The organism is Pseudoalteromonas luteoviolacea CPMOR-1 (assembly GCF_001625685.1).
Taxonomy (GTDB): domain Bacteria; phylum Pseudomonadota; class Gammaproteobacteria; order Enterobacterales; family Alteromonadaceae; genus Pseudoalteromonas; species Pseudoalteromonas luteoviolacea_K.
Map to the genome: position 1 here is coordinate 1 of NZ_AUYC01000042.1, position 51,672 is coordinate 51,672.

40 protein-coding genes and 1 tRNA gene are annotated in these 51,672 nt (G+C 41.9%); 22 read left to right on the forward strand and 19 right to left on the reverse strand.

Annotation, left to right across the window (positions count from 1 at the left end; translation table 11 throughout):
- Positions 1 to 288: 288 nt before the first annotated feature.
- Positions 289 to 627 (reverse strand): hypothetical protein, encoded by a 339-nt coding sequence (locus N473_RS18510; RefSeq protein WP_039608797.1) that lies wholly within the window; start codon positions 625 to 627, stop codon positions 289 to 291.
- A gap of 579 nt (positions 628 to 1,206) precedes the next feature.
- Between N473_RS18510 and N473_RS18515 the strand changes: the two genes are divergently transcribed.
- Positions 1,207 to 2,124: a DMT family transporter gene (locus N473_RS18515; protein ID WP_063369198.1), complete on the forward strand. Its 918-nt coding sequence runs from the start codon at positions 1,207 to 1,209 to the stop codon at positions 2,122 to 2,124.
- Positions 2,125 to 2,135: 11 nt separating this feature from the next.
- Here the strand turns inward: N473_RS18515 and N473_RS18520 are convergent, their stop codons facing one another.
- From N473_RS18520 to N473_RS18555, 8 genes are all read right to left on the reverse strand, one after another.
- Positions 2,136 to 2,441, reverse strand: coding sequence for a DUF962 domain-containing protein (locus N473_RS18520; protein ID WP_063369199.1), 306 nt, complete (start codon positions 2,439 to 2,441; stop codon positions 2,136 to 2,138).
- 64 nt (positions 2,442 to 2,505) lie between these two features.
- Positions 2,506 to 5,646 (reverse strand): efflux RND transporter permease subunit, encoded by a 3,141-nt coding sequence (locus N473_RS18525; RefSeq protein WP_063369200.1) that lies wholly within the window; start codon positions 5,644 to 5,646, stop codon positions 2,506 to 2,508.
- Positions 5,647 to 5,656: 10 nt separating this feature from the next.
- Positions 5,657 to 6,835, reverse strand: coding sequence for an efflux RND transporter periplasmic adaptor subunit (locus N473_RS18530; RefSeq protein WP_081221259.1), 1,179 nt, complete (start codon positions 6,833 to 6,835; stop codon positions 5,657 to 5,659).
- 262 nt (positions 6,836 to 7,097) lie between these two features.
- Positions 7,098 to 7,451 (reverse strand): hypothetical protein, encoded by a 354-nt coding sequence (locus N473_RS18535; RefSeq protein ID WP_155735661.1) that lies wholly within the window; start codon positions 7,449 to 7,451, stop codon positions 7,098 to 7,100.
- 502 nt (positions 7,452 to 7,953) lie between these two features.
- Positions 7,954 to 8,439 (reverse strand): GNAT family N-acetyltransferase, encoded by a 486-nt coding sequence (locus N473_RS18540; RefSeq protein WP_196766430.1) that lies wholly within the window; start codon positions 8,437 to 8,439, stop codon positions 7,954 to 7,956.
- 12 nt (positions 8,440 to 8,451) lie between these two features.
- A complete protein-coding gene (locus N473_RS18545; protein WP_063369203.1) occupies positions 8,452 to 8,940 on the reverse strand; it encodes a GNAT family N-acetyltransferase in 489 nt (162 codons plus the stop codon).
- 154 nt (positions 8,941 to 9,094) lie between these two features.
- Positions 9,095 to 9,547 (reverse strand): YaiI/YqxD family protein, encoded by a 453-nt coding sequence (locus N473_RS18550; protein WP_063369204.1) that lies wholly within the window; start codon positions 9,545 to 9,547, stop codon positions 9,095 to 9,097.
- Positions 9,548 to 9,628: 81 nt separating this feature from the next.
- Positions 9,629 to 11,512 (reverse strand): methyl-accepting chemotaxis protein, encoded by a 1,884-nt coding sequence (locus tag N473_RS18555; protein WP_063369205.1) that lies wholly within the window; start codon positions 11,510 to 11,512, stop codon positions 9,629 to 9,631.
- An 84-nt stretch (positions 11,513 to 11,596) separates the two neighbouring features.
- Here N473_RS18555 and N473_RS18560 point away from each other — a divergent pair, with 84 nt between their 5' ends.
- Positions 11,597 to 12,766 (forward strand): porin, encoded by a 1,170-nt coding sequence (locus N473_RS18560; protein ID WP_063369206.1) that lies wholly within the window; start codon positions 11,597 to 11,599, stop codon positions 12,764 to 12,766.
- Positions 12,767 to 12,901: 135 nt separating this feature from the next.
- Positions 12,902 to 13,573: a deoxyribonuclease V gene (gene nfi / locus N473_RS18565; RefSeq protein WP_063369207.1), complete on the forward strand. Its 672-nt coding sequence runs from the start codon at positions 12,902 to 12,904 to the stop codon at positions 13,571 to 13,573.
- Positions 13,574 to 13,592: 19 nt separating this feature from the next.
- Here the strand turns inward: nfi and N473_RS18570 are convergent, their stop codons facing one another.
- A complete protein-coding gene (locus N473_RS18570; protein ID WP_063369208.1) occupies positions 13,593 to 14,378 on the reverse strand; it encodes a helix-turn-helix transcriptional regulator in 786 nt (261 codons plus the stop codon).
- A gap of 126 nt (positions 14,379 to 14,504) precedes the next feature.
- Between N473_RS18570 and N473_RS18575 the strand changes: the two genes are divergently transcribed.
- From N473_RS18575 to N473_RS18585, 3 genes are all read left to right on the forward strand, one after another.
- On the forward strand, positions 14,505 to 14,909 hold the full coding sequence (locus tag N473_RS18575) for a hypothetical protein (protein WP_231099595.1): 405 nt from the start codon (positions 14,505 to 14,507) through the stop codon (positions 14,907 to 14,909).
- 85 nt (positions 14,910 to 14,994) lie between these two features.
- The gene (locus N473_RS18580; RefSeq protein WP_063369209.1) at positions 14,995 to 15,504 is read left to right on the forward strand and encodes a GNAT family N-acetyltransferase; all 510 of its coding nucleotides are present in this window, start codon (positions 14,995 to 14,997) and stop codon (positions 15,502 to 15,504) included.
- Positions 15,505 to 15,578: 74 nt separating this feature from the next.
- Positions 15,579 to 19,796: a DEAD/DEAH box helicase gene (locus N473_RS18585; RefSeq protein WP_063369210.1), complete on the forward strand. Its 4,218-nt coding sequence runs from the start codon at positions 15,579 to 15,581 to the stop codon at positions 19,794 to 19,796.
- 56 nt (positions 19,797 to 19,852) lie between these two features.
- On the opposite strand, the gene N473_RS18590 is transcribed toward N473_RS18585, so the two are convergent.
- Complete coding sequence (locus N473_RS18590) at positions 19,853 to 21,034, reverse strand: hypothetical protein (RefSeq protein ID WP_063369211.1); 1,182 nt, start codon at positions 21,032 to 21,034, stop codon at positions 19,853 to 19,855.
- A 540-nt stretch (positions 21,035 to 21,574) separates the two neighbouring features.
- Positions 21,575 to 22,756 carry a hypothetical protein gene (locus N473_RS18595; RefSeq protein WP_063369212.1) on the reverse strand — a complete coding sequence of 394 codons (1,182 nt, stop codon included), beginning with the start codon at positions 22,754 to 22,756 and terminating at the stop codon, positions 21,575 to 21,577.
- A 245-nt stretch (positions 22,757 to 23,001) separates the two neighbouring features.
- Here N473_RS18595 and N473_RS18600 point away from each other — a divergent pair, with 245 nt between their 5' ends.
- From N473_RS18600 to N473_RS18620, 5 genes are all read left to right on the forward strand, one after another.
- Positions 23,002 to 23,706: an aspartate/glutamate racemase family protein gene (locus N473_RS18600; protein WP_063369213.1), complete on the forward strand. Its 705-nt coding sequence runs from the start codon at positions 23,002 to 23,004 to the stop codon at positions 23,704 to 23,706.
- Positions 23,703 to 24,344: an N-acetyltransferase gene (locus N473_RS18605; protein ID WP_063369214.1), complete on the forward strand. Its 642-nt coding sequence runs from the start codon at positions 23,703 to 23,705 to the stop codon at positions 24,342 to 24,344. The genes N473_RS18600 and N473_RS18605 overlap by 4 nt, the downstream gene beginning before the upstream one ends.
- A 114-nt stretch (positions 24,345 to 24,458) precedes the next feature.
- Positions 24,459 to 24,779 carry a hypothetical protein gene (locus tag N473_RS18610; protein ID WP_063369215.1) on the forward strand — a complete coding sequence of 107 codons (321 nt, stop codon included), beginning with the start codon at positions 24,459 to 24,461 and terminating at the stop codon, positions 24,777 to 24,779.
- The gene (locus N473_RS18615; RefSeq protein ID WP_039608781.1) at positions 24,769 to 25,017 is read left to right on the forward strand and encodes a hypothetical protein; all 249 of its coding nucleotides are present in this window, start codon (positions 24,769 to 24,771) and stop codon (positions 25,015 to 25,017) included. Before N473_RS18610 ends, N473_RS18615 begins: the two co-directional genes overlap by 11 nt.
- Before the next feature lie 4 nt (positions 25,018 to 25,021).
- Positions 25,022 to 26,620 carry a PepSY-associated TM helix domain-containing protein gene (locus N473_RS18620; protein WP_063369216.1) on the forward strand — a complete coding sequence of 533 codons (1,599 nt, stop codon included), beginning with the start codon at positions 25,022 to 25,024 and terminating at the stop codon, positions 26,618 to 26,620.
- 59 nt (positions 26,621 to 26,679) lie between these two features.
- On the opposite strand, the gene N473_RS18625 is transcribed toward N473_RS18620, so the two are convergent.
- Both N473_RS18625 and N473_RS18630 read right to left on the reverse strand, forming a co-directional pair.
- A complete protein-coding gene (locus N473_RS18625; RefSeq protein WP_039608780.1) occupies positions 26,680 to 27,228 on the reverse strand; it encodes a hypothetical protein in 549 nt (182 codons plus the stop codon).
- 147 nt (positions 27,229 to 27,375) lie between these two features.
- Positions 27,376 to 29,196: a cytochrome c peroxidase gene (locus tag N473_RS18630; RefSeq protein WP_063369217.1), complete on the reverse strand. Its 1,821-nt coding sequence runs from the start codon at positions 29,194 to 29,196 to the stop codon at positions 27,376 to 27,378.
- Between the two features lie 337 nt (positions 29,197 to 29,533).
- Here N473_RS18630 and N473_RS18635 point away from each other — a divergent pair, with 337 nt between their 5' ends.
- Positions 29,534 to 29,899 (forward strand): hypothetical protein, encoded by a 366-nt coding sequence (locus N473_RS18635; RefSeq protein WP_063369218.1) that lies wholly within the window; start codon positions 29,534 to 29,536, stop codon positions 29,897 to 29,899.
- A gap of 34 nt (positions 29,900 to 29,933) precedes the next feature.
- Here N473_RS18635 and N473_RS18640 read toward each other — a convergent pair whose 3' ends face one another.
- The 3 genes from N473_RS18640 to N473_RS18650 form a co-directional block, all read right to left on the reverse strand.
- The gene (locus tag N473_RS18640) at positions 29,934 to 31,319 is read right to left on the reverse strand and encodes a hypothetical protein (RefSeq protein ID WP_063369219.1); all 1,386 of its coding nucleotides are present in this window, start codon (positions 31,317 to 31,319) and stop codon (positions 29,934 to 29,936) included.
- 744 nt (positions 31,320 to 32,063) lie between these two features.
- A complete protein-coding gene (locus N473_RS18645; protein WP_063369220.1) occupies positions 32,064 to 33,479 on the reverse strand; it encodes a hypothetical protein in 1,416 nt (471 codons plus the stop codon).
- 75 nt (positions 33,480 to 33,554) lie between these two features.
- Positions 33,555 to 34,898: a hypothetical protein gene (locus tag N473_RS18650; protein ID WP_063369221.1), complete on the reverse strand. Its 1,344-nt coding sequence runs from the start codon at positions 34,896 to 34,898 to the stop codon at positions 33,555 to 33,557.
- A gap of 301 nt (positions 34,899 to 35,199) precedes the next feature.
- On the opposite strand from N473_RS18650, the gene N473_RS18655 reads away from it, so the two are divergent.
- Genes N473_RS18655 through N473_RS18685 form a run of 7 tightly spaced genes read left to right on the forward strand, consistent with a single transcriptional unit; the run spans position 35,200 to position 43,614 of the window.
- Positions 35,200 to 36,468, forward strand: a complete 1,269-nt coding sequence (locus N473_RS18655; RefSeq protein ID WP_063369222.1) for an efflux RND transporter periplasmic adaptor subunit — start codon at positions 35,200 to 35,202, stop codon at positions 36,466 to 36,468.
- Positions 36,469 to 36,486: 18 nt separating this feature from the next.
- Positions 36,487 to 37,182 (forward strand): ABC transporter ATP-binding protein, encoded by a 696-nt coding sequence (locus N473_RS18660; protein WP_063369223.1) that lies wholly within the window; start codon positions 36,487 to 36,489, stop codon positions 37,180 to 37,182.
- Between the two features lie 8 nt (positions 37,183 to 37,190).
- A complete protein-coding gene (locus N473_RS18665) occupies positions 37,191 to 38,558 on the forward strand; it encodes an ABC transporter permease (protein WP_063369224.1) in 1,368 nt (455 codons plus the stop codon).
- A gap of 4 nt (positions 38,559 to 38,562) precedes the next feature.
- A complete protein-coding gene (locus N473_RS18670) occupies positions 38,563 to 39,786 on the forward strand; it encodes an ABC transporter permease (protein WP_063369225.1) in 1,224 nt (407 codons plus the stop codon).
- Between the two features lie 45 nt (positions 39,787 to 39,831).
- Positions 39,832 to 41,169: a sigma-54-dependent transcriptional regulator gene (locus tag N473_RS18675; protein WP_063369226.1), complete on the forward strand. Its 1,338-nt coding sequence runs from the start codon at positions 39,832 to 39,834 to the stop codon at positions 41,167 to 41,169.
- The gene (locus N473_RS18680; protein WP_063369227.1) at positions 41,166 to 42,488 is read left to right on the forward strand and encodes a sensor histidine kinase; all 1,323 of its coding nucleotides are present in this window, start codon (positions 41,166 to 41,168) and stop codon (positions 42,486 to 42,488) included. The genes N473_RS18675 and N473_RS18680 overlap by 4 nt, the downstream gene beginning before the upstream one ends.
- A gap of 55 nt (positions 42,489 to 42,543) precedes the next feature.
- The gene (locus N473_RS18685) at positions 42,544 to 43,614 is read left to right on the forward strand and encodes a hypothetical protein (protein ID WP_063369228.1); all 1,071 of its coding nucleotides are present in this window, start codon (positions 42,544 to 42,546) and stop codon (positions 43,612 to 43,614) included.
- 66 nt (positions 43,615 to 43,680) lie between these two features.
- Here N473_RS18685 and N473_RS18690 read toward each other — a convergent pair whose 3' ends face one another.
- Positions 43,681 to 45,558, reverse strand: a complete 1,878-nt coding sequence (locus tag N473_RS18690) for a S8 family peptidase (protein WP_063369229.1) — start codon at positions 45,556 to 45,558, stop codon at positions 43,681 to 43,683.
- Positions 45,559 to 46,276: 718 nt separating this feature from the next.
- Between N473_RS18690 and N473_RS18695 the strand changes: the two genes are divergently transcribed.
- The 3 genes from N473_RS18695 (at position 46,277) to N473_RS18705 (ending at position 51,323) form a co-directional block, all read left to right on the forward strand.
- Positions 46,277 to 49,834: an ATP-binding protein gene (locus tag N473_RS18695; protein WP_063369230.1), complete on the forward strand. Its 3,558-nt coding sequence runs from the start codon at positions 46,277 to 46,279 to the stop codon at positions 49,832 to 49,834.
- Between the two features lie 161 nt (positions 49,835 to 49,995).
- Positions 49,996 to 50,760, forward strand: a complete 765-nt coding sequence (locus N473_RS18700; RefSeq protein ID WP_063369231.1) for a hypothetical protein — start codon at positions 49,996 to 49,998, stop codon at positions 50,758 to 50,760.
- The gene (locus N473_RS18705; protein WP_039608764.1) at positions 50,757 to 51,323 is read left to right on the forward strand and encodes a hypothetical protein; all 567 of its coding nucleotides are present in this window, start codon (positions 50,757 to 50,759) and stop codon (positions 51,321 to 51,323) included. Before N473_RS18700 ends, N473_RS18705 begins: the two co-directional genes overlap by 4 nt.
- Before the next feature lie 254 nt (positions 51,324 to 51,577).
- On the opposite strand, the gene N473_RS18710 is transcribed toward N473_RS18705, so the two are convergent.
- Positions 51,578 to 51,664 (reverse strand) — tRNA-Leu (locus tag N473_RS18710).
- Positions 51,665 to 51,672: the final 8 nt, after the last annotated feature.

The following is a 51,672-nucleotide window of genomic DNA, read 5'->3' on the forward strand; positions in this document are numbered from 1 at the left end:
TAGAAAATTTAATTTTTTAATTAACCTTTCAATTTAACTTTAACCTTCATTTTGGTTTGCGTTTTCTCTCGCAGCCCGCCGTGTCAGTGGGTGCGCATTATAGGTACTCTCATGATTTAATCAAGCACTTTTTATAAAAACTTTTATATCTGTGAACAAGGCAAGTTATAAAGGGTGTGCTTGTACAAACACATTGAACGCAGAAACACTCGCTCTTAACCTGGGTCTGCGCTCATTAATGAGACTAGTTACTGAAGGGATGCCATGAATATTCATATGCATTTAGCTCTATTGAGCTATCGCAGCATCATAAAAGTAACGCTTTCGTTTTAACTTTAAGTCACCGTTTGTTACGATTTCCATGGCCCCTTCATTATCTAAGGTGACATTGAAATCTGTTATACCTCTTTTTACATCTAACTGCATTTCAAGTTCCGCAGCAGACCAAGACTTACCAAACCCTACCTGTAAGCTTTCTAAATCCTCAACTTCTTCAGACAACCTATACGCTGATCCAGGGAATATTTGAGTTAAAGTTAAAGCAACTATCTGCTTATCTTGGCATAAGAAAGCAAACATTGGCGTATTTGTTTTATTGATAAATGTTACGGTAACTTTTGCAGCCATAGCGTTTCCCTCAAACTGAATAATCTATGTGCAACTATAGGGTGATTAAGATTAAATGCAATTACGGGGCATTACAGCTAGATTGTAAGCCTTGACTATTATCAATTACGTCGATTATTAATCACCAATATGTAAAGCCTAAATTAGGCTACAAAAAGGACCAATATTCATATTATTTTTGGTGAAATACATCTATTCAGTCTACACCTGCATTAGAGGTGTCCTCGCCTTTATTAGGTAACTTATTAATCATAACAAGTTCAAATAACACTTATCATCAGTAAATATACAACTATAATACGATAAAGCCGACCCACTATTCCTTCCTTCGATACTACTTTCCTTATTAATTTAAGCGTTCTAAAACTGACTTACTTATGACTTTCAACAATTAAAACAGGTATAATAAATACTCTAAACCAATACTAACTAGTACTAACACTTCTCTTTCATTGTCTTTTTCCGAATTCAATACACATATTAAGATGAAATTGTATTATCCTACTGCTTCTAATATGAGCTAAGTCTCAAAGCCTATAAGCTGCTTTGATTGCAATGTTGTTAATAAAGAGGGAAGTCATGTCAACGACGGTACTAAATCAATCATCAAAAGATACGACGGTTATCCTATCATTGATAAGTGCGATGCTTATTTGGGGCTCGAGCTGGATCTCTGGCAAAATCATTGCGGATATGGCTCCTGCAACACTGACAGTATTTTATCGCATTACACTGGCAACGCTCAGCATGCTGCCGATTTTACTATTGGTCTATAAAAGTAAACTGCAAAAACTATTTTTTTCTAGACAGGCTTTACTTTGGTCCATACCCGCTGGCATATTAATGGCCGCATACAATCAGTTATTTTTCCTAGGGCTATATGATGGTTTGCCCGGCAAAGGAGGTATGCTAGTAACCACAACCAACCCTATTTTTACCATTATTCTTAGTACGTTCATTTTTCGCTCTACGCTTTCTAATAAGCAACTTATCGGCTGTATATTAGGGTTTATTGGCGGGTTGTTTATGATAGAAATCTGGCTTTTCGACGCGGCGCAAATATTTGCCTCTGGAAATGCCTACTTTTTACTCGCCTCTTTAACTTGGGCATTTTTAACCCTCATTAGTAAGCAAGGTACTAAATTCGGGGATTTTCTTACATTTAGCGCTGCCATGTATTTTTGGGCAATGGTATTGAGCTATCTGTTTGCGTATGACCTATCGCCGTTGAGTAGTATTACAAATTACTCCGCTATTTATTGGTATCACATGCTATACCTATCCGTGATTGTCGTCAGTATCGCAACCAGTATCTTCTTTTTAGCGAATCAACAATTAGGGCCAAGTCGATCAAGCTCTTTCATCTTTATTGTGCCTGTAACAGCAATGGGTATGTCCATTTGGTATTTTGACGAGCAGCTAAGTTTGACTATGTTCATTGGAGGCGTTTTAGCCTTATGTGCAGTTTACTTGCTAAATAAACCAGCCAAAAATTAATCTCTCTTTGCTTAAATTGATATTTTTCGGGTGATGATATCTTTAAACATCACCCAATCAGCAAGCAAGCTGTACAGAGGATACCTAAAGGTGGCTGGTTTATTTCCCTCATATTTAAAATGCCCATACCATGCAAATCCATACCCCAAAAAAGGTAAAGCAATTGACAACCTCCAATACTGGGTCACAATCACCACCACCAGTAAAATAATAACCAGTGCTGAGCCAATAAAGTGCACTCTTCGGCATCGTTTATTTGAATGCTCTTTTAAATAAAAAGAGTAAAATGCTTGGAAAGTCTTAAATTCTTTCGACATATTGCCTCTCTAAAAGGTGTAAAGCCCGAACTTAGGCTTTACACCTCGAACAAAATTAACCGCGTTAGGTCTCTTTTAATAAACTTCGTTTTAAAAAGATAGGATAAAAACTGGGAATGACAAAAAGTGTCAACAAAGTTGAACTGATTAAACCACCGAATACAACCGTCGCGATTGGCTTTTGCAACTCCGCCCCTATACCTTGCGAAAACAACATGGGCAAAAGACCCAGAGCAGATGTTAGGGCAGTCATCAATACTGGACGCAGTCGAGCACTTGCCCCAAGTAAAATTGCTGTTTTTTCGTCAAACTGAGTGATGCTTTTATTGATACTTTCAACCATGACAACCCCATTCAAAATGGCAACGCCAAACAAAGTAATAAAACCTACCGAGCTTGCAACTGAAAGATAAAACCCAGAAACATATAGCGAAACAATGCCACCGACAATTGCAAATGGGATATTTACCAATATCAAAACTGTTTGGCGAACAGATCTAAATGCTAAAAAAAGCATGATGGCTATCAGTAGTATTGATACTGGTACTATCTTTAACAACCTTTGCTGAGCCCGTTGTTGATTTTCGAACTGCCCACCTACTTCAACAGAATAGCCGACTGGCAAAGCGACCCTACTGGCAATCTGTTGTCGAATGTCTTCGACCACACTTCCCATGTCTCTGTCCTGTACATTTGCTTGAATGACAATTCGCCTTTGTACATCATCCCGCCTAATTTGAGATGTCCCCGTCGTTATTTCAACCTGAGCGACATCGCCAAGCCTTACCCATTCGCCATTTGGCGCAACGAGCATTAGACCTGCTATTGCCTGTGCGTTGTTACGAAACGATTCATCAATGCGAGTATATATATCATATCGTTCATTGCCACTAACAACCTGACCACTGTGCTGTCCTCCAATACCATCATTGACCAATGACATTACATCAGCAACAGACAGGCCAAATCGAGAAAGCGATTGTCGGTCTGGTGTTACTAAAAGCTGAGCCTCACCGTTAGTTTGCTCAAGTGCAACATCAGTCGTCCCCTCAACGTCCTTAATTACTCGTTCTATCTCTGCGCCCTTTTGTGCCAAGATATGTAAATCAGGACCCATTACCTTTATTGCAAGTTGAGCTTTCACACCAGAGAGCAATTCATCAACGCGTGTCGCAATCGGTTGAGAAAAGTTAAGTTGTACTCCGGGAATGACTGATAACCTGTCTTTCATTAGTGCTTGCAATGTTTTTCGATTGTTCGCACTTTGCCACTGCTTAGTGGGCTTTAAGCCAATATAAATTTCTATGTTATTAACAGGCTCTGGATCTCCACCAATCTCTGCCCGCCCAATCCGGCTTAGCGCATATGTAACCTCTGGAAACTCCATTAAAATACGCTCAAATTTAGGCGCAATACCTAGTGCGGTTTCTAAGCTGGCTGAAGACGCCAAAGTCACACGTAGATTGATCGTTCCTTCCTCGAGCTCTGGTACAAACTCCGTTCCGAGCTTAGTTGCAATATAACTGCTCAACAGAACCAAGCTCATCAGGCCGAACACTATTATTTTCGGTTTGGCCATTACGTTCATCAAGCATATGCGATACATGCTTTCAAAGTGCGCTACCATATGGTTTTTTCTCGCTGAGAAGCCCCATCGATAGACAATGCATGCAAGCGCCGGAACACACATCAGAGCAACTACAATGGCAAACACTATCGCCAACATGATACTGGTCGCCATTGGCTCAAATAGCTTTGCTTCAACCCCTTCAAAACTAAACAAAGGTAAAAACACAATCAAAATGATAAGAGATGCAAAAAATATTGAACGTGCTACTTCCTTAGCTGCGCTAATGACAACCATAGAAACAGCTTCTTGCTGTGGTCGTGGCAAACTATCGCGCTCATTGAGCCTACGAACAATGTTATCAACCATCACGACAGAGCCATCCACGAGCATACCTATTGCAATTGCAAGCCCACCTAATGACATCAAGTTTGCAGACCCCCCCAGCCAAACCATAGCTATCAGCGCTAAGCCTATAGACAATGGAATCGAGAAAAGTACTAACAATGTTGCCCTGATATTCAACAAAAATAGTGTCAACACAATAGAAATAAAAATGAATGCAAGCCCCAGTGCTTTTGCCACTGTGTTTACGGCCTTATCAACGAGGTTTCCTTGATCGTAAAAGGGCACGATTTTTACCCCAACTGGCAAGGCGCGATCTAAACGACTTAGCCGCTCGTTAATTGCCTCTATGGTCTCTTTACTATTCGCACCAATACGTTTAAGTACAATTCCAGAAACGACTTCCCCCATCACTTCCACATGGCCTTCTTCATTACGCCGTGTCATAGTCACCGCACCTTGACGTATCTGCGCACCAATACGGACCTGCGCGACATCCCCAATACTGATCACTGTGCCATTTATAACTTTCACAGGCACTTGCGAAATTTGCTCAATACCCTCGCTACCATGTGTAAACCACCCAGTTCCTCTGACAACGAGCTGTTCTTGGCCCCTTTGCATATACCAGCCACCCGCATTGATATTATTTTCTTCCAATGCCATTTGAATATCTGACTGTCTAAGCTCATAGGCTAATAATTTCTGAGGGTTTAGATTCACTTGGTACTGCTGTACTTCGCCGCCAAAAGACAATATATCAGTGACACCATCTACTGGCATGAGCATCATTTTAACTACCCAATCATTTAAGCTTCTTAGTGCCATAATGTCATAATCTGAATTAGGCTCAGACACCAATAAATACTGAAAAATTTGGCCAAGCCCCGAGGTATTCGGTCCAATTTCAGGCGTTCCCATACCATTGGGAATAACCTCTTTGGCTTGCTGTAAGCGTTCAAACACCAACTGCCTAGCAAAATAAATATCTACCCCCTCTTTAAACGCAACCGTTATCCCTGATAAGCCGGTTTTCGAGATAGAGCGCACTTCTTCAACATCAGGTAATGCATACATCACGGCTTCAATTGGAAATGTGATCAATTGCTCAACCTCTTCTGCTGCAAGGCCTGGTGCTTCAGTGTTGATAACAACTTGCGTATTAGTCACATCTGGAAAAGCATCTAAAGATAGCTTTTTTATTGTCGCTCCCCCTATCACTATTAGCGCCCAAATACACACCACGATTAAAAATCGATTTTTTACCGACCACACTATCATTCGATTTAACATATGCACTTCCTTAATGATTGTGTGGATCAAAGTTATTTTTCGCTAGTTCTGAGGCAATGAAGAATGCCCCTTTTACGGCCACTTTGCTGTTATTTGGCAAACCATAAACAACCTGCTGATCTCCAACTTGGGCACCCAATCTGACTGGTATTGCAGTGAATGAAGTATTATTTTGCTCTACAAATACGACCCAATTTTGTGTTTGATCTCTTACTACCGCAGACTCTGGAACTAGCATCGCATGGTCTTTTGACCTAGTAATAAGATTCACGCCAACAAACATACCCGAGTGCAATACATCCTGTTTATTATCTACCGATAAACGAATGACTTTCATACGCGTTTTTTTATCAATTGTATGCGTTTGTTGGATAACCTCAGCAGCGTATTTTTTCTTGCCAAACACAACCAGCGCTCGGTCAATAGTGTGTGGCTCAATGTCTGCTTGAACCGGTAACTTAGCCTCTACCCAAAGCGTGCTTTCATCTGCTAACCTCATCAGCGCATACCCAGCTTCAACGCGCTGCCCTTGCGAAAAGTCATCTTCAAGCACTACACCTGCTTGGTGGGCGATCAATGTATATTCACCCAAAGTGTTACTGGCCAAGCCATGTAACTTTTGAATGGCTGACTTGCTCAGTCCCAATGCGATAAGCTGTCCGTATGCCGCATGAAAACGCGTCTTTTCCGCCAGCTTTTCACTTTCACTGACCGTATCACCTGACAATTGAGCGATTCGTTGCCATTCACTACGTGCTAACCTATATTCAGCCTGCGCACTGGCTACTTCTTGACTGAACAAGGTCACCAACTTTTGCCCTTTCGATACCTTTTCACCTAAAGTAACGTAACGACTTACAACCACTGAATCTGTTCTGGGAGACACAATATAACTGGTATACCCATTTGCTTTAACTTCCGCAGGTGCATAATGGCTCTGCTGGTAACGCGTTTTTTTGATTTCTGCAACCTCAATCCCCACGATTCGACGCTGAGTCTCATCAAGCACAGCGTATTCAGTATCATGTTGATGATTCTCTTCCTTATTTGGGTGTTCACCTGTCTGTTTAAACTGGTTACTGATTTGATGTGCGTGTTCATGGCCTGCTGATAATGCAAAAGTTGAAAAACTATACAAGTAGATAAACGTTACGGCAGCTAAAACACACTCTTTATTTATGAAATTCATTCACTAAACCTCTATTTATCCCCAACACATCAATTCAACTTTGCGTTGGGCGATAATAATCACGCACCAGCTCTATGAACGCTTGCTAAGCAGGCATACTGATGCTGATGACATAACGCAAAAACTGATTGCGTCAAAACGATGCTCGTCCTTATGTATATATGCCTCGGTCTTTTGCAAGATATACTCTAGGTAAGCGTTTGATTTAATAGCTCATTAAATAACGCTCGAATTCAGCTCTATTTAATGAGAAAAAGAGAATTTAAGAATAGATTGGAGGTTTGTATTTCGATTCAGCTCGTCTTCGGATACGCGTATCAGGTGTACTGATCACAACATGTGAAGGCATCAATGTGACCTCTTCTTGCCAGTATCGACTTAACCAAGAGGTATGACTACCAGAGCAATGACCACAGTGGTGGCAATCCTGAATCGCGTGACCATGCTCATCGAGCTCTACTATATTGGTCACTTGCAGATCGAATTGATGAGAATGTGTAGACTGAAGGTGTTTTATATCTACCAAATGTACATCGGATAGAGATGTTACAAGAGACACTGACTGCAATGCAATCACTGCCACCAGCATCAAATAAGCCCATATCCGAGTGTTCAAATCTAGCACCTTAGCATGATAAATTAGCCGTCAATATAATCATTGGCCGAATTAAAGTCAATCTAGTTAAGACCAAAAACAACTCTAAATCATTGTTATGTAATAACATTATTGATTTTAATTGTAATTAACCGGACAATAATGACTGTTCATTGTGGTTGTTCAAAGTGCGTTGTATCACAGTGGCCCTTGATAAGACTTGGCTTTTAAACGTTAAAGACTTTGTAATGATCCCACATGTAACTCCAACTTATGGCCCATCAGGATCAAGAATATAAGGTGACTCAACTTGCTCTATATCCAGAGCAATGTAGGTGTACTCAACTTTTAACGCTTAAAGGGCTATGTACTTGCCACACAAATATGAACATAACTACAAATTACCCAATGATATATAAGCACTACTTTGCCAACGAACGTGGGTTCAAGCCCCCAACTAACAATAGAGTTCAATCAACAAAAGCAGATCTGATACTGGCAAAGTAATATGATTTACCCGTTATCATGCAGACAAACCCAGTGATTTTTTCATCACAAGCACATGATAGCCAGTCGAGTGTGTCTCAAACATTGGTTCAAAGCCCAATTGACGATATAAGCCGCCATTCAATTGCTCTGTTTGCAAGTAGAGTGTTTTTATCTGCGCTAATTTCGCTTGCGATATCATATAAGACATCAGCCTTTTACCAATCTGCATGCCTCTCATTTGTGCGTCTACATACACACCGCCAACCCAATGTTCATATTGTGGGTAGTCATCCATTTCTCGAATTTTTAGTTCCGCAGCCGCAACCAACTGATTACCCATCATCGCGATAACAACTTTTGGTAACGCGTCTCGACTTAATGAATTTCGTAGTTTTTCGGTTATCTGCGCTAATGTGTAGCGACCACTTTGCTCGCACCACTGCACGTAATACCAATGAGCGACTGTCGGTAGGTATTCAGGTTTATCTGCTAAATAATAAAACACTAATTCCTTGTTCAAGATTCACTCCTTCTATTTTTTCTCCAACCACTTATACATAATGTAACTATCAACAAACCCCAACTGAGGGTGACGATAAGCGTTCGGAATAGTACCGATGATCTCATACCCCAACTTTTTCCAAAGCGAAACCGCAATTTCATTACTCGAAACAACTGAGTTAAATTGCATTGCCTTAAATCCAAGTGCCAAAGCTTGCAGCTGAGAGTGCTCACATAATTTTCTTGCCAACCCTTTACCACGCGCTTGCGGTGAAACCATATAACCACAATTACAAATATGGTCGCTTGGTCCCATAGCATTTGCTTTAATGTAATACGTGCCCAAGACTTGTTTATCTTCAACATACACAAACACTTTTAATGGCTGCGTACACCAAATTTGATAAGCTTCTTCTTGCGACATATTAGGGTCATATGCGTAAGTTTCTTGCTGTAATATAATCTCTTTAAACACAGGCCAAAACGCCACAAAGTCTTGCCGTGTCATCTCTCTTATCATGTTTCTCTCCCTCGATAGACTGTGTACCCTTTGTTGGATGAACAATTAAACGTTACAAAAAATGAACTGAAGATCAATACACTTAATTGGCATTTATGCGGGTGAATGGCTAAGAAAAGTAAGCCTGCATCATCAGCAGGCTAAAAAGTGAGCTTTACTGTGTCTTGTGCTGCTGTAACCACCTATCTAAACAGTTTGCAAACTGCTGTTTTTCACTTTGGCTCAAAGGCGGTGGCCCACCAGTTTGCACGCCACTACTTCTCATCGTATCCATAAAGTCACGTATATTTAAACGCGAACGGATGTTTTCAGTGGTATACATTTCACCTCGGGTGCTCAGTGCAAGTCCACCCTTTTCAATAACTTCAGCAGCAAGAGGGATATCACTGGTGATCACCAAGTCACCTGCGTTCATACGCTTTACAATTTCGTTGTCCGCAACATCAAAACCCGCACTCACCTGCAACTTGCAAATATATGGAGACGGTGGTGTTTTCAAATATTGATTTGCCACCAAAGTGACTGTCACCTGAGTACGTACTGCTGCTCGAAACAAAATCTCTCGAATTACGACAGGGCACGCGTCTGCATCTACCCATATGGCCATGATTTGCTCCTACAATCACTGACTATTTCAATTGAGCAAAATCATACGTGCTTTTGGCGCAGCTGAAAACAGCTCACCATACTATAAGGTAAATTTAGACAATAGTACCTCTTGCTCATGTGATTGCTCAGCCAGCTCTTGGCTCGCTTCGTATTGCTGACTAGAGAAATTATCAACCTCAACGCTAATATCATTGATATTCGCAGTGTTTTTGTTGATCTCTTCAATGACAACACTTTGCTCTTCAATCGCTGTCGCAATTTGAATGTTGCGATCCATGATATCTTTAACCGACTCAGAAATTTCATTCAGCATTTGCGTCGCATGCTCTGTTTGCTCTACACATAACAAGGTCTTGTCTCGACTTGCCCCCATGGCATTTTGCACCTGATTTGACGATACCTGTATTTGTTCAATCATACTTTTAATTTCTGTTGTCGACTCTTGGGTTTTGGTGGCAAGCGAACGCACTTCATCGGCCACAACTGCAAACCCTCTGCCCTGCTCACCAGCTCTAGCAGCTTCAATCGCCGCGTTAAGCGCAAGTAAGTTTGTTTGCTCAGCAATCCCATTTATGACCGATAGAATGTTTTCGATACTATGGCTGTATTCAGCAAGTTGCGTACTCATCGCATGAGACTCATTTATTTCCTCAGATAACGCTGAAATCTCTTTTTTCGTTTCTAAAAATACTTGCTGCCCATCTCGAGTTTTGTCGTTCACTGTTGTAATAGAGCTGGCTGCATTTTGTGCACTGCCCGCTATCTCACCGGAGGTCGTACTCATTTCATGCATGGCAGTTGCTAAACTTTCCACGAGCCCAACCTGCTCTTGCAAACGAGAGCTTGACTGCGTTGCCAATTCCCGGGCTGCTTGACTACTAGAGACCACCATATCTGTACCCTGCTTTACTTGTGAGACGAGCTGATGGAGTGACCCTAAAAATATATTAAACTGCTGCGCTACCTTACCGCATTCATCATCATTTTTAATGGTTAAACGCTGAGTCAAATCACCACTACCCGAGGCGATGTTGGTAATGGCAGCTTCTAACTCTTTGAGTGGTTTTAAAAGGTGTATAGCGAGCGTTCTGATTGTTAATGACCCTAACACAACGGCAATGACCGCCAAAACAATCGTATTCAATGTCATCTTATTGAGCACTTGATAGACTTTGTCTTTATCAAGCATCACAGCCAAATACCATGCATTACCATACTGATCATCCAGTGGGTAGTAATACATGATTTTGTCTTCACCACCGACCTGCGCTTCAATCACTGTTTTTGACTGAGCCAGTGATAGGTTAGGCGAAATGTCACGTAACGTTTTGCCATTTAAATCCTTTTGCTGATGCGAAATAATTTCGCCTTGCTTATCCACTAAGAATGCAAATCCAGTTTCATCAAAATCAACCGCATTGATACTGTTTGCAATGGTCGTCAGGCTCAGGTCTCCACCGATCACCCCTTTAAACTGGCCTTGATAATTAATTGGGGACACGACCGAAAGTAATAGTTCACCCGTTGCGGCATCCACATAAGGGCTGGTAAATACCGTTTTGCCTTTTTGTTTTGCCAATGAATACCAAGGGCGCTGGCGAAAGTCCACGCCAGGTGGATTCTGACGATTTGGATTGTTCGACCTAAGCCCTGTCTCCGTATCCACAGTACCAAACGCCAGCAAGAATGAGGTGCTAAAATAAGGTGTGTTTAACGCTTGCTGAAAATTTTCGACACTAAAATCTACATCTAGCTGTGTCTTCACTAAATGTACCTGTGAGGCTTTTTTCGACAGCCAGTTATTAATGCTGATCGCCAGCAACTGAGTTGTGTCTCCCACATACGCAGCTGTTTTTTGCTTCATTGAATCATTGATAAACCAGTAAGTAGAGCCGCTGAATACAATAATGATGATAAACACCACCAGCGCAGAAGCGACTGAAAACTTGGTTCTAATCTTCATAGTTACTCGCCAGAAAAAAAATCAGTCAACATCGCAAAGTGTTGTCTATAATTCGCTTTATCGCAACTAATTGGTTTAAAGACTATGAAAACAGCGAGCCGTTCTTTATTTGCTCTTTTGCTATCAACGTCATTTGCATATCCAGTGATTGCAAACGATAACCGTCCCGTCACCATGGATGACATTAAGGCACTTGAAGCCCAGCTTGCGGAACTCAAACGACGATTTACAGCGCAGCACCCAGAACCTGAAAAACCAGCAGACACCAGACAACCCACCGCCACTGCCAAGGCAGCACCAAAGCCTGTACCTAAAGTGGCAGAAAAACCTGTAACGCATAAAGTCGATGTCTATGCGACCATGCGCCCAACCTATGGACGCATCGAAGACAATGGGGAAGATACATACGATGTGCGTGACGCATTATCCCACGCAGGGATCAAGGCCACCCACAGATTTAATGATGACTGGGCCGCAGAACTGCACGGTGAGTGGAGTATAGACATTCAAAATACAGGCGAGTTTGGCCGTTCTCGTCGCGCCTACACCGCCCTTGTTACCCCTGTCGGGCGCTTTGGCATTGGTAAACAGCGGCCAGCGCAGTATTTGTTTATTGCCGAATACGTCGATATTTTTAATCATGCTAACAGCCCTTACGCCTATGATAACGAAAGTCTATTTTTCGTTGACAACTTGTTGAGTTACCGTCTTGACAGTGGCCCTATTACTTTCGTAGCTGTTGCACAGTACGATGGAGCAAATAACGAAAACTATGCAGACTTGTTCAATGCTGGTGTCAGCTATGACAAAGATGGATTGCATGCAGCAATCACCTACCAAATGAACGATGTCTACGACCAGCAAGTCAGGCAAGGGGAAAACTCCATCTGGGCAGGTTCTTTAGCCTATGATTTTACAGACCGTTTTTACGCTGCAGTTGCCTATCAAGATAAAACGTATGAAAGAAACAACATCGCAGACAGAGATGGCTCAACGCTTGATCTCTCCTTTGCATATAAACTGACAAAATTTTATAAGCTAAAAGCGGGCTTTTTCGATTTTGACGACGGCTACAGCGATAGTGACCCAGCCAATCAAAGCTACGATGGTTACAACGTCACTTTAGAATGGATGCCAACGCCACCGCTGCGCGTACACCTTGAATACCTCACCAAGTCATATACAAACGACCAAGATTTTGAATCTTTGTCAGTTGGCTTCAGATATGACTTTAGAACCTCGATAAATTACTAGAACCCAAAGAGCCTCTGTCACTAACGATACAGAGGTTCTTTTATCCATTCATAGGTAAGAAAACTCACATAAACTATTGATAATCATATTTTACCCCCCATCATAATCAAATCATCAATACCAATATAAATCATTATGATCCAATACGACGCCCCTACAACACAAGAAGACGCATTGCAAATTCAAATATCTTTAGCCAATACCGTCATTATGACTGATCAATTCAATAAGATTGATACAATCGCAGGCGTGGATGTTGCCTATGATGAAGACAATAACCAAGTGGTTGGCGCAGTGGTACTATTAGATGCAAAAACACTGCAAGTTATCGAGTCATGTAGTGTAGTAGAGACCATCAGTTTTCCTTACATTCCAGGATTATTTTCTTTTCGAGAAATCCCCCCTTTAATCAATGCCATAAAAAAACTTTCGATGATGCCAGATTTAATTGTCTGTGATGGACAAGGCATCGCACACCCTAAGCGTTTTGGTATGGCAAGCCACCTAGGTGTGCTGCTTAATATACCCACTATTGGCTGTGGTAAAACCAAACTGATCGGTGAATATGAAATGCCTGGCTCATGTAAGGGGAGCGTGTCTGATTTGATGCATGATGAGACCCTTATTGGCAAAGTGCTGCGCACGCAAAAAGATATCAAACCAGTTTTTGTCTCGGTGGGGCATAAAATAAGTATTGAAACGGCTGTGCAATGGATTGAAAAGCTCACCCCCAAATATCGCTTGCCTGAAACGACACGACAAGCGGATCAACTGGTCAATCGCAGCTTAAAAGCACTGAAAGCCTAAATATCAACAAATTAGCACACTAGAGTTTTTGACTTTTTCGCCATGCCGCAGGCGTTTGGCCAATATATTTTTTAAATTGACGAATAAAGTGGGTGGTATCACTCCACCCGAGTGTTTCTGCTAATTGACTTATAGGCTGCGAAGTATGCAGCAATTGCGTACACGCCTGCGATAAGCGCTTTTGTGTGATCCATTGACCAACCGTATGCCCGGTTTCTTGTTTAAATAGTTGAGCAAGATAGGGAGGCGTCACATGAACCGCCTCACTTACTTCATTGAGTCCAATAGATCGCAAATAGTTGGTTTGTATGAACGCGAGCGCCCTTTCAACTTTCTCATTATACTGAGGCGAATTTGCGCCACACGAGACAGCCAGACTGAGTTCACTCAACAACAAAACAACAAAGCTGCGCTGCACTTCAAGGCTCAACTTTTGTTGCTGAGCGGCAATCAGCTCGTAAAATAGAGTTGTAATGAAGGCATGCCGATCCAAGCTCGCAGTTTTCACTGGCAACACACCTTTTTTAACCAACTCAAAAGGCGCCAGTAACTCACTGTCGGCTAAACCCAAGCAATCAGGACAAAAACTCAGCCATAAGACCTGCAGGTTTTCACCTGTTAACAGCGTATGAGGAACTCCCGGCGGCACAATATTAAACGAACCTGGCTTAACGTGATAAGGCAGACGATGGGCAATGGTCATTTCACCAGATACGATAAAAGTCAGTACGCATTGGGCATGTGAATCATGCTTTTGCTCTGTTAGCGTTTCAAAAAACGCCTCGCCAACGGCCAATGCATGCATACTGTTACTCCACTTTTTGAAAAGCTTAAAAAAAGCCGATTTTTACTAAATTGTATCAATTATCGTCCAATAAATTTAGCTCTAGAATAGCCCACATATTAAAACACGCATATTTAGAGGTATATTATGGTTGACTCTCCAATGACAATAAACTTTTCCATTGCTTTGATGGGACTGACATTACATATTCTGATCTGGGAAAAGCTGCCTGATTGGGGAACGTGGTTTAACACGCTCGTCGATAAACTCCCTAAACCACTTGCATACCTTTATGAAGCATGGCATTGCCCATACTGTTTTGGTTTTTGGGTCTCCTTAGCGCTGCATGCGCTCACTCAGCAAGCAACCTTACCCGTGCTGCAAAATATGCCTGAATTTTTAGGGGTAACAGCAATACCTATAGCCTGGTTTTTGGATGCATTGGTAACCGCCCTTTTCATTTACGTAGGCAGCCTACTATTAAAAGCCTTCGCAGGTCCGGCACTCACAGGTCACCAAAAAATGATGGCGTTTAAGCAATCTCAACAATAAGTGCATTAAAGTCAGAAAGTAACTAACCTTTATTAATAAACCAAGCTTGCGGCACTGATACTGCCGCTTTTGGGGAGCTAACCAGATGTCCTCTTTATTCACTACGCAAAGACTCTCTGTGTATCATTGCCAATCTTTATTATCAAAGCCAAATCATGCTCAGCAAATTACGCACATACTCACCCCAGCTGTCACTGCATTTTTACCTAAAGAGTGGCAATCACCGCCGCTAGATGAGCATTCAGTGCAATGGCTCAATGACAAGCTCAAAGAAGCTGATGTATTCATAGCGATGAGCAGTGAAACCGCACTCATAGACCGCTCTCTACCAATTGGATTATCCATAGTCCACCGCTCTGGTGACACAGCACACATAGGGTACTTAATCGCTGAACAGGCTTGGGGACAGGGATTTGGCAGCGAGCTTTTATCTGGGCTAATGACTTATTTAGCACACACCACCAGCATTAAAACCGTAATTGCTGGAGTAGACCCACATAATAAAAGCTCTGTTCGCGCACTTGAGAAGTGTGACTTTCATCTCGATACGACAGCAAAAGACGGGCAAAATGCCTTTTATATCTATCACTTTTAGTCCCTCATAAAGCTTGTGACATTGACGACCATTTGGTACTTTCCCTGCGTCAGTCTGTACGCTTAGGAATACTCTTGCACTCACTTAATCGCCCACTCACTCTCACAACAGATACCAATGCCATCATAGAGCGACTCTATCAAGACTATTTAGCACTTGATGAAGACTACCAAACACTGGTGCAAGTGCTTGCAGTGGTTTTTAGGTCGGCGTCTACCATAAAAATAAAGCAAATATTAAAGCGTTTAACAGAGCAAAAAGTCATCGCACAAGGTAGGCCTGTTTCTGCACTTAGCTCAGAACTGACAACCCTATTAGAAGCAAAGCAGCTGGCTATTGTTGAGCACCTCAATGTACGGATAAACCCACTTATCGCTAACCTTGTAACTCAGCATGCACAAAAGCTTGGGCGATTGTTACCAATATTAAAATATGCAGAAGAGTTTATCCCAGTGCTCAATGCCTACGAGTGGGAGCGAGACCCAGAAGATGAAAATCGTCTCACTCGCGACTTTTTGTTACTTGGCCAGCTACCTAAAGCAAAAGCACGATTGGCTTTTCACAAAAACCCGCAAATAGTAAACACACAAAATAACAGTGCATTGGTGCAGTTTGTTTTTTTCCCATTCCAACTGGATACGTTTGCTGAGTTACCAGAAGAGATGCAATACCAAGCATTTGCCACATTACTCACCAACCAAAGGCAATTTGGTATCAATAACCATGTTGCGCTTAAGCTGCTTATTCAAGCGCAAAAGCACTGCCCAAATAATAGAAACCTGCGCTTTTTACTCAGTGAAACTTTGCTACTCGATAACCAAATAGGCCAAGCACAACAATTAATAAAGTCTAACGATATAACCAGTTATGCACTGCAGCTTAAAGCTAGCTTTTTACTGCTCAACAACCAAAGCGATCATGCATGTCAGCAATTTAATAGTGCATTTCAAGCACAGCAAAAATATTCCAAGAAAAAAGCGCCTTATTTAGACGGTGTTTTTGGCTGGCTCCACCTCATAGCCCTTTTGGCGTCAACATCAAGTAACAATGATCATACACAGCAAGCCATGTCCCTTGCGAGTAACCAACTATCTGATAAAAAAGGGAATAAATCGAATTACTATATTGGCCAATTATTTGAATGCTTGAGTGAATCTTTATTGACTGCGGCCCCCTTTATTAGCCAGTTTGTAGAGCATGAACGGGACTTGCAAAATCGTCCTTTGGATTATTACGCATGTCAGCTCTTGTCACTGTTGGCGATGCACTGGTGTAAGCAATCGCTCAATGAACAACATCTAGAAAGACTGCAAGCATGTCGCGCTTTTTTTAGTAACGCGACATTGGGCTTATTTACCGGTATGGCCGATCAGTTATACACCGCTGTGGCGAATGAACATAAAGAGAGTGGGCTGAGTCTTAACTTCGCAACACTGATTAAACAGCAGTCTGAATGGGATCTCGCCCTAGATAGATTGCTCGCGCTTGCGCCAAAAGAAGCCATATCAGATGACGCTGACTCAACAGCCAGTGAACGCTTGATTTGGCTACTTGATATCGCCAATGGTAAAGCTTCGTTTCAAGCAAAAGTGCAAAAACGCCAACCTAATGGTTGGAGCAAAGGCAAAGCCATGCCGCTTGAAACGCTGTATCAAAATCAGCAAGACTTGACCTATTTAACGACATCAGATTTGGCCGTTATCGATGCCATGTCCATCGACAAACATTGGCAAGACACCACCTATCATCTCAATAGCGTTGAAGCGCTCCGTGCTGCAGCACTGGCACCCAATGTATTTACTGCCAACGATTTGAACGAGCCTCTGGACATCATCGAGTCTCCAGCACAACTCGCCATCACGACATGTGGGGAGCAACTGCTGCTTAGCTTGACTGATTTACCCAATGATTTTGCAAAGTACTCAACGGTCTATGCCATAAAGCCCATTACATCGCATCAATATGCATTTACTTACTTTGATAAGCAACATCTGAAAATTGCGCACATCATTGGTGAAAATGGCTTACTTATACCAAAACAAGCCAAGCCAAAATTGATTGCCAGCATCGCAGCCATTGCGCCGCTACTGAATATCGCCTCTCAAGTGAGTGACATAGAGATCGGGTTAGAAACGGTTGAGCCACAAGCTCATCTCATCATCAACGTGAGTCCTTATCAACAAGGGTTAGAATTTCACTGCCTGAGTATGCCGTTTGGCGATTTAGGGCCCGCATTCCACCCAGGTGTTGGCAATGCGAGTATCAGTGCTGAAATTGAAGGCAAACGGATCGCTACGAAACGCAACTTGGCCCAAGAACAAGAACTGCTCGACAGCTTAGATGCCCATTGCCCTGCCTTTTTAGCCATGGCTGATAACCGCTTGTGCATTGCTGATTTACAAGATGCACTTTGTGCCCTTGAACAGTTAGAACTAGGCTTACAAAGCTCGCCGCCCTTACAGGTTAAAATTCGTTGGCCCAAAGGGAAAAAAATCAATTTATCGAAACCTTTGGAATCACAACATTTGCAGCTGGCCATTTCTAAGAAAAACCAATGGTTTGACTTAAATGGCGAGCTAAAAATTAATGATCAACAAGTCATCGAACTTAAAGAACTACTAAAACTGGTTCAGCAAAGCCATGGCCGATTTATCGAGCTCAGTGGGCAGCAGGTCGTGGCACTGTCTCACGCCTTGCATGAAAAGTTAATACAGCTCAATCAAAGCACTGAGCAAGGTCGCTTTCACCCGCTTGCCAGCCCCATTGTCTCTGAAGCTGTTACAGGTATGCGCATGAAAACCCTGCCAGCTTGGGAAGAGCAATCACAAAAAATGCATCAGGCCAATACGCTTAAAGTAACCCCACCAGCTGACTTAAACGCAACACTGCGCGATTATCAGCACACGGGTTTTGACTGGGCCATGCGCCTGGCACATTGGGGAGCAGGTGCGTGTCTTGCCGATGACATGGGCCTTGGTAAAACACTACAATCTCTGGCTGTGCTACTCGCAAGGGCAAAAGAAGGGCCAAGCTTAATCATCGCGCCGACTTCGGTATGCTTTAATTGGCAGCAAGAAGCAACGAAATTTGCCCCCACACTCAGATTAAAGTTGCTGTCACACTATGGTGCCGGTGACGCCCGAGCAGCATTGCTTGCACAACTCAAAACACAGGATGTCGTGATCATCAGTTACGGCTTATTGGTGCGCGACCTTGAACTGCTCAAAAGTATTAATTGGTCTTGTATCGTGGCAGATGAAGCACAAGCCATCAAAAACCCGCTGTCACAGCGCGCCAAAGCAGCCTGTGCACTCAAAGGGCAGTTTAAAATGATCACCACAGGCACGCCTATTGAGAATAACTTGGTAGAATTATGGTCATTATTTCGTTTTGTTAACCCTGGGCTATTGGGTAATCTAAAGCGTTTCTCTGAACGATTCATTCAACCCATAGAGAGCAAAGAAGACAAACCGATTGCAGCGCGCTATGCACAGCAAAACTTAAAAACCTTGTTGCAACCGTTCATTTTAAGACGCATGAAACATCAAGTACTGACGGAGCTGCCACCACGTACCGAAATCAATGTCCCGATCCAGCTTAGCGATGAAGAGCACACCCTTTACGAGGCACTGCGTCAAAACGCCATTGCCAATATCGCACAGGCCAATGAACAACAAGATGCAGGATCTCAACACTTGGCGATGCTTGCTGAGCTGACCAAACTGCGCCAAGTCTGCTGCAACCCCAATTTGGTGGCTCCAGAGCTAGGCTTGGGAAGTGCCAAATTAAACAAATTAGATGAGCTATTACAAGAGTTAAGAGAAAATGGTCACAAGGCTCTGATATTCAGTCAGTTTGTCGGCCATTTACAGCTGTTAGAGCAACATTTAAAAACACGAGGTGTGAATTATCAATACTTAGATGGTTCAACGCCTGCGGCGCAGCGCCAAACACGTGTTAATGCATTTCAGCGCGGTGAAGGTGAGGTATTCTTAATTAGTCTCAAAGCCGGCGGCTCGGGGCTTAACCTCACGGCCGCGGATTATGTGATCCACATGGACCCTTGGTGGAATCCAGCGGTTGAAGCACAGGCATCAGATAGAGCACATCGTATTGGACAATCTCGACCTGTAACCATTTATCGCTTGATTGCACAGCAAACCATAGAAGAAAAGATCATTGCCATGCATGAGCAAAAGCGCGACTTAGCCCAGCAGCTATTGAGCGGCCAAGATACGACTTACACACTCTCAGTAAGAGAAGTCCTAGAACTACTGAAAGATACCCTCTAAGGCCCTTTCTGTCTGCGCTTTGATAGAGCAGGCTGTTGCCTGCTCTTATCTAAAACTTATGGAAAAGTTACTATTAACGGGCCTAGCTTTAAAGTATCATGAATTGACAAATATACCCCTGCCATCGCAATGGCTCGGGTTTTCGTTTGTGCATGGTACTGCGCTTCGGTATACCCACTCCTAAGTGCATCTTGAAGGCTACCCAAAGGATTTTTTTGCACGGCAAAGTTATACAACAAATGCGTATTGTAATCACGGGCATACGTTTTAGTACTTAGAAACTCGCCATGCTCTATGGGAATATCCCATGCGATTGTCGATTGGACTTCCCCTGTTTCCGCATCCACACTATGACTCAGCGTGATAAACTGTGACAAAAAGGCTTTACTATTAGGGTGCAATGCGCCTAACTGGAATGGCTCAGAAACCGACCCATGCCATATGCCAAAATCTGTCGCCATCACCTTCATATCCAGTGTGATGTCTTCCTTATAAAGAATAGATGATACATACCCATCTAAGGTAAATTGGCCTTTAAAAGGCACCGCAATACCATGTATTACCAAAGGGTCATCAGCGAATTTGGGGTGTCTATGTTGGGAATAGTCACAAAATTGATGATTGCTGTTGAGGCAATAAATTACCCCCTCCATGGGCGGCCCTGGCACCAAGTTACTAGGGTGTGCGATATTTAATTGATAAGGTAAGGTCGTTTCAGAGCGATGATTAACGAGCGCTAATAACGCTTGTTTATCATAAGCAACTGCGCGGAAGCGCTCTTCATCTTCACCATTCGCATGGTGATAACTAAATAGCAATATTTCTACTTCACCCTCAGGGTTTAACCTCGTGGGTACAGCTGAAAGATCAATATCTATTGCCCATGCGAGATTCTTTTCATCTTCAGATCCCCAGATTTCGCCACACAGCAGGGGGAAATCTCCCGAATATACCTCAACAAAGGCATATGCAAGGTCGTCTTGACCCGCAAAGCGAGCAGTCAGGTTTTTCCCACCCGCGCTTTCGGTGACGTCAAATCCCAAAAATCTTACCCCTGCTTTTTCAGTAGGCTGAAATGGATCTGTATTAGCTGACATAGTGTCATGCCGAAACTGATTTAACTCAGGCTGCATCTGCGCACTGGGTCCGCACATATTTCTTACCGGTATCTCTCTTGATTGTCCAAATGAAGCAAAGCAAAACGCATAGAGTAACACAATACCCTGTATATATTTCATGTTCAGATCCTTGTAAGTATTACGATTAAATATATCTGCGCAGTTTTCAATCTGCGTTTATATAGCCTATCGTCTTGATTAAAATAAAACTCCTACAATTCACATAAAGCAAACATTTAATTTAATACTATTCTACGTAATCACCTTTAAGTCATTGGTGATATATAAAAATTTGCGTAGCGTGCTTGGGCGTAAATATACAGATAATCACCCGCCTCATAGACTTCATATACTAATAGGTACCATACCCACCTCTTATAATTTGGAGGAGAGAATATTAATAAAAGAGGCAAAATAGGGGCACTATAAATGAGCGATGTAAGCACCGAGAGAAAATAAGCACAACACCGTGATATTCAGTCAGTTTGTTGCCCATTGACAGCTGCATGAACACAAACGCGATTTAGCCCACCCACTACTGAGTGCCCAAAATACACCTTACACACTCTCGGAAAAAACAAAGCTAACACTTCTGAAGACATCTAAGACCTTTTGGCGCACTTTGCGAGAAGCAGGCTTTTGCCTGCTCTCATTGATAAGTTATGGGAATGTCACCGTTAATGGAGTAAGTTTTAGAGCACCGTCTAATGAATCATATATCCCTGTCATCGCAATACTGCTCGTTTTGGTTTGTGTATGATACTGCACTTCGGTAAACCCATTATTCAATGCATCTTGTAAGCTACCTAATGGATTTCTTTGTACTGCAAAGTTATACAAAAGGTAAGTATTGTAGTCTCGGGCATAAGTGCTATGGCTTAGAAATTCACCATGCGCTATTGGGATATCCCATGCAATAGTCGACTTCATGTTGCCCGAGTCTGCGTCTACGCTATGGCTTAGCGTCATAAATTGTGACAAAAAGGCTTTACTATTTGGGTGTAATGCACCTAACTGAAGTGGCTCAGAAACACCGCGATTCCATAGGCCAATATCTGTTGCCATTACCTTCATATCTGAGGTGATGTCTTCTTTATAAAGGATAGATGAAACATAGCCATCTAAAGTCAATTGGCCTTTAAATGGCAGCGCAATACCAATTGTATTCCATCGAGCATCATCACCCCTTGGATGCTCATAAATAGAGTAATCACAATTGAAAAAGCGGCTATTGAGACAATATACAATGTGGTTTAGACCACGCTGTGTCTCTAAGTCACTTGGGTGTGCGATAGTTAATTGATAAGGCAAAGTAGTGTCAGTGTGATGATTAACTAGCTCTATTAATGCTTGTTTATCATACGTTATTTCACTGATACGCTCTTCCTCTACACCATTAACGTTATGAAGGCTGGCCATCCATATTTCGAGTTCGCCCTCCTGATTTAATATCGCCGGTACCTCAGAAAGCGGCATATTGATGGCCCATGCAAAATTGTTCTGACGTGCTGAACGAAAAACAGAACCACACATTAGGGGATGATTACCTGAAAACACGTCAACATATGCAAGAGTAAGTCCATCACCACCTGCAAACCGAGCCGTCAGATTTTTCTCACTTCCATTTTCAGTGATATCAAAGCCCAAAAACCTGATACCCGCTTTTTCACTGGGTTGCGTTTGACCTGTATTGACTGACATATTTTCATGCCAAAACTTGTTTAGCTGAGGCTGGGCCACAGCACTGGGTCCGCACTCATTTTCTACTTGCGTCACGCGTGATTGCCCAAATGCCGAAAAGCACAGAGAGAGGGCTAACAAAGCACCCTGTATATATTTCATGTTAAGCTCCTTGTAAATATTACGAACAAATATATCTGCGCAGTTATCACCCTACGCTGTTATAGCCTATCGTTTTAATTAAAACAAAACATCTATTTTTCACATAAAATATACATAAAAGTTAATACTATTCTATTAAACGCCCTTCAACTTGATAATGAGGTGTAATATTTACGTAATGGACTTGGATGGAGATGTATAGATAATCGCCAATAATAATATTTATACACGGTAAAATTGTGATTATGCATACCATAGGTATCATCGGCGGCGTTGGGCCCAGTGCAAGTGCCCAGTTTTATTTAAGCTTACAACAACATAATAATCGCTTGGCGCATAGACCTCATATATTACTCGATAGCCTGCCCGTCCCTTACAGCTTGGAAGCAACAGCCTTAACCAAAGGCGCAAAACTTGATCCCTATCGACCACTTCTAATTAAGTCGGCCAAAGAACTCGCCAAAGGTGGGGCAGATTTAATTACTTTACCGTGCAATACACTGACCTGCTTTGTTGCAGATATTCAATCGCATGTCTCCATCCCTGTGCTAAACATCATTGAACTTGCCGTGAATTCTCTTGCTCGTAATAAGATAAAAAAAGTGGGATTACTCGCGACCTCACAAACCATAAAGCAAAGCTTATATTTAAACACCCTAAATGAACATGGTATAGCAATTGAGCTGCCAACCTCATTTGAACAAAGACAGATTGATCAATTCATCCTGTCTCAAGTATCCAATGCACACGCGTTAGGCTCTGAGTACACATCTAACAGGCTACTTGGTATTGCCGAGCGCCTTATTTCCCAGGGTGCCGAACTCATTATTCTCGGTTGCACAGATCTGCCGCCATTGGCAAAAATTCCAACTATAGACCCTATCACATTGTTAGCTCAAGAGAGCTTACGATTAATCTCACAACCCAAAAAGACCACTTTCCACTTATGACCAAAAGACAAAAGCTTATCAAAAAAATGACCAGTAAAGTTGCTCACCTTGAGTACAAAGCGTTTAGTGTTGAGTCTATTGGGGGTGCTGATGTATTGGCTGATTATCTTCATCAAGCCTACTGTACAAAAGACGCAGTTGTGCAATTGGGGTATGTTTGTCCACACTGTAAAGGCAACCAATTCAGTGTAGACACAGGGACATACCACAACAAAACACGCTGCCCTACTTGTGATACTTCATTGGTGTCATTTTGGAGCCCCTCTCGTACCCAACACTACTTTTCATCTAAGCAAAATAGCTTAGGCTATCTTGCATTTGACCAAGGAAAACTCATTGGCCTCATTTGGGGATTTCCCAGAACATTACCAAGTGATACCAAACCCGGCTTATATGCAGATATGATAATTATCAATAAGGAATTACATAAAACCAAGCTCGGTATGGGTTTAATATTCAAGCTAACTGAGTATTTTTTGAGTGGTGCAAAAGCGCAAGGTTACTGTCATATGATTGGCAGAACACAGATCATCAATGCACCGCTTGTCAGCACATTTAAACTTATGGGTGGAACGGAAGTCGGCCCAGATCCCAGCGACCCAAAAACAAGAACACTGTGGTCTTTTTCACTCATTTAATACATTTTTGCATGCTGCTTTGGCTTAGGTTGTAAGATCTTCATACTTTTATTGTTGAAATTTGATTCACTTATTGAAACAATAAACAACAAAATAACAATGATTTTTATTTACATGAGCTTTCTCGCTATTATCCCCATATGGGCAGCCTCTCTACTGCTGTACCTATCTAGCCCAAAACAGCGCTTAATGGACAAGCCGCTGAATAAATCCGTTGGCTACCTGATTGCCTTAGCCTTGTACGTGATTGCAAACGCACTTTTTGCGCACACTTTCCCACTTGTATCAGCACTTTTAGCGAGCGTTGTGGTACTCATGTTAGGGCTGGTGTCTGTGACAATTTTATCAGGTAAGTCCAAGCGTCTGTTTATGTCTGTATCGATGTTACTCGTTGTACTTTGTACAACAGTTGGGGGGACGCTTTATGTGGCCTAAAACTATTCTAGGTTTTTTTGCAGGATTATGTATTTCAATTTCGTTGGCCCTTAATACCAACTTAATTTTACCCTTTGCTGAAGATACACGCTTGCTCATCGGACTCATTTTAGGCTTCCCTATTTGGGCTGGAGTTATGGTTTGGGTGTACGCATTTGACACTGCAATTAAAGCCGCCAAGCACATGTTTTTAGTGCTGCTCCCTTCTGCACTCCTTAACGTTATTTTACTGGTATAACACGATGAAAAACCAAACTTTAAAGACACTCACCAATGCACACGCTTGGATTGGTCTCATCATTTCATTTGTTTTGTTTATCGTATTTATTGCCGGTTCAATCAGCCTGTTTAGAGCGAACATCGACACTTGGGAAAAAGTAGCCTTGATAGGTGAGCATGCACCACATGGCAAGCAGGTCTCCTATGATACCGTCTTAGCTAAGCTCGATGAGCAATACCAAGTAGATACGCACCATGGCTTCTATTTATATGAGCCATCAGAGCGAAACCCATTCGTTCAGGTCTACTTTGCCGTTGAGCTTGATGAGCCTCATCCAGAAACTGGTGAAGATCACCAAGATATGTACTTATTGCTCGATCCCATGACAGGTGATGTGATTGCCGACGCCAATGACTTTCAATACGCCAATTTTGTATACCATTTACACTATGATTTAGGCCTTGGGCGCATTGGCTTATACTTTGTCGGTATTATTACTCTGTTCTTTTTTGTCGCCCTGCTCAGCGGTGTAGTGATCCATTGGCGTAAATTGTTTAAAAACTTTTATCAATACCGCTTTGGCGCAAACAAAGATAAATGGCTTGATGCCCATAACCTAATTGGCACCATGGGCTTACCATTTCATATCATGTACGCATTCACAGGCCTAGTATTCAATCTTGTGATCATCTATCAAATCTCATACGCATTAATTTTGTATCAAGGCAGCCAAGAAAAAGTACTACAGGCTGCAGGATTTAATGAGCCTCATATTGAAGAAGCTGATAAACGTATGCCAATGCAGGGGATTGATGCGCTGTACCCGAGAGCCATGGAAGCAATGGGTGATGCCAAGCTTAGACTGATGATGATAGAGCACTTCGGAGATGAAAATGCGGTGTTGGTATTTATGGGTAAGAGTAATGATGAGTTCTCTAACGAAGTGGATGTACGCTATACCCTCAAAGATCAGCAGCAAATTTATATCACCACAGACAACTACGACAACAACTTGCGTGGGGGTCTTGCAACGATTGCCAGCTTGCATTTTGGCGACTTTGCCGGTTATGGGATGCGGGTTGCCTTTTTTATTCTAGGACTGGCAACCGCTTATGTGATTGTTACTGGTAATCTCATGTGGATCAGCAAACGCGCCAAACAAAAAAAGCAAAGCGAACGCAGCCTTACTTTCGTTACTCGTTTAACCTCAGGGGCATTTATCGGGTGTATGATTGCACTGGCCTTAGGTGCTGTTGCAGCAAAAGTTATCCCACTTGATCTAGCCGGGCGTATGACCAGTATTCAAGCAATTGTGTATATCAGCTTTTTCATCAGTATCGTCGCGTCGCTGTTAATCAAGCAGCAACCCATGTTTTGTCACTACACGTTAAAATTATCAGGGCTGTTGTATGCCTTGGCTGCACTGCTCAATATACCAAATTACCTGCAATTTGGTGATGTGTTGTCAAATATGGTGTTGGTAGATCTTGTTATCGTCGATGTGATGTTAATCTCGATTGCCAGCTTATGTTGGTATAGCGCGTTGAAGTTTGCGAAGCAAACTGAACAGGTGCAACAAGATATTAGCCAGACTGACGCTGAGTTAAGTACAGCACCATAACCACGACCTACGCAAGTTAAAAAACCCAGTTTAAAAGCTGGGCTTTTTAATTAAGTGGGTCACTTTGATTGCTGACAACTTTGATTCATATTATCTTCGTTTAATTCTGCCAATAACTTCCATGAACTTGTGGTCACCAAGGCAAGTGTCCATATGACCAACCCCACAACCAAATAGAGTGCTTTATCAATGCCAAGAAACAGTAGCACGGCAACAATGCCAAACATCAAGTAAGTTAACATCGAAAGCAGGTAGATTTTACTCGCACCTGATACCTGTACGGCATAGTCACATTTATCTTTTAGTTCAATTTGTAGGCCTCTTGCAGTAATAACAAATGCATAGAGCGCAACCAAGAACAAAGGAATAGTTGTCCCCAGCAACCCTGCCTTAGGAATGATAAATATCAACGCAAATATCACCAGAAATAGAAAGGCTTTAAAAGTGTGCTGTGCCAATCGTTTTACCCGCACAAACTCAGGGTGGTTCAGTAGCTCGTGACGCAGAGATAGACTCACAAAGAGCAAACCTGCAAACGTTGCACTGACTTGTGACAAGACGGAATAAAAATCATGCCACGTTTCAATAACGGAATTAAAATCTACCACACTACTATCCTTAATGCTGCAAGCTATTAATTGCTTATTAGTACACAATCCTAAAACAAAAAAAGATGAATAAAAAGCCAGCCGAGACAGTAATTCAATGATTTATATAAATAGCAGGTGTACTCATACACCTGCTTGAAGTTGTGATTACAGCGCACCTCCATCACGGTTTATGGCATCGAACTGGTGGCCATCCGGCCCACCATCACGAAACGGAATAAGCGCATTAATTTCATTACTACCAGCTAAGGCTTCCGGGTCAGTTAACGCATGCAAAAATGCTGCAAGGTAGCTGATTTGTGTCTCAGTAAAACCACGAATAATGGCATCGTCCCCCCGATCTGAGGCCGCTCGATTTTGCGCATTTAATGCCAGAACGTAATTTCCTGCCTCACCAACAACCAGTTCGCATTGCTCAGCATTCAAGTGTTGAAACTGCGGTAAACCACAGGTCTCGCGGTTGCCATAAAAACGCTCCAACGACCCTGTCACATCTGAGTAATGCTCAATAACACGCTCTAATGTGGCAAATACCCCTTTGTCTCCATACGGCGCGGTGATGCCCACATTTAATAAGCTTGGCATTCTAAATTGGTTTTTAAAGTTTCCATCTGCGACACCATGTATACCAATTTGCGGGTACAATGGACCGCGAGTGCGTTCAGGTGTAAACATCACACCGTCATGACAATTTGCACAACCTGCGGCGGTATAAAAAAACAAAGCCCCTCGTTTTTGCGCTTCACTCAGTTTTTGCTTCTCGCCATCGATATAATCAAAAAATGGGTTATCTATGAACATAAATGACGCTTGGTAAGCGGCCATAGCACGCGCTATACGCAAGAAATTTATCTGCTCATCTCCAAACGCCGCGACAAAGAGAGGCTTCCAATTATCGGATAGCCGCTGTGCGATAAACTCTCGGTAAGCTTGTGGCGATTCAAAGCCGTTGGGGTCACCCATTTCTGCAGCGGCGGTTATTGGAAAATGAGCCTGTGCCATCAACAAACGTAATGGATCTGAACTTTCTACTTCTTCATTCATTAAGCGCGTTACATCAAGCTCAGGTGTTTGTATGTCTGCCATGGACACAGTCCCAACCTCACTGTCTCGATTCGCTTCTCGTAACCGTACACGTTGATCCCAAAACATACTGTCAACCCAAAGTGCAGAATTACATATTGGCGGTGAATTTCTGCCAACAGCAGGAACCGTCATCCCATCACTGCGGCCCAGCCCCATTACATCAGCATCTTCAGCATTCACGCCAATAGATAGCGATAAGCCATCACTGCCGCAACCTTGCGCAGGGTGATGACATGAAGCACAGGAGGTATCAAAGTTCTGACTTAAAGCTTTGCTAAAAAATAAGCGTTTACCAAGCTCTATCATTTGGCTGTCTTCTTGTCGACGGTAGCGCGCCACATAAGCCTGCATATCTTCTAAGCCCGTTTTGAGCGTATAGTGCTCGATCAGCTTATCCATACAAGCGTCCAGCGCTTGCGCTGGTATTGCATCCAGATCATTAGTACCACAGTGATCCACCAGCCTTGCAATCCCCACTCTGATCACCGAACCATTACGCATACCATCATTGGTATCATTGCTGAGTGTTTTTACACTATCGGTATTGGAATGTTGGCTGGTTTTTCTCCCCTGTGCTCTTGCCACGGCCACGACATCATAACTGTGCACAAAATTAGGGGTCGCTGACGTGTCAACAAAAAAGGTCATTTTAGTGCGGCCAATACGTTTACCATCACGAAACACACGATAACCAGTTATGCCTTCAACACCGATAGGTGCCTGCCAACTGAGCCCGACTTCAGTTGCAGAGCGCACTTTAGCAATCAACTGAGTGGGCGCGGAAGACTCTATGGGTATGCTGGCGTGAAGCGAGGACCCCCATATTGTCAGAGGGATGAGTAAAAGTAGATTTATCGATCGACGGTAGCTTTTTCCAAACATTGCAGTTCCTCCATAACGACTACCAGGATGTGTGGGGTTATGTCGGCAACCTACTCCATTTATCACATATCTATCCCGATAATAAAAACAACTGTACTAGAATCAGGTAATTAACTGGATCTAGGTCACCGGCACTGACTATGGGTATGAAATAAGGAAAAAATATGGATAATTTAAAAAAACCAATATTAAAGTACTAATTATAACTTTGAGATATTAAACAGCGTCACTGAAAAGTATCATAAATTTGCTGGAGCTTGCCCCTTTAATCTAGCCTATACCTCCGTAATATGAAATAATTACCTTACTTGGAAACTAATATTTTATAGATTGTTAAATGGATTTAAACTATCCCATAGAGTCTGCTTTCTTAGTCTTATCACTTTTATTTGCCATTACACTCATACCTGCCAAAGTTACCATTCAATTTATTGGAGCGGATTACAGCAATATTCTGCGCTGTGCACTTGCTGTATTCATTGCCACAATCACGACCTTATATGCCATAAGTGCAGTTGACCATCTAATGGGAGTGATACTGTCATTCACTTGGTTAGTCTTTATTTTTAATCGAATTTTAGGCATGTCTAAGTCTTGGAGTAGTCTATTTACAATTTGGTTAGTACTTATGCAGCTTGCTGTATTACATGGTTTAGCTCAATATGGCTTGACGTGGTATCAAACTACAAGCCAGCTTGTTTAATACCACTTTTTCAAGAATTCAGAATTGATCGCATTTAATCAATACGACCACTTTTATTTATGAATTTATAGTCAAATTGTATATAAGATTGATTTTCAGTTTTTGAAAAGTCGTCTTTATCCTGAGTCGCCAAAAAGGTGCGGTAATCATTCAATGCCGTTGGACCTTTTGGATATGCCGATAAACTGATTTGAAATGATGACAGCGCATTAAACTCGACACTGTCTGAAGTGAACACGCTACCAAATTTAAATTCTGGTATGTTGCCAGCCGTCCCCCCAGTAATATGCCATTGATAGCTTTCGCCTTCACTGGATAAAAACGAAAATTGCCAGTCAACCAGCTTCAATCTGTCATCTAATGAGCTAAAGTCATAGCTAAAGCTGAAATTGCTGCTGTCATGACCAGACAAAAATGCCTGACCTAGGCCATTATCTAATTCAACCAGATTGGTAAAGCTCACTTCCCCTTCAGAGGAAATTGCAGATTCTGAATAACTAGTGCGTATCAGTTGGAAAACATCTAAATCAATATCATCGACCACTCGGGCACTGTACAGTGAATAGTCTGCTAATTCAGGAAAAATAGCACTTGCTGTGAATGCAGGCATATTAAACAATAACTCATACCCCGCAGTTTCTTGTTTTCCTTTTATATAAAAAGCAATAACTATGTCTGCACCCTCATCTAACTCAGGTGCCGTGATGGCTACCCCGTCATGGCTAAAATCTTCAGCTAACAGCTGAAACACTCCGATATTAGCATCGACATTTGGTTCAACATGGGCAAGTTTGACTATCTCTTTGTCATCAGACACAACTGCAAATGGGATATACTTTTCACCTTGGCAAAGATGTGCTTTTTTCAAAGATTCTCCTAACGGCGCTTTATATGCATAGTTCAAAAAAGTGGAGTCTAGGCCTTTTGTTACCATCATGTAATCGGGATAGGCCACTGCAGCGTCTTCTACATCAACAAAGTAGGTCTGACAAGGTATTACAGCGGCCGCACTGCACTCTTGCGGTGAATCAAATACCATGGTGCCTAAATTGACATCTCCTGATATATCCATATGTGTATAGATTTTTCGCGGCGTACGACTATCTTCTCGAGCAATCGTATCTACAACTGATATATGTTTAGCGTTTTCAGGGATATCACCTTGATAAGCGCCATTTTCATCTGGATTCGCAGTAGCGACAACCGCGCCGCTTTCATCATGAAAGATTATCTCTATATCAGTTTGGCTATCTGCCGTGGCACACCCACCAAACACGGCTGTGAGTGATACAGAACCAAGGTCTGGAGTAGGTTCCACAGGTACTACTCTCACTGTATCATTATCTGAAGAACCACAACCAGATAGCGCCATAAGTATCGCACTGGTAACAAACGCATGTTTTAGGCTTATTTTTTTCATTTTATCTCCTTTTAAAACAACTGGATCATTCCAATCAAAATCGGAACAAACCTTAGCACGAGGGCTCCCCTATAAAAGTTAATAAATGTTACTCTATGCTATTATTTGCAACTGAAAAACCAATGAGACAGCGTCCGCTGCCTGCTGAAGAAAGAAAAAAATAAATACAAAAACTCAAAAGTGAGTACACAGCTTGATATAGGAAAACATACGGCATAGCTTCAAGGCATCAAACATCATGATCCGAAATACCTCTCAACGCACACAACAAAAAATGGCTGCTCTCATGCCTTAGAAGCACCGAGCTCATTCGCACAGCAGCGCGCTCATCGAACAGGTTTTCTCTACGGTTATCAACAGCAGGACTGGTATCTAACTAATATCTCAATGTGAAGCGGTGGCGTCTAGATTGGCAAGAGAAAAAGGGTAAGGGTAGGTTTATCAATTAACACTTGCTTTACCAAACATTGTATCGTCTTCATAACAGCTTTCAGGATTTATTGGGGTTAATTCAGCTGCCTAATATGCTTTCCACAAAGCCTGCCTTCTCAACCTTACCCTTTTTAGGAGCGACCGACGAAGCCATGAGTTAATTTATTGGTATTGATTATAGTAATACTCTACACAGTACACTCGCTGTGTTCATTGTCAAAACCACGACAACGAGCTCTGGTTACCTAGTCTATTTGAAGGTTAAAGGCAGTTTGGCATATCATCCAAGCCACCTTTAAGACAATCACTTCCTCAAAGCTTTCTGAACGAATACATTGCTTGTACAAAAGACTTGTATTCTGCTTTGCCAAAATCGGCATATTTGTGTTGTCGTATAAACTCTCTATACGCTTTAAAACCATCAGGTCCATTGGGGTGAGACCAAAGCATAATTTCAAAGTTTTCCATTACAGCAAAATCAGCACTATTAATATCTAACAGTGTGCCAAATTGAAATTCCGGGATCGTGCCAGATGTATCACTCAAAATACTCCACTCAAATGATTCACCCGCTGCATTAGTGGGAAAGAAATTCCAATTCACCACTCGAAGTCGGTCATCTAAATTGCTAAAGTCATAATCAAAGCTAAAGCTGTTGTTCACATTACCAAGTAAAAAATCGGCTGCAATACTATTTGTTAAGGGAATGGGTGCCTCAAAGTCAAACTGTCCAGACTCTGTAATAGTCGAACGTGAAAAGTGACGACTACTAATCGCATATTCACCAATTTCTATGTCTTCATCCAAGTATGCACGGTATTGGTGATATTCAGCTAAACCTGGAAAGATAAATTGCATCGCCGTCGTAGATGCAGAAAAAATAGTTTTATATGGGTAAGCTCCTTCTAAATCGACCTCTTCTTTTTGATAAGACGTAATGGATGATTCACCTTCAAACTCTGAATTAGCCATGTCAACAGCCACACCTTCGTATATAAAATCTTCAGCAACTAATTTCACAGTCAATGATGTAAAGTATTGCGAGGGCTTAACACTCGCAGCTTTGGCAACCGTACCATCTGGTGACACTAACGCAAACTGAAAGGCATCATGTTCACCACAGCTCTGAATTTCCGTGAAGCCAGGCACCGAATCTAAATTGTCAGAGTTATGCAAACCAAGGATGTTGCCCCTTTGATTAACCACAGTGTAATCAGGGTATACACTTTGTATCTCAGTGTAGTCCACTCGCAGTTCAATGCATGGTGATACTGCAGGTACGTCACACCCTTGATAGCTTTTAGGCACATGTAAACTCACTGTGCCTAAATTTAACCCATCTTCTATGTCCATATGGGTCACGACTTCACCATTAATTTGCAACCCATCTTTTATTTGCAATCCCTCTTTGATATCAATATCGACAATAGAAATATGCTTAGCCTCTGCTGGGATATCTCCTTTAAATATTCCTTCTGCGTTTGATGCTCCTTGTCCAACAACCGCACCTAATGCGTCGTGAAACACAATATTGACATTCGATTTTGGTTCTTCACCAGCACACCCCTCAAACACAGTTTTTAACTCTATGCTTTTTAGAGCTGGAGGTATAACAGGAGTCGGTTTTTCAGTAACAACCGGGCTGGGTTCCTCTTTTGATGAAGAACCACATCCTGCAAGAGTTAATGCAGCAACCACAGGAAGAAAAGCATATAATTTATTGTTCATTTTTGTCCTTTTTATTTTTTAAGCAATGACTCTTTAATTCATAAGCCAGATTATGCAGCGAAAATGCATAGCCGCTTAATCATCGTGGCTGGTATGAAAATAATGTTTGTAAATATACGATTGAGCTTCTATTTGAGTGTGATCCATATATCCTTCTTTTGTCATATCAGCCACTCTGGTTCTATACGTATTGAGGTCTGTGGAAATCTCTGGGAGCCCAGAAAAAACAAGTCTAATATGCGATAATTTTGATAGCTCTAGACTATTCTGGTTTAACACCTGACCAAATTCAAAAGACGGTACACTCCCTGCCAAATCCCCTGAGATCCGCCAGTCATATAGGTCAGACGCTACATCGGTAAATTGAATTTTCCATAACACTTCATTGATCCGTTCATCCAAATGTGCAAAGTCATAACTGTATTGTAAACTATTGAAAGTCATCAACATGTCTAAAGGTGTATCATCAATTTCTATCGGCGCTTCAAGTTGGACCTGGCCGGTTTCGTCAATGCGTGACATAGAGCCACTGTAGATAAAATACCTATCGGTATTTATGGTGACATCAGTGGTTATCCCAGCATCATAAAATCGAAAAGCTTCCAACTCTGGAAAAATAAACGGTATTTTGCTGAAAATGGGCTGTTCGAACCCTGGAGCCGCAAAAGTACTAATGTTACTGTGGTGCAAGTTTTCCAAGTCTGGAATATTGACCGCAACACCCGCGTAAGCAAAATCATCTCCTTGTAAATATCTCTGCTCGTTAGGGGCCAAGTCTGACAGCTTCGCCGCCTGTGCAGAAGCACTGTCTGGAGAGATAAGCGCAACGTGATAGTTATCTTGATCATCACAAACATTGAGTGTAATTGGGTACATATTTGAATCCGCTTGACCCAAAATACGAGTATTCCCCTCACTCGTGATCAGTTTATAACCTTTATAAGCAACGTCTAATTTAGATGTCTCCAATGAAACTGAGCTACATGTGGGACTCACAAATGAACATGAAGGCGCATTATCTGGACGAATAAACAAGATTGAACCTAAGTTAACGTCTCCATCTATATCCATGAAAGTTCGAATCATTCTATTTTGCGGTTGCGCATACCTTGGCTCGACCACAGACAAATGCACGGCCTGATCGGGAATTGCCCCCTTAAATTCACCGTTCGCATCAGACTTATGCGTTGACACAACGCCACCACTTGCGTCATGAAAAACAATATCCACATTTGGCAAACGTTCATCACCGTTACAGCCGTCATAAACAGTTTTTAGTGCAACTTGATTTACCTCAGGTAAGGGGGGTGAAGGCGGTGTATCTTTGTATTGATTATCTTTACTTGAAGAGCCACACCCTGAGAGAACAAGCAAAACTGCTGCACTGACCAGAGTGTATTTATTGTTTATTTTTGTCATGTAAATTCCTTTAGAGCTCATTTAGATTCAAATCTAAACAGGTACAAATGTTAACACACATAAGCCTGCCAAACGTTAGTAAATATTAATCTGAGTACTTATTTAGCCTTTGGCTGTACAGGCCATATTGCGTCCGCTGTCCGCCTTAGTTTACTGTCCGCGGACTGTCCGGTGTCCGTCCGACTCCCAATTCACTCCATAGCAAAAAACACAAAAAAAAACTTAAAATACAATAACTTAAAAATTGGCACGTAGCTTGATATAGGAATGAAAACGACATAGTTTCAAGGAGTCGGACGTTATGATCCGCAATACATCTCAGCAGGACAAGGTGATCACAAAGAGAGCGACTAACAAAAAATGGATGCTCTCAAGCATTGGGGCCATTGGACTTATTAGCGCAGTAGCGTTCTCGTATGAAAGCTTTTCTACACTCTTATCGGCGGAGCAAGTGATATCAACACAACAGCTCAAAACAGCTCAGGTGGTACGTGGTGATATGATCCAAGATATACGTGTTGAAGGTCGCACCCTTGCCGCAGTCAGTCCTTCACTGTATGCAATTGCTTCTGGAACTGTGACATTGCGCGTCAAAGCTGGCGATACCATCAGCGAAGGACAAGTATTGGCGAGTATAGACAGCCCAGAATTACATAATCTGCTGCTACAGGAGGAAGCCACGCTCAGACGTATAGAAATGGAAGTAAAGCGTCAGCAGATCGCAATCAAGCAACAACAATTGGACAACACACAAGCCATGGAGCTGGCAAAAGTAGAGTTAGAAGCCGCACAAAGCGAAATGGCCCGTGCTAATGCCAGTATTGAAAAGCAAATAATCTCCAAACTGGAACTCGAACAGACCGTAGTCGAGCTCAAACGAGCGCAGCTCAATGAACGCCACGCAATCGACAGCTTAAAGCTCTCACAGGAGCAACTGAGTTTTGAATTACAAAGTACCCAACTTGACTTGGATAGACAACGTCACCTTGTTGCGGATCTACAAAGGCAAGTTAACGCACTGACTTTGACCTCCCCTTTGAGCGGCATTGTCGGCAATTTAAGTGTGCAACAAAAACAACATGTTCAAAGAGACACTGAACTGATGTCATTAGTTGACTTAAGCGAACTTGAAGTGGAGGCCTATATCCCAGAAAACTTAGCGGATGAATTAGGGATCGGTTTAAGCGCAAAGGTACAAATTAATAACCTGTACTACTCAGCCACACTGATGGCCATTTCGCCTGAAGTAGAAAACGGTCGTGTTTCAGGGCGTATACGCTTTGATCAACAGCCTGAAAATCTGAGACAAAATCAGCGTGTAAATGCTCAGATCATTATCTCCCATAAGAAAAACATACTCAAAGTTGACCGTGGTGCATTTATTGAAACAGGCTCGGCAACAACGGCTTATAAAATCAGTAAGGGCAGTGCACATCGAACCGATATTCAGTTAGGCGTAAAAAGTATCAGAGAAGTTGAAATCAAAAGCGGCTTGCAGGTCGGTGATACCATAGTAATATCTAGCCTCGCACCATTTCAACAAGCGCAACAAGTCATACTAAGTGAATAAAAATAAAAGGATAAACCCATGCTAAAAATGAATAACATCAGCAAAATTTACCGCACAGACTTAGTCGAGACACATGCACTGAGTGGTGTTAACCTCACTGTAGATGAAGGCGAGTTTATCGCTGTGACCGGCCCGTCGGGATCTGGCAAAACAACCTTTTTAAACATCACTGGTTTATTAGAAACGTTTGAGGAAGGTGAATATATCTTGGATGGTGAAGATGTTAGTCAGCTCTCAGACAAGCACCTATCAAGACTTAGAAATGAAAAAATTGGTTTTATTTTTCAGGGTTTCAACCTAATTGCGGACCTTAACCTATACGATAATATTGAAGTCCCATTAATATTCCGTGGTCTCAATCAAAAAGAGCGAAAGCAACGCATAGAAGAAAGCCTCGAATTGGTCGGTCTAGGTAGCCGTGCCAACCACTACCCCGCCCAGCTAAGTGGGGGCCAGCAGCAACGTGTCGCCATTGCAAGGGCACTTGCTGGTAAACCACGATTTTTACTCGCCGATGAGCCAACAGGTAACTTGGACACCATGATGGCGCGTCAAGTCATGGAGCTATTGCAAGATATCAATCGCCAAGGTACCACACTTATCATGGTGACACATGACAATGAATTAGCACAGCGCGCACACCGTAATATCCAGATCTTAGACGGTCTAGTCAGTGATATTGCTAAAAGCCAACTTACAGATTTAGCGGTATAGGTGAATATATGAAAGACGCACTTCACCTTGCATGGCAAGGGTTTAAACAAAAATCCAAATTAACAACCTTGATGATAGTCAACCTCGTCATCGGCATTACCTTACTGCTCACAATGAGTACCATCATAGATCAAAGTGGCCGTTCTGCTATGTCACATAAGTTAAACGAGCTTAATCATATCAGCCTTAACTATATGGACAGCGAATTCGACAGACGCCATGCTCTGAGAACGCCGCCAATGACTTACCTTGATGCGCAAGCACTATCGATGGCCTTTGAGCAAAAAGAAGTCTCATTAGCAAACCTGAGCTTTAATTACACCACGTCATTTATTTTGGATCTCAGTGATAATAGTGCAAGACCCCTTGATGCAACAGGCTCCGCAGTAGATGAGCACTTCTTTGCAATCATGGACGCCCCATTTTTATTTGGCAGCCCTTGGCCTGAAAATATGAATGACTCAGCAATCATAGTGCTAGAGAAAAAAGCCAATGACCATTTATTCGCAGGTCAAAACTCTGTCGGCAAATTTGTCGTGATCAATAATCAACAGCTAGAAGTCGTCGGTGTTGTAGATTTATCGCATCACACTTTTCGTTTTCAAAATAATAGCTTTAGTAATAGAGAAAATGATCTTGCCTTCATTCCCTTGAATTATGCAATGTCAAATAACTTACCTCGAGTTGGTTACATGCCATGCATGACTAAAGAAGAGCCGCTACGCACTCAGTTCCGTCAGTCAAACATGACAGGGTTAAAAAGTGCGGAATGTGGTTTCCTGCATGCTTGGGCACAAGTCAGCACTGATAATGCACAACAACAATTGGACCAATTAACACTATGGCTTAGGAATTATACGCAACAGCAAATGAGTCAGGGGCGCTTCCCACACAGTGAACCTTACTATGTCCAATCCTTAAAGCTATTGCATGACACTATTTATAGCTTTATGGACTGGGAACGTGTTTATCTCAATTTTGCTTATCTGCTTTTTGCCATCACCTTGGTCAACACTGTTGGGATTTTACTCGCTAAAAACCAACATCGTGCAAAGTTAGTGTCTTTATACCGAGCGCTCGGTGCAAATAAAATGTACATCATCAAGTTGCAAGTCATTGAACTATTAATCGGCGCAACTATTGCCATTACTTTAGGCTTAGTAGGCGCACAGTTAGGCTTATATGTCATGTACCTTTTAGCTATGTATTCAATGGATTATGTCGGTGTTGCAGAGCAAGTACAAAGACTTTACAACATGGATATTTGGTTTGCTCTCAAAGCAGCTCTTAGCATTTATGCCACCATTTTGATTGCCGGCTTGTTCCCTATCATCACTGCCAGCCGCATTGCGCCTGCATCTCAATTAAGAGGGTAAATTTATGGCGATTAAACATATTTTAAAACTCATTTTAAAACATAAAAGTATCTCTTTGCTGATCACCTTACAAATTGCCATAGCAGTAACCATTATCGGTAATACCAGTTTTATTAGTTACCGTACCTTGCAAAATTGGCTGATCCCCTCACATATTGCAGAGCAGCAGATAGTCAATGTCTATACCCGTGTTTTCGATAAAAATCTTGATCAAGGCGCACTCATTGAGCGCGATTTACAAACCCTACAGTCCATCGCTGGTGTTGAGAGCGTCAGCTATGCCGCTAACGAATTGGTGCTAGCCACAGTGAACGGGCGTAACTTTGCCAACGCGACACTCGATGAAGATAAGCAAGGTGAAAACGTTGCGCTTTTTGCACAAACACCCGGAGGCCTTGAAACGCTTGGTATTCAGGTGACTCAAGGTCGTAATTTTTACGATACAGAGTATATATTCGGTCACGCGAGTGAAGGTCAAAGAGCAAGTGTTGTGATGATAAGTAATGCACTTGCTAAGGCTTTATTTCCTGAGCAAAGTGCGCTTGGCCAAACCGTCTATCTTCATAACGACCGTCTTCCTTATCAAGTTATTGCGACTTACCAAGACATGATGTTAGGTGAAGTAGCGGCTTACACAAACAGCTGGTATCACTCGGCGATTATTCCAGAGGCTCACTTTGGTACCAACAGCCAAGTAAATTATTTAATCAAGGTGTTGGAAAATACCGACGATACAATCTTTGAGACCATTGAGAACAAACTATTTGAAGAAGAAGGCCGCTTAGTTCAACAAGTAGAATTTGCAGCGCGTGCCAAAAAACGCCTTTGGGATGGCCGCAGCACCTTCGCATTTATTATGATGGGGATCAGTACCATCGCTATCCTCGTGACAGGTGTTGGGATCATTGCCCTCGTTTCGTTTTCTATTTCTGTGCGAAAAAAAGAAATTGGGGTACTCCGAGCACTTGGTGCGAGCCAAGCAAGGGTAATGAAAACGCTGCTCGTGGAAAATTCCATTTTGGCTTTGGTGGGTATCAGTCTAGGCTTATTTTCGGCAATGTGGCTCAACCAGTACTTTGTAACCAACTTACGTATTCAAGGCCTGATAGTGCCTTGGCTTGCTGCCGTAGTTGCGCTATGTGTTTGGCTATTGAGTGCATTAGCAGTCTATATCCCTGCGCGAAAAGCCGCTAGAATAGCTCCCGCACAGGTTACAAAAACCAGTTAGATAACAAGCCGGTACAACTGTACCGGCCCACATAACGATAAGAATATGCAAAATAAAATACTTGTGATCGATGATAATCAGGATGTCATCAAAGCGCTTAAACTGTTATTTTTACTCAATGACATAGATTGTGATGGTGCAACTCACCCCGAACAAGGGATAGAGATGCTCAACCAACAAGCTTATGATTTAGTCATCCAAGATATGAATTTTACCCAAGACACCACCTCTGGCGCAGAGGGTAAAGCGCTTTATCAAGCGATCCGTGCCTTAAACCCTGACTTACCAATTATTCTACTCACTGCATGGGCTAACCTAGAAACGGCTGTCGCACTTATCAAAGATGGCGCTGCTGACTATTTAGAAAAACCATGGCGAGAAGAGAAGCTCTTGGCATCAGTCAATCAATTACTTGAAATATACCGTCTTGAAAAAGCACAGTTCCAACAGCAAAAGTACACTAGAAATCGCTCTGATAAGCTAGCTGAACACTATGATCTAGCGGGCCTAACCTTTGCAGATCCGGCCATGCTCAACTTATTGGAAATCGCGACCCAAGTTGCGCACTCAGACGCACCAGTACTCATAACAGGCCCCAATGGCGCTGGCAAAGAAAAAATAGCCGAAGTGATTGTTGCCAACAGTGCCTATAAAAACAATGCATTTATCAAAGTCAATGCGGGTGCATTGCCAGCCGATTTAATCGAAGCGGAATTATTTGGTGTCGTGGGCGGCGCATATACAGGTGCTAGTAAAAACCGGATCGGAAGATTTGAGGCGGCTGATGGCGGCACCCTATTTTTAGACGAAATTGGTAATTTGCCACTGTCTGGGCAACAAAAGCTACTGCGCGTGTTACAAACTGGCGAATTTGAGCCCGTAGGTAGTAGCCAGACAAAAAAAGTCAGTGTCCGTGTACTGAGTGCCACCAATGCCGATTTAAACACCGCGATTACACAAGGTACATTCCGAGAAGATCTCTACTACCGATTAAATATGATCGAGTTAAAGTTGCCCGCATTGATGGAACGACCAGAAGACATTATTCCACTCGCAAATCATTTTATAGAAGGTAACAAGCAACTTAGCGTCGGCGCTATCAATGCGCTCAAACGTCATACTTGGCCAGGTAACGTCAGAGAACTTCAAAACGTCATCGGCCGTGCTCAACTACTCGCTAAAAGTGACCTCATTGAGGCCTATGATCTAGGTATCAAGACCAGCCCAATCAACTCAGCAGCGCATACTGAATTATCGGCACAAGATATTCAAAATGCGTTAACCTCTCACAATGGTAACGTCACCCACGCAGCCAAAAGTTTAGGCCTTAGTCGCCAAGCGATGTACCGACGCATGGATAAATTTGGAATAGCGCGCTCATGAATACCAGTAAAGGATCACTGGCAGGAAAAATGGCCGCCTTTTGTACATTATTTATCGTACTTGCCACATCTATTCAATCTGCATTTATTTTTATGGGCGTTCCCATTATTGTTGGACTACTGCTTTCTTTACTGGTCATATTGCCGTTGACATTTTTTTGTTGTGAGTTGATTTTTCAACAACACAGACGCGTCATCGATACACTCACAAATGGCCTTAAAAGCCTCTATGACAATGACTTCTCTATCCGTATAGCTGAACAAAGACACTCTGAGTTAGGTACAGCTGTGCATATGTACAATAAGCTCACCCAACGGTTAAAAAAACAAAGGCAAACACTCAACCAACGAGAGATACTGCTCGATAGTATTGTACAAGCTTCACCCATGGGTATTTTATTGGTCGATCCCTACAAACACATCGTTTACTTTAATAACGAGTCTACTCAACTATTACATTCATCAAAGCTTGACGGTATGACCTTACACCAATGCTGCGAAAACCTTCCTCCACAACTGCAGAAGTCAGTTATGCAAGCACAGTCAGGCCTGATGAGCTTCGAACACAATGACATCAAACAAAGCTACTATCTTAGCTTCAAAAATGTCATGTTTAACCATCAACCACATCAATTGATGATTATGAAAAATGTCTCTCAAGAGCTTGGTCAAGAAGAGCTGCATATGTGGAAGAATGCCATCAGGTTAATTAGTCACGAACTTAATAACTCGTTAGCGCCGATAAGTTCCCTCACAGCTTCCGCAAGAAATATGTTGGAGAAAAATAAACACCTAGAATTACTACCTGATATTTTACAAACTGTAAATCAACGAGCACAAAATTTAAGTGAATTCATTGCACAGTACGCACGCTTTGCTCGCCTGCCTAAACCTCACTTTGGCTATCACTCAATCAAACAGCTTTTTGACCAAGTGCGCGCTCTATATCCATTTGAGTTACTAGATTCATTGCCCATCGAACAAGGCTATTTTGATAACACACAAATTGAGCAAGTATTGATTAATATATTAAAAAATGCCCATCAATCAGGTAGCCCTGTCGAGCATATTGCCATAAAAGTTATCAAAGACTATCACCGCCTACGCATCGCTGTTGTAGACCGAGGATGCGGTATTAGTAGCGGAAACCTCCATCAAGCACTCCTACCATTTTACTCAACAAAGCCAGAAGGTAGCGGTATTGGACTAAGCTTGTGTAATGATATTGTGCATGCTCATCAAGGCCAACTTAAACTCAAAAACCGAGCACAAGGCGGCTTGATGGTTGAATTTGACATCCCTTTACGAGACACTCAATAGTAACGATGGACTCAGTTCCTGAATATAATACAGGGCCTGTATCAAGGATTTTTTCATGTTATTACGCGCTAGGTTCTGGGTTGCTCTAAGTGTATTTGCGCTGAGCGCTTGCCAAACAACTAACAACCAAACTCAATCCACAACCCAAATACCATGCTGGCTACAAAACCCTGTAACACAAGACCAGCTTGGTTTTATTGGTACAGCAGCGCCTCAGAGCGCGACCAAAGATGGTTCTATTATCGCCAGTAGGCAACGAGCAGCTTTACAGCTCACCCAATACTATGATCTTCCAAACATAAATAAAGCTATCGCACAATTATCGGCAGAAAAAAACCAATTAACCTTAGCAAACGGTCAGAGATTATACTTCTCTGAGCCCTACGTCACTTCGAATACACTTTATACATACGCAAGTATTCAGCCTATAAATGACTCACTGGCTTGCCAAGAAGTCAGTTGTAATTTTAGTGTGTGTGAACCGACATGGCTGTGCAACGGGGGGAGTAACCATGTCATAGGGGCGAGCTATTATACGGCCCTACCCCATAAACAGTTGGCCATGACAAACGTGAACGCGAATGCTTTAGCAGGTTATTTAGACCAAGCTCACGTTAACATGCAAGAGTATTACTTTGAGTCTTATTCTGAGCAACACCATAAAACTCATTTCTCGAGACATGGTGAAGTACGCGGTAGTACACACCAGAAACCTTTGCTCTTGTCTCAAAGCTGCAATTACGGATCAACTTTACTTGCAAATTACAAAACGAATAAATTAAATATAAAGCCATACACGAAACAAAGCTGGCGTAAAATAAAGCAATATGAAGGCCGTAGCATCGTGATGGGCAATTTTGGTGAAGATGGCAAGATAGCGCCTGATAACCTCATTAGCAGTGCAATTAAATACGCCATTCGTGATGCGCTGGTTGAACTCGCGAAAAACAAAGGACTCACTGTATCAGCAAGTACTACATTACTTAATAAAAACGGTCGATACTTTTTAAACACTGCTCGTTTTGATATTCAACAAACAGTCAGTGGCCAACTGCTGGATATACAAATCAACTACAAAGCAGGTTTTCCAGTAGTCTATGTTTGGCTCCTCGAAAGCAAAACCTAACATATCTATGGCCAGCGAATTAAGATACATCATTAGGGTGCTATTCACACCCTAATAACCCAAAGCTTAGCCCCCACCACACATCAAACTCAGGCCTTTACAATTATACGTAGAATTCTCACCTTCTAAGCCCGAAAAGTCTAGGATACTGAATCCTGCATCATCCGGAGTTGATTGGTTTTGATTGCTCGAATCGCACTCTCCTTGCACTTGCCACATTTTAGGCGACTGCGATGGGTTAGCACCTTTATTCCAATAATACGCTCTGTATATTTTGCCCTGATAAGTCACTTGTTCTCCCCCATCGTAAGGCTTATTGTGATACCAGTTTTGTGGGCAAGCTGGCGTATAACCTGATTGCAAATATGTCAGTGCCTGCGCAAAGTTTGGTAGGCCATGGCCATATACATTATCTTTTCCTGGGTCTCCTAAATCATGGCTCGTCGCTTGAAGCGCGCCTATGATTTGTGCCCTATCCCAATTCGGGTTTTGTGACCAAAGTCGAGCAATCCCACCAGAAATAATCGCCGTTGCTTGGGAAGTACCCGCACCGACAACGTAGTCACTGTGGTAACTGTTGATAGCGATGGACATGTTCGCACTGTCTGTGACATTAGGCCATTGATGTACCAATAGCGTTGGAAACTCTGTGTAATAGTCTATGCCCTTTAAACGGCCTTCTGAGCGTTGTGGGTAATTAATGAGTAGTACTTTACCACCGGCCGCTACACAGCTAGATTGCGCATTACTGAGATCCTGACGTGTTTCATACGGTAACGTACGCTGTGTTAACTGCTGTTGCACATCACTACTAGATAACGTAAATACACAATGTTCTGGCAAGGTGGCTTGCATCGATTCACTGCGCACACCCACATCAATTTGCGTGTACTTTAGTGCATCAGAAACTGACCCGCTGTGCTGTATAACCACCTCCTGAACCGCGTAATGGCTGCGGTTGGCAGTAGATACAATTTTGCTACCTGGTGCGACAAAGTCAATATGCTGATTGGTTGGCGAAAAAGATGCAATGGTCCCATCGGTTTCCAACGCACCAATCGATAACACATTATGATATGAAGCTGGATAATGTAGTGCATCATCATAGATACCTTGTTGCTTTTTTTCTGTCGTGCCATGATTACCAGCTGCGGCAACGAATATAAGGCCTCTATCATAAGCCAGCCTATCAATGACTGCTATCGTCATAGGTGAATACTGCTCACCACTCAAGGACATATTAATTACTTTCGCGCCTGAATTTGCACACACTTCGATGGCTTCAATTAAGTTGCCGCCCCAAATTGCAGAGTTTTTTCCATTTGCAGTTTTTATCAATTTGTGGACTTGCAAGCTAGCAACGCCTTCACTAAGCGCGCCTTTAACACCGATCCCATTGCTTTGTGCAGCAATAATTCCCGCCATGTGCGTACCATGACTTAACGCATCTTGATCCCAAAAGCCAGCATATACACTGTGATAACCATGAATATTGACAGGTAAGTCCGGATGGTTACTATCAACACCCGAGTCAATAACACACACTGAAATATCATTGGTCGCGGAGGGTAACTGACTGATAGAGGTTGCACGTAACCAATAGGGCTCTAGCTCACTATTTGCCAGTACATCTAAACTATTTGTCGTTGCTTTGAAGTAATTCAGTGAATTGCTACTCAGAGATAAACCATAATCTGCTTCGAACGTGACTCCATCAATTTGATTTAACTCATCCAGCTGCTGTACAGATAATATCCCCTGCGCTATAACCTTATCGCCACTTTGTCCAATCACTTTTAAAGAGCTAAGTATATGTTGAGATAGCTGCCCATTTTTAAATTGTACTAAATATGCACTGTCAGCGTTCTGTGCTTGCACCATTGCGCCAAACCCCAAACTACCTAACATACTTGCAAAAACCGCACTTCTTTTAAAAAAACCCATACCAACTCCTAGCAAAGCGATGATTATCTTTTTATTTTCTATCCTTAAACCCTTGTTTTCACTGAATTTAACTATTAAACTCTCGCGATGCGAATACTTCCTTCAATGCAATACAATCACCAACACGTGTTCATATCTACTTACTTACAGTCAAGCTAAACAGTTACCCTTTATAAAGTGAAATGCCCTTCACTATCCCTTTAAGATAATTGTTAAATTCGAGATATACCTACTCTAGATTTTTCACAAAAATGGATAAGTTACGTACGAAATTCAATCAACTACATCCTGATGAAGTAACATTTCTTATACAATCTGAGGACTAAATCATGAATAGAAAACAGGTTCCTGACTGTTTAAAACGCTATTTTGGTCAAAAAATAACAAAACAGTCAACAAAACACTAAAAAAATGTAGATTTATTAAAAAATTCATAGTAGGGAAATTAGGTTCATAGATAGGATATTAATTTTTTCGAAAATATCGAGAAATGCCAACCAAAAAGTTTCGTAAATATGAATAATATTCATTAGACTCGTCCCTTTATAGGGTGTAAACGTTTTTTTATCGCATTTGTTATTTTTTACTCGGATTTAACGTTTAAATAGAGTACAAAATATAAGTTTTATGTACTTACATAGAGCAATGGGTTAAAAACAACAACTAAAAATATTGATGATCGTGAGACAAACGATTTACTAAAAAGAGCTAAATAATAATGCACATTCTTCTATCTGATAAGCGCTATACATACAGCCCCAAATTCAGATTTATAAAACCGAAAGATCGCCAAAAAGTAAAAGTGAAGTTTGCCAATGACTTGATACTTGCCCTAGGCTACAAGTTTAAAGAGCAGAGCAACTATTTTGCTATGGCAGCTGAAGCTGCATTTATGTCTCTAAACCCATTAGATAGACAAAATAATCAATTTTTTATTGAGCTAGATCTGCAAACCAGTAACCAAGAAACGGTTAACTTACAAGAAGACAGTACAAGCGTTGGACTAGGTTATGCACTGAGCTGTGCATTGGCATACCGATCACACATTAAAAAGCCTGTAAGCCATGCTTATACTTGTTTTGCCACTGGAGAGGTATCACCAAGTGGTAACGTGCATAGCATTGGTCATATCAATAATAAAATTCAAGGCGCAATCTATGCGATGACACATCGACATACAGGCCCTTTCTTTGTCTTTTACCCACTCGCCAATCACGATGAAATCGACGATGCACTATGCAAAGAAGTAGAGCTTTTAGGAGGAACGTTATCACCTGTTGAGCATATTACTGAGGCATTGCAGCAACTACTTGGAGATGAATATGATGGCGCGCAGCAATCTGGCTCACTGACCTTCAAAGGCCTTCGTAGCTTTGAGCCTCATGACGCATACTACTTTTTTGGTCGAGACAAGCTAACCTCCGAACTACTTGCACTATTTAATGACAATCCCTCTCTAATTAAAGTACATGGTGTTTCAGGCAGTGGTAAATCAAGCTTAATTAAAGCAGGCCTGCTGCCCGCACTAGCTCAGCAAGAAAGCAATATTTGTTGGCAAGTAGGACTTCCCAAAGACTTTAAAAACAGCAAGTCATTACTAACACACTTTATCAGCTCAAAAGATGCTGGGTTTGAATCTGTTCTCAAGACGATGTCTGTGAGCCTTGAGCAATTTATAGAGGAGCTCACACAGTTAAATACCACTTATTTAGATGAACTTGCATTGCATCTCACTGCACATAAAAAGACCTACCTTTGGTACATTGACCAATTTGAAGAAATTTATGAAATTGAGCCCAATAATCGCTTGTTGCAAAGTCTAGCGGTATTATCAGAGCATACCCCTATATCTATCATAACCAGCATCAGAAGTGAGTACTTACACAATACAGATATGGTAGGTAGAGACTTTTACGTACCGCATAGTTTAACGGCTGAAGACTGGCTCAAGATCATCAACAATCAAGCGACTGCATTAGGCATCACACTCGAGGATGGTTTAGCGCAAACGATACAAACAGAAGCATTAAAGCTGTCTCATGCACTCCCTGCTGTCGAGTATTTATTGGCCCAAATGCATGCTTTGGCAATCGATAGTAACCAACCAAAAGTGCTCACATTCTCTCAATATAACCAGCTCAATAAGCTAACTGGTGTCATTTACCGACAAGCTGAGTATATCTTGGGCCAATTTGAACCATTAACAGAGCAGTTTTTTGAGCTATTTATCGGCGTAAATATCAATGGTACCTGCTACTCAAAACATGTGGATTTTTTAGCCTTAGAGCAAGAAAATCCGCATTTACTCGAGTTGGTCAATGCACTTATTGAAAAACAGCTGGTGATAAGGCATCAAGTACACAAGCTTCCTCCCTATGTAAAATTAACACACGATTGCCTTATCACCATTGCAGAAGAGCGTTCTCTTGACCAACAGATCTGGCCGCGATTTTACATTTGGCTAAGTGCAAGAAAAGAATATCTGCAATGGTTTCATGGGGTAGAAGCAAAGTACAAACAGTGGAAGAACTTTTCTTCTACACCCGAAGAGCAACATAATTTCACATTGGGTAAGCATGAACTGCAAGATGGTACCAAGTATCTCATACAGCCTGGAACCATCAGCCTACAATCAATAAAAAACTATATTCTTGCATCTCAAACCTTTTATCAGTCAGGGCTTGAGCAGAAAAATAAAGCACAAAAAAGACGGCTTTTTACTACCAGTGTACTCTTTGTATGCGCACTGGGTGCAGCTTCTTTCGCTTATTACCAGAAGCAACTGGTTGAATCCGAGCAAGCTAAAACGGCACAAGCCCTCTCACATCTAAAAGACAATGTGCTCCTGAATATTGATTCAATTGAGCCAATACTTGCTCAATACCTACCGACGTTTCAACGTAAATATTTAAATGGCCACATTTCAAAACTTGTAGATAGCGTCGATGACATCGCATTAGACGATATTGATAAACTCAAATTGTTACTCATCAAAGTGAGAATACTGCGACAAGATGACTCTACACATATCGATGAACTAAAATCAGTACTAGCAACCTTAGAAGATCAAATAAAAAACATTGATAGTGATAACCCGAAAGAGTTAAAAATCGCCATCTCATTTAACTATGAATTTGGTGTGTTACTCATTAAACAAGGTAGAAATGAGGATGCTAAGCACTATTTAGAACGTGCATTACAGCAGATAGATGACTTACCTGTAGATGCCACTTCCATACTCACAAAAGCAAAAATCGTCTCACAAATTGCGTTTATGGCTTTGTCGTCCAGCGATATCCACTTCGCTGCTGAAAGATACAATGAAACATTACAATTGCTGGACTCTCACGTACCAACAGAAAATCTCGAGCAAGCATTTAATGTACTTCGAGTAAACACATTCAGAAACCTTGCAAAAACGGTACCTTCTGAGCAACAAGCAAGTGATTTATTATTGAGAGCAAAAAGCGTACTTGAAAAACAACTAGCAACGGATCCGAACCATCTTGTCTCCCAATATAACTTGCTGAGGATATACATTAACTTAGCCGAAAATAGCAGTAATAAAGTTGAAGCAGACCAGTACTACGATCATGCCAATGAACTGGTCAAACTGTATTCGATTAAAGATCCTGACAACGTACATGTGCAAGTCGCACAGCTACTTTTGGCGAGCCGCATAGGTAATAGTAAATTAAAGCAAGGTTATCTAGTCGAAGCACAAGCACACTTCTTAGAGGGTCTAGACATCACAAGAAAACTGCGCATTTTAAATGACGGAAACATTGACTGGCAAGGGCACAGTATCGAGCTATATATGACCTATGGCGATTACTTTAAACAAACCAATCAAACAGAGCAAAGTGCACAATACTACGAAAAAGCACTCAAAGCGGCTGAGAGACTTCACAAACAAGATAGCAATAATGTCGATTTTATTAGCCTGTTGCAGGGCGCACACTCGAAAATTGCTATCCACCTATACAATCAAGGTGATAAAAAGTCTGCACAAACGCATCTGAAAAAGGCTGAAGCATTTGCTCGGCATCTCACGCAAGTGCACCCCGATAACCAAGGCTACCAAGTCAGTTATCGGAAAAAACTATTCAACCTTGGATACATCGCTTCTGAAATCGGTGAAATAGACAATGCATGTAATTATTTTGAGATGGGTGAAGCCCTATCAAACACGTTCTTACAATCACATACGAGTATTCAATGGCAAAAAGCAAAAAATAAATTTGAACATTATATAGAATTATTGAAGTGTAACTAAAGTGGCAACAATTCTTGGTAACATCAATTAGGAAATACAAATATAATATGCTGAAACTTATCGAAAAGTTGTTATGTCGCAATCAGCAGTCAGGCTATTCCTAATAGAGTAATAGAAATGAGTGATGAAAGGGATACGACAACAATCAAAAGGGGGTATGGATGTGGTTTGATAACAAACAAGCCGTACAAGAAGCGTATAAATTTATTAAATTTTTACTTCGCAAAAAGTCGATTACTGATCACAGAATTGACACCGAAGCACTTGTTCAAGAGACATTGTTAAAAGTGATAAAAGCGACTAAGCAAGAAACTAGCGATAACCTAGAGGGTGAGAAAGACACTCAAAAGCTTAATGCGCAAAACGATTTTAATCATGTTTTAAAAGCTTATACATATAAAGCATTTGAAAGCGTCTATTTAGACATGGGTAGTAACGTGACGTACAGAAGAAAATCAGCTTCAGAGCAAGCCAAAGCGCCTGATCAAGGGCGCTCTGTACAAATTGTGCACCTGTATGAGAATAATAGTGCGTCAGAAGGTGCACCTAGCAACATATATGAATTGATGCCAAGTGATCAGCCATCGCCCGATCAGGTTATTAAGATGGACAAAAATGCGCGCCTATTCATAAACTTATTGCTTGAAACAATTGCACAAGAAGAAGACAAACAAAAGCAAGCGCTGTTTTACGACTTTTTTTCACTCTCTTTTCGACAAAATACTCTCACTCAAAAGCAATTGGGTGAACGGCATGGTTTTAAGGGTAATGCCGCAATAACCTATATATCAAGGTTTGTAAATAAATTATCAAAACGCGTCGAAGAATCTGGATTAAACCTCGAAATAGGAAATAACCCACAAACAGACTTCGACATATACTTTCTCACTCACAGCAATAAAATAAATGAGACGATATCAGTATGAATAAGGTTAAGATCACAGACAAGGTACTAGAGTCGCTTGAAGATCACCTCATTGCCAAATCAATTACGGAGTTTGAGCACGAGGAAGATCATGCACTTACTCCTCAGGAAATCGTGATTATTGAGCGGATCTACAACCAGCATAAATCTGCGGAGCAGGTTTGTGAAGTACTCGATTTTGAAGTGCCACTATTAGCGGCGAGTCCGGATTTAACATCCTCAGACAAACCTTGGTGGGATTTCGATACAATTATCAATGATACATTTCAACTTGCCGTATTTAGTTCTTATGGTCAAGAACTGAGCGAAGAAGTTGACTTCGAGCTTAACCCGTTAAAAGGTAAAGAACGTGAGTTCAATGATTACTTTGATACATTCAGGGGGACCAAGCAAGGGATCCGGATCTATTGGGCAAAAAATCGAAGACAAGTTGTTATGGAAGGTGAGCTCGTACACTCGTATGAAGGTGACTGTGTAAGTGGGCACGGCAAGATTATCTCTAGCGAGTATTTTGGCTCTGGCCATTTTAAGTTAATGCTAGAATTCTTTTCGTTGCCTAACTAAAAGGGACTGTTCGGCAACGAAGTGCAAATACTGACTCAAATTATTTATGTAATTCTACTGGCTGTGAATTAACGGATCAGCGGGTCTCACCCGTTGATTATTCACATAACCCACTCAAGTGTTCCCTATCGCTATTTAGCGCTCATTTACGCTGATCGACACCCAACTCGCACAAAACATATTAATACTTTTATAATCAAAAACATAAAATAATGTGAAATAGAATAAATGTACGTGGATGGTAAGCTTTTAAATGGTGCCCGGGGCCGGACTTGAACCGGCACGCTGTTACCAGCGAGGGATTTTAAATCCCTTGTGTCTACCAATTCCACCACCCGGGCATCGGGTT

Bases quoted from the DNA above. Each gene is read 5' to 3' on its own strand.
- N473_RS18510 (WP_039608797.1), bottom strand. From the start codon at position 627: ATGGCTGCAAAAGTTACCGTAACATTTATCAATAAAACAAATACGCCA.
- N473_RS18515 (WP_063369198.1), top strand. From the start codon at position 1,207: ATGTCAACGACGGTACTAAATCAATCATCAAAAGATACGACGGTTATC.
- N473_RS18520 (WP_063369199.1), bottom strand. From the start codon at position 2,441: ATGTCGAAAGAATTTAAGACTTTCCAAGCATTTTACTCTTTTTATTTA.
- N473_RS18525 (WP_063369200.1), bottom strand. From the start codon at position 5,646: ATGTTAAATCGAATGATAGTGTGGTCGGTAAAAAATCGATTTTTAATC.
- N473_RS18530 (WP_081221259.1), bottom strand. From the start codon at position 6,835: ATGAATTTCATAAATAAAGAGTGTGTTTTAGCTGCCGTAACGTTTATC.
- N473_RS18545 (WP_063369203.1), bottom strand. From the start codon at position 8,940: ATGATAAGAGAGATGACACGGCAAGACTTTGTGGCGTTTTGGCCTGTG.
- N473_RS18550 (WP_063369204.1), bottom strand. From the start codon at position 9,547: ATGGCCATATGGGTAGATGCAGACGCGTGCCCTGTCGTAATTCGAGAG.
- N473_RS18555 (WP_063369205.1), bottom strand. From the start codon at position 11,512: ATGAAGATTAGAACCAAGTTTTCAGTCGCTTCTGCGCTGGTGGTGTTT.
- N473_RS18560 (WP_063369206.1), top strand. From the start codon at position 11,597: ATGAAAACAGCGAGCCGTTCTTTATTTGCTCTTTTGCTATCAACGTCA.
- nfi (WP_063369207.1), top strand. From the start codon at position 12,902: ATGATCCAATACGACGCCCCTACAACACAAGAAGACGCATTGCAAATT.
- N473_RS18570 (WP_063369208.1), bottom strand. From the start codon at position 14,378: ATGCATGCATTGGCCGTTGGCGAGGCGTTTTTTGAAACGCTAACAGAG.
- N473_RS18575 (WP_231099595.1), top strand. From the start codon at position 14,505: ATGGTTGACTCTCCAATGACAATAAACTTTTCCATTGCTTTGATGGGA.
- N473_RS18580 (WP_063369209.1), top strand. From the start codon at position 14,995: ATGTCCTCTTTATTCACTACGCAAAGACTCTCTGTGTATCATTGCCAA.
- N473_RS18590 (WP_063369211.1), bottom strand. From the start codon at position 21,034: ATGAAATATATACAGGGTATTGTGTTACTCTATGCGTTTTGCTTTGCT.
- N473_RS18595 (WP_063369212.1), bottom strand. From the start codon at position 22,756: ATGAAATATATACAGGGTGCTTTGTTAGCCCTCTCTCTGTGCTTTTCG.
- N473_RS18600 (WP_063369213.1), top strand. From the start codon at position 23,002: ATGCATACCATAGGTATCATCGGCGGCGTTGGGCCCAGTGCAAGTGCC.
- N473_RS18605 (WP_063369214.1), top strand. From the start codon at position 23,703: ATGACCAAAAGACAAAAGCTTATCAAAAAAATGACCAGTAAAGTTGCT.
- N473_RS18610 (WP_063369215.1), top strand. From the start codon at position 24,459: ATGAGCTTTCTCGCTATTATCCCCATATGGGCAGCCTCTCTACTGCTG.
- N473_RS18615 (WP_039608781.1), top strand. From the start codon at position 24,769: ATGTGGCCTAAAACTATTCTAGGTTTTTTTGCAGGATTATGTATTTCA.
- N473_RS18620 (WP_063369216.1), top strand. From the start codon at position 25,022: ATGAAAAACCAAACTTTAAAGACACTCACCAATGCACACGCTTGGATT.
- N473_RS18630 (WP_063369217.1), bottom strand. From the start codon at position 29,196: ATGTTTGGAAAAAGCTACCGTCGATCGATAAATCTACTTTTACTCATC.
- N473_RS18635 (WP_063369218.1), top strand. From the start codon at position 29,534: ATGGATTTAAACTATCCCATAGAGTCTGCTTTCTTAGTCTTATCACTT.
- N473_RS18640 (WP_063369219.1), bottom strand. From the start codon at position 31,319: ATGAAAAAAATAAGCCTAAAACATGCGTTTGTTACCAGTGCGATACTT.
- N473_RS18645 (WP_063369220.1), bottom strand. From the start codon at position 33,479: ATGAACAATAAATTATATGCTTTTCTTCCTGTGGTTGCTGCATTAACT.
- N473_RS18650 (WP_063369221.1), bottom strand. From the start codon at position 34,898: ATGACAAAAATAAACAATAAATACACTCTGGTCAGTGCAGCAGTTTTG.
- N473_RS18655 (WP_063369222.1), top strand. From the start codon at position 35,200: ATGATCCGCAATACATCTCAGCAGGACAAGGTGATCACAAAGAGAGCG.
- N473_RS18660 (WP_063369223.1), top strand. From the start codon at position 36,487: ATGCTAAAAATGAATAACATCAGCAAAATTTACCGCACAGACTTAGTC.
- N473_RS18665 (WP_063369224.1), top strand. From the start codon at position 37,191: ATGAAAGACGCACTTCACCTTGCATGGCAAGGGTTTAAACAAAAATCC.
- N473_RS18670 (WP_063369225.1), top strand. From the start codon at position 38,563: ATGGCGATTAAACATATTTTAAAACTCATTTTAAAACATAAAAGTATC.
- N473_RS18675 (WP_063369226.1), top strand. From the start codon at position 39,832: ATGCAAAATAAAATACTTGTGATCGATGATAATCAGGATGTCATCAAA.
- N473_RS18680 (WP_063369227.1), top strand. From the start codon at position 41,166: ATGAATACCAGTAAAGGATCACTGGCAGGAAAAATGGCCGCCTTTTGT.
- N473_RS18685 (WP_063369228.1), top strand. From the start codon at position 42,544: ATGTTATTACGCGCTAGGTTCTGGGTTGCTCTAAGTGTATTTGCGCTG.
- N473_RS18690 (WP_063369229.1), bottom strand. From the start codon at position 45,558: ATGGGTTTTTTTAAAAGAAGTGCGGTTTTTGCAAGTATGTTAGGTAGT.
- N473_RS18695 (WP_063369230.1), top strand. From the start codon at position 46,277: ATGCACATTCTTCTATCTGATAAGCGCTATACATACAGCCCCAAATTC.
- N473_RS18700 (WP_063369231.1), top strand. From the start codon at position 49,996: ATGTGGTTTGATAACAAACAAGCCGTACAAGAAGCGTATAAATTTATT.
- N473_RS18705 (WP_039608764.1), top strand. From the start codon at position 50,757: ATGAATAAGGTTAAGATCACAGACAAGGTACTAGAGTCGCTTGAAGAT.